Annotated in this window: 47 protein-coding genes and 1 pseudogene (1 of these 48 running past the window's edge); 15 read left to right on the forward strand and 33 right to left on the reverse strand. The window is 73.6% G+C overall.

Annotated elements, in window-relative coordinates:
* Nucleotides 1-140 precede the first annotated feature (140 nt).
* The 9 genes from ACXN5W_RS13970 to ACXN5W_RS14010 all read right to left on the reverse strand — a co-directional run bounded on the left by ACXN5W_RS13970 (nt 141) and on the right by ACXN5W_RS14010 (nt 8,512).
* Complete coding sequence (locus tag ACXN5W_RS13970; protein WP_473158684.1) at nt 141-1,247, reverse strand: PfkB family carbohydrate kinase; 1,107 nt, start codon at nt 1,245-1,247, stop codon at nt 141-143.
* Nucleotides 1,244-1,870: a bifunctional 4-hydroxy-2-oxoglutarate aldolase/2-dehydro-3-deoxy-phosphogluconate aldolase gene (gene eda / locus ACXN5W_RS13975; RefSeq protein WP_473158685.1), complete on the reverse strand. Its 627-nt coding sequence runs from the start codon at nt 1,868-1,870 to the stop codon at nt 1,244-1,246. The genes ACXN5W_RS13970 and eda overlap by 4 nt, the downstream gene beginning before the upstream one ends.
* The gene (locus ACXN5W_RS13980; RefSeq protein WP_473158686.1) at nt 1,867-2,175 is read right to left on the reverse strand and encodes a cupin domain-containing protein; all 309 of its coding nucleotides are present in this window, start codon (nt 2,173-2,175) and stop codon (nt 1,867-1,869) included. The genes eda and ACXN5W_RS13980 overlap by 4 nt, the downstream gene beginning before the upstream one ends.
* Nucleotides 2,153-3,403, reverse strand: a complete 1,251-nt coding sequence (locus ACXN5W_RS13985; protein ID WP_473158687.1) for a Gfo/Idh/MocA family protein — start codon at nt 3,401-3,403, stop codon at nt 2,153-2,155. Before ACXN5W_RS13985 ends, ACXN5W_RS13980 begins: the two co-directional genes overlap by 23 nt.
* A gap of 64 nt (nt 3,404-3,467) precedes the next feature.
* Nucleotides 3,468-4,076: a hypothetical protein gene (locus ACXN5W_RS13990; RefSeq protein WP_473158688.1), complete on the reverse strand. Its 609-nt coding sequence runs from the start codon at nt 4,074-4,076 to the stop codon at nt 3,468-3,470.
* Nucleotides 4,077-4,080: 4 nt separating this feature from the next.
* The gene (locus tag ACXN5W_RS13995) at nt 4,081-4,902 is read right to left on the reverse strand and encodes a carbohydrate ABC transporter permease (RefSeq protein ID WP_473158754.1); all 822 of its coding nucleotides are present in this window, start codon (nt 4,900-4,902) and stop codon (nt 4,081-4,083) included.
* Nucleotides 4,903-5,009: 107 nt separating this feature from the next.
* Nucleotides 5,010-5,891, reverse strand: a complete 882-nt coding sequence (locus tag ACXN5W_RS14000) for a carbohydrate ABC transporter permease (protein WP_473158755.1) — start codon at nt 5,889-5,891, stop codon at nt 5,010-5,012.
* Nucleotides 5,892-6,020: 129 nt separating this feature from the next.
* A complete protein-coding gene (locus tag ACXN5W_RS14005; RefSeq protein ID WP_473158689.1) occupies nt 6,021-7,367 on the reverse strand; it encodes an ABC transporter substrate-binding protein in 1,347 nt (448 codons plus the stop codon).
* Nucleotides 7,368-7,387: 20 nt separating this feature from the next.
* The gene (locus tag ACXN5W_RS14010) at nt 7,388-8,512 is read right to left on the reverse strand and encodes a LacI family DNA-binding transcriptional regulator (RefSeq protein ID WP_473158690.1); all 1,125 of its coding nucleotides are present in this window, start codon (nt 8,510-8,512) and stop codon (nt 7,388-7,390) included.
* Between the two features lie 237 nt (nt 8,513-8,749).
* On the opposite strand from ACXN5W_RS14010, the gene ACXN5W_RS14015 reads away from it, so the two are divergent.
* From ACXN5W_RS14015 to ACXN5W_RS14040, 6 genes are all read left to right on the forward strand, one after another.
* Nucleotides 8,750-10,075, forward strand: coding sequence for a Gfo/Idh/MocA family protein (locus tag ACXN5W_RS14015; protein WP_473158691.1), 1,326 nt, complete (start codon nt 8,750-8,752; stop codon nt 10,073-10,075).
* Between the two features lie 18 nt (nt 10,076-10,093).
* The gene (uxaC, locus tag ACXN5W_RS14020; RefSeq protein WP_473158692.1) at nt 10,094-11,584 is read left to right on the forward strand and encodes a glucuronate isomerase; all 1,491 of its coding nucleotides are present in this window, start codon (nt 10,094-10,096) and stop codon (nt 11,582-11,584) included.
* Between the two features lie 55 nt (nt 11,585-11,639).
* Complete coding sequence (locus ACXN5W_RS14025; protein WP_473158693.1) at nt 11,640-12,929, forward strand: enolase C-terminal domain-like protein; 1,290 nt, start codon at nt 11,640-11,642, stop codon at nt 12,927-12,929.
* The gene (locus tag ACXN5W_RS14030) at nt 12,920-14,431 is read left to right on the forward strand and encodes a mannitol dehydrogenase family protein (protein ID WP_473158694.1); all 1,512 of its coding nucleotides are present in this window, start codon (nt 12,920-12,922) and stop codon (nt 14,429-14,431) included. Before ACXN5W_RS14025 ends, ACXN5W_RS14030 begins: the two co-directional genes overlap by 10 nt.
* A 113-nt stretch (nt 14,432-14,544) precedes the next feature.
* Entirely contained in the window at nt 14,545-15,963 is a 1,419-nt protein-coding gene (locus ACXN5W_RS14035; RefSeq protein ID WP_473158695.1) for a pectate lyase family protein, read from the forward strand.
* A gap of 226 nt (nt 15,964-16,189) precedes the next feature.
* Entirely contained in the window at nt 16,190-17,485 is a 1,296-nt protein-coding gene (locus tag ACXN5W_RS14040; RefSeq protein ID WP_473158696.1) for an alpha-amylase family protein, read from the forward strand.
* Nucleotides 17,486-17,724: 239 nt separating this feature from the next.
* Here ACXN5W_RS14040 and ACXN5W_RS14045 read toward each other — a convergent pair whose 3' ends face one another.
* Nucleotides 17,725-18,162: a type II toxin-antitoxin system Phd/YefM family antitoxin gene (locus tag ACXN5W_RS14045; RefSeq protein WP_473158697.1), complete on the reverse strand. Its 438-nt coding sequence runs from the start codon at nt 18,160-18,162 to the stop codon at nt 17,725-17,727.
* Between the two features lie 113 nt (nt 18,163-18,275).
* Nucleotides 18,276-21,035: a cellulose binding domain-containing protein gene (locus ACXN5W_RS14050; RefSeq protein WP_473158698.1), complete on the reverse strand. Its 2,760-nt coding sequence runs from the start codon at nt 21,033-21,035 to the stop codon at nt 18,276-18,278.
* Nucleotides 21,036-21,341: 306 nt separating this feature from the next.
* Here ACXN5W_RS14050 and ACXN5W_RS14055 point away from each other — a divergent pair, with 306 nt between their 5' ends.
* Nucleotides 21,342-22,061 (forward strand): HD domain-containing protein, encoded by a 720-nt coding sequence (locus ACXN5W_RS14055; protein ID WP_473158699.1) that lies wholly within the window; start codon nt 21,342-21,344, stop codon nt 22,059-22,061.
* A 173-nt stretch (nt 22,062-22,234) separates the two neighbouring features.
* Here ACXN5W_RS14055 and ACXN5W_RS14060 read toward each other — a convergent pair whose 3' ends face one another.
* The gene (locus ACXN5W_RS14060) at nt 22,235-22,810 is read right to left on the reverse strand and encodes a snapalysin family zinc-dependent metalloprotease (RefSeq protein ID WP_473158700.1); all 576 of its coding nucleotides are present in this window, start codon (nt 22,808-22,810) and stop codon (nt 22,235-22,237) included.
* 263 nt (nt 22,811-23,073) lie between these two features.
* Between ACXN5W_RS14060 and ACXN5W_RS14065 the strand changes: the two genes are divergently transcribed.
* On the forward strand, nt 23,074-23,586 hold the full coding sequence (locus tag ACXN5W_RS14065) for a DinB family protein (protein ID WP_473158701.1): 513 nt from the start codon (nt 23,074-23,076) through the stop codon (nt 23,584-23,586).
* Between the two features lie 8 nt (nt 23,587-23,594).
* Here the strand turns inward: ACXN5W_RS14065 and ACXN5W_RS14070 are convergent, their stop codons facing one another.
* The 7 genes from ACXN5W_RS14070 to pseB all read right to left on the reverse strand — a co-directional run bounded on the left by ACXN5W_RS14070 (nt 23,595) and on the right by pseB (nt 31,661).
* Nucleotides 23,595-24,668, reverse strand: coding sequence for a hypothetical protein (locus tag ACXN5W_RS14070; RefSeq protein ID WP_473158702.1), 1,074 nt, complete (start codon nt 24,666-24,668; stop codon nt 23,595-23,597).
* 70 nt (nt 24,669-24,738) lie between these two features.
* The gene (locus tag ACXN5W_RS14075; RefSeq protein WP_473158703.1) at nt 24,739-25,875 is read right to left on the reverse strand and encodes a glycosyltransferase family 2 protein; all 1,137 of its coding nucleotides are present in this window, start codon (nt 25,873-25,875) and stop codon (nt 24,739-24,741) included.
* A gap of 106 nt (nt 25,876-25,981) precedes the next feature.
* Entirely contained in the window at nt 25,982-27,619 is a 1,638-nt protein-coding gene (locus ACXN5W_RS14080; RefSeq protein ID WP_473158704.1) for a glycosyltransferase family 39 protein, read from the reverse strand.
* The gene (locus ACXN5W_RS14085) at nt 27,616-28,683 is read right to left on the reverse strand and encodes a PseG/SpsG family protein (protein ID WP_473158705.1); all 1,068 of its coding nucleotides are present in this window, start codon (nt 28,681-28,683) and stop codon (nt 27,616-27,618) included. The genes ACXN5W_RS14080 and ACXN5W_RS14085 overlap by 4 nt, the downstream gene beginning before the upstream one ends.
* Nucleotides 28,680-29,408: a cytidylyltransferase domain-containing protein gene (locus tag ACXN5W_RS14090; protein WP_473158706.1), complete on the reverse strand. Its 729-nt coding sequence runs from the start codon at nt 29,406-29,408 to the stop codon at nt 28,680-28,682. The genes ACXN5W_RS14085 and ACXN5W_RS14090 overlap by 4 nt, the downstream gene beginning before the upstream one ends.
* Nucleotides 29,409-29,505: 97 nt before the next feature.
* A complete protein-coding gene (locus ACXN5W_RS14095; protein ID WP_473158707.1) occupies nt 29,506-30,633 on the reverse strand; it encodes a DegT/DnrJ/EryC1/StrS family aminotransferase in 1,128 nt (375 codons plus the stop codon).
* Complete coding sequence (gene pseB / locus ACXN5W_RS14100; protein WP_473158708.1) at nt 30,630-31,661, reverse strand: UDP-N-acetylglucosamine 4,6-dehydratase (inverting); 1,032 nt, start codon at nt 31,659-31,661, stop codon at nt 30,630-30,632. The genes ACXN5W_RS14095 and pseB overlap by 4 nt, the downstream gene beginning before the upstream one ends.
* Nucleotides 31,662-31,903: 242 nt before the next feature.
* Here pseB and ACXN5W_RS14105 point away from each other — a divergent pair, with 242 nt between their 5' ends.
* From ACXN5W_RS14105 to ACXN5W_RS14135, 7 genes are read left to right on the forward strand one after another with little or no spacing between them, the layout of a single operon-like run.
* On the forward strand, nt 31,904-32,146 hold the full coding sequence (locus ACXN5W_RS14105; RefSeq protein ID WP_473158709.1) for an acyl carrier protein: 243 nt from the start codon (nt 31,904-31,906) through the stop codon (nt 32,144-32,146).
* A complete protein-coding gene (locus ACXN5W_RS14110; protein ID WP_473158710.1) occupies nt 32,139-32,879 on the forward strand; it encodes an SDR family NAD(P)-dependent oxidoreductase in 741 nt (246 codons plus the stop codon). Before ACXN5W_RS14105 ends, ACXN5W_RS14110 begins: the two co-directional genes overlap by 8 nt.
* A complete protein-coding gene (locus tag ACXN5W_RS14115) occupies nt 32,876-34,267 on the forward strand; it encodes an AMP-binding protein (protein ID WP_473158711.1) in 1,392 nt (463 codons plus the stop codon). The genes ACXN5W_RS14110 and ACXN5W_RS14115 overlap by 4 nt, the downstream gene beginning before the upstream one ends.
* A 28-nt stretch (nt 34,268-34,295) precedes the next feature.
* Nucleotides 34,296-35,390: a LuxE/PaaK family acyltransferase gene (locus ACXN5W_RS14120; RefSeq protein ID WP_473158712.1), complete on the forward strand. Its 1,095-nt coding sequence runs from the start codon at nt 34,296-34,298 to the stop codon at nt 35,388-35,390.
* The gene (locus ACXN5W_RS14125) at nt 35,387-36,595 is read left to right on the forward strand and encodes an acyl-CoA reductase (protein ID WP_473158713.1); all 1,209 of its coding nucleotides are present in this window, start codon (nt 35,387-35,389) and stop codon (nt 36,593-36,595) included. The genes ACXN5W_RS14120 and ACXN5W_RS14125 overlap by 4 nt, the downstream gene beginning before the upstream one ends.
* 11 nt (nt 36,596-36,606) lie before the next feature.
* Nucleotides 36,607-37,731, forward strand: a complete 1,125-nt coding sequence (locus ACXN5W_RS14130; protein ID WP_473158714.1) for a glycosyltransferase family 2 protein — start codon at nt 36,607-36,609, stop codon at nt 37,729-37,731.
* Between the two features lie 4 nt (nt 37,732-37,735).
* Complete coding sequence (locus ACXN5W_RS14135; RefSeq protein ID WP_473158715.1) at nt 37,736-40,186, forward strand: hypothetical protein; 2,451 nt, start codon at nt 37,736-37,738, stop codon at nt 40,184-40,186.
* Here ACXN5W_RS14135 and ACXN5W_RS14140 read toward each other — a convergent pair.
* The 14 genes and pseudogenes from ACXN5W_RS14140 to ACXN5W_RS14205 form a co-directional block, all read right to left on the reverse strand.
* Nucleotides 40,115-40,711: a hypothetical protein gene (locus ACXN5W_RS14140; protein WP_473158716.1), complete on the reverse strand. Its 597-nt coding sequence runs from the start codon at nt 40,709-40,711 to the stop codon at nt 40,115-40,117. The two genes, ACXN5W_RS14135 and ACXN5W_RS14140, sit on opposite strands and share 72 nt — an antisense overlap.
* On the reverse strand, nt 40,708-41,298 hold the full coding sequence (locus tag ACXN5W_RS14145) for a hypothetical protein (protein WP_473158717.1): 591 nt from the start codon (nt 41,296-41,298) through the stop codon (nt 40,708-40,710). Before ACXN5W_RS14145 ends, ACXN5W_RS14140 begins: the two co-directional genes overlap by 4 nt.
* Entirely contained in the window at nt 41,295-42,053 is a 759-nt protein-coding gene (locus ACXN5W_RS14150) for a class I SAM-dependent methyltransferase (protein WP_473158718.1), read from the reverse strand. Before ACXN5W_RS14150 ends, ACXN5W_RS14145 begins: the two co-directional genes overlap by 4 nt.
* Nucleotides 42,046-43,062, reverse strand: a complete 1,017-nt coding sequence (locus ACXN5W_RS14155) for an ATP-grasp domain-containing protein (protein WP_473158719.1) — start codon at nt 43,060-43,062, stop codon at nt 42,046-42,048. Before ACXN5W_RS14155 ends, ACXN5W_RS14150 begins: the two co-directional genes overlap by 8 nt.
* The gene (locus tag ACXN5W_RS14160; RefSeq protein WP_473158720.1) at nt 43,059-44,474 is read right to left on the reverse strand and encodes a DegT/DnrJ/EryC1/StrS family aminotransferase; all 1,416 of its coding nucleotides are present in this window, start codon (nt 44,472-44,474) and stop codon (nt 43,059-43,061) included. Before ACXN5W_RS14160 ends, ACXN5W_RS14155 begins: the two co-directional genes overlap by 4 nt.
* A complete protein-coding gene (locus tag ACXN5W_RS14165; protein ID WP_473158721.1) occupies nt 44,471-47,302 on the reverse strand; it encodes a TIR domain-containing protein in 2,832 nt (943 codons plus the stop codon). The genes ACXN5W_RS14160 and ACXN5W_RS14165 overlap by 4 nt, the downstream gene beginning before the upstream one ends.
* A gap of 99 nt (nt 47,303-47,401) precedes the next feature.
* Nucleotides 47,402-48,241: an inositol monophosphatase family protein gene (locus ACXN5W_RS14170; RefSeq protein ID WP_473158722.1), complete on the reverse strand. Its 840-nt coding sequence runs from the start codon at nt 48,239-48,241 to the stop codon at nt 47,402-47,404.
* 194 nt (nt 48,242-48,435) lie between these two features.
* Nucleotides 48,436-49,602 (reverse strand): hypothetical protein, encoded by a 1,167-nt coding sequence (locus tag ACXN5W_RS14175; RefSeq protein ID WP_473158723.1) that lies wholly within the window; start codon nt 49,600-49,602, stop codon nt 48,436-48,438.
* Nucleotides 49,599-50,591, reverse strand: a complete 993-nt coding sequence (locus tag ACXN5W_RS14180) for a hypothetical protein (RefSeq protein WP_473158724.1) — start codon at nt 50,589-50,591, stop codon at nt 49,599-49,601. Before ACXN5W_RS14180 ends, ACXN5W_RS14175 begins: the two co-directional genes overlap by 4 nt.
* Nucleotides 50,591-52,306: a hypothetical protein gene (locus ACXN5W_RS14185; protein WP_473158725.1), complete on the reverse strand. Its 1,716-nt coding sequence runs from the start codon at nt 52,304-52,306 to the stop codon at nt 50,591-50,593. Before ACXN5W_RS14185 ends, ACXN5W_RS14180 begins: the two co-directional genes overlap by 1 nt.
* A gap of 10 nt (nt 52,307-52,316) precedes the next feature.
* On the reverse strand, nt 52,317-53,369 hold the full coding sequence (pseI, locus tag ACXN5W_RS14190; RefSeq protein WP_473158756.1) for a pseudaminic acid synthase: 1,053 nt from the start codon (nt 53,367-53,369) through the stop codon (nt 52,317-52,319).
* 109 nt (nt 53,370-53,478) lie between these two features.
* Nucleotides 53,479-54,033, reverse strand: a pseudogene (locus tag ACXN5W_RS14195) (GNAT family N-acetyltransferase); the annotation flags it as partial.
* Between the two features lie 150 nt (nt 54,034-54,183).
* Nucleotides 54,184-55,248 carry a glycoside hydrolase family 172 protein gene (locus ACXN5W_RS14200; protein WP_473158726.1) on the reverse strand — a complete coding sequence of 355 codons (1,065 nt, stop codon included), beginning with the start codon at nt 55,246-55,248 and terminating at the stop codon, nt 54,184-54,186.
* Nucleotides 55,236-57,671, reverse strand: the 3' portion of a protein-coding gene (locus ACXN5W_RS14205) for a hypothetical protein (protein WP_473158727.1). Its footprint extends 618 nt past the window's final position; only the last 2,436 of its 3,054 coding nucleotides appear in the window; its start codon lies beyond the right edge, outside the window; its stop codon occupies nt 55,236-55,238. The genes ACXN5W_RS14200 and ACXN5W_RS14205 overlap by 13 nt, the downstream gene beginning before the upstream one ends.

A 57,671-nucleotide genomic window follows, 5' to 3' on the forward strand; every position in this document is an offset into this window, starting at 1 on the left:
TCTACTTTCCTCCTTACTCCGCTCTCACCGTTCCCGCTTCCCCCTCCCCCCCCCGCCCCTGCCGGTTGTCTCCCCTGGGCTTTGTCTGACCCCCCCCCCCACCCCCCCCCCCCCCCCCCCACCGCGTCACGCGGGCCGGGTCAGCGGTCGACCCGGGCCCCGCCGCCACGGACCAGCTTCGCCACCTCGGCGAGGCTCGCCATCGAGGTGTCGCCCGGTGTGGTCATGGCCAGGGCACCGTGCGCGGCGCCGTACTCCACGGCCTGACCGAGATCACCAAGCTCCAGCAGCCCGTAGATCAGGCCGGAGGCGAAGCTGTCCCCACCGCCGACCCGGTCCAGGATCTGCAACCCCGGCCGCTCGGTGGCGGTGACGAACCCGTCCGGGGACCAGGCGATGGCGCCCCAGTCGTTGACCGTGGCACTGTGAACGGTGCGCAGCGTCGTGGCGATCACCGCGAGGTGCGGGTACTCGGCCACCACCTCCTTGAGCATCCGCCGGAAGTTCGCCGCGTCGAGCTGGGACAGATCCTCGGCGGTGTCCGGCACGACGAAACCGAGGCCGGCGGTGAAGTCCTCCTCGTTGCCGATCAGCACGTCGACGTACCGGACCAGGCGTTGGTTGACCTCCCGGGCCCGTTCCTGACCGCCCACCGCCTTCCACAGGCTGGGCCGGTAGTTCAGGTCGTACGAGATGATGGTGCCGTGCCGGCGGGCGGCGGACATGGCGGCCTCGACCACGTCGGGGGTGCCCTCCGCCAGTCCGGCGTAGATGCCGCCGGTGTGGAACCAGCGCACCCCGAGGGTGCCGAACAGGTGCTCCCAGTCCACATCCTCCGGGCGCAGCTGGCTGGCGGCGCTGGCGGCCCGGTCGGACACCCCGACGGCACCCCGCACCCCGAACCCGCGTTCGGTGAAGTTGAGCCCGTTGCGGACCCCCCGGCCGATCCCGTCGTACGGCATCCAGCGCAGCAGCGCGGTGTCGACGCCGCCGGTCAGGATCAGGTCCTCGATGAGCCGGCCCACCTCGTTGTCGGCCAGCGCGGTCACCACCGCGGTGCGCTGCCCGAAGCAGCGGCGCAGCCCACGGGCCACGTTGTACTCACCGCCGCCCTCCCACACCCGCAGCGACCGGGCGGTGCGGATCCGCCCCTCCCCCGGGTCGAGGCGCAGCATCACCTCGCCGAGGCTGACCAGGTCGTACCGGCAGTCGGCCCGGTCCCGCACGGCCAGTCCCGCCCCGCTCATCGGGCCCGCCCTCCGGCGTCCACAGCCGCCGCCGCGAGCGCGGTGATCTCGTCCCACCGGCCCTCCCGGAGCAGCGAACGGGCCACCATCCAGGTGCCACCCACCGCGAGCACGGCCGGGATCGCCAGGTAGTCGGCCAGGTTGGCGACCCCGATGCCGCCGGTCGGCACGAAGCGGACCGACGGGAACGGCGCGGCCAGCGCGGCGACCATGGCCGCCCCGCCGAGCCGTTCGGCCGGGAAGAGCTTCACCGTCTCCAGGCCCGCGTCGAGGGCCATCATGATCTCCGTTCCGGTGGCCACCCCGGGAAACAGCGGTACGTCCCGTTCCGCGCAGCGGCGGGCCACGGTCGGCGAGAAGCCGGGGCTGACCACGAACCGGGCACCCGCGTCCACGGCCCGGTCCACCTGGGCGGGGGTGAGCACGGTGCCGGCGCCGACGACAAGGTCGGGATCCTTGGCCAGGATCCGGATGGCGGCCTCGGCGGCCTCGGTCCGGAAGGTGACCTCGATGGCCCGCAGCCCGCCGGCCAGCAGCGCCGAGCCGAGCCGCCCGGCCTGGTCGGCATCATCAAGTACGACGACCGGCAGCACGCCGGTCCCGGTGAGAACCTCTACGATCATGGCAGCAGGTGCATCCAGCTGAAGACCAGCGGCACGTCGCCCTCGCTGATCAGGTGGTGGTCCTCCCCCGGCTCGACCACCAGGACGTCGCCGGCGGTGAACCGGTCCGCCGCGGCACCGTTGATCTCGATGGTGCCGCTGCCCTGGTAGATGCAGAACACCTCGGGCACCGTGTGGGTGTGCGTCCCGGGCTCGTCGTGGGTGCGGAAGCCGGGCTCGTCGTACCGACGGAAGCCGCCGCGTTCGATGAGCCGGTCCGGCGGAACGGCCGTGCCGACCGCGTCAGCGAACGTCAGTTTGCGCATCGGTTATCTCCTTAGATATCGGGTCGATGACCGTCCGGTACGGCGGCGCTGCCCACGGAACGTGCAGCTCGGACGGTAGCGCGCCGGCGTCGACCGCCGCGCGCAGCGTCCCGGCCACGCCGTCGATGACCCGACCGCCACCGTCGGGATGCGGACGCAGGAACCGGTCGGGCACCCGCGCCGGCGGTGGTGCCGCGGCGAGCACCGCCAGCACGCCGGTGAACAGCGCGGTCCGGGCCAGCGGCGCCACCAGCGGCACCCCGCTGCGGCGATGCGCGAGCAGGTTCTCCAGCAGGTCGACGCGGCCGGCGGATGGGCGCCAGTCCAGGTCGCCCGGCAGCCGCAACCGGTCCGTCGGGTACTCCAGCGCGGCGCCACCGGCGTGGATCTCCCCGGCCAGGAAGGTGTCCGAGACCAGCGTGACGGCGACCTCGACCCGGTCCCCGGCGGCGTCGGTCAGCCGCAGGCACGCGGTGTCCTCGGCCTCGATGTCCCGGGTGCGGTACCACTCCAGCTCGGCCGTCACCCGGCCGTACGGCCAGCCGGTGGCCGCCGAGGCGACCGCGAGGGACTGCATCACGGCGTGCGCGAACGGGTTGGCCAGCGCGCCCTCGGCGACGAACCGACCGCGCACCCGTCGCCGTCCCGCCCAGGGCGAACGGACCCAGTACGAGTCCGGTCGCCACCACGCACCGAGCCCGGCGGTAAGGAAGGGCACCTTGTTATCGCTTTTCGTATAGGAAGGGCCCCTTCCTAACCCGCCGTCGGCGACCGAGCGGGCAGCGGCCGTCGAACGGGCGGCCGTCGAGCCGGCGGCGGAGGTCGCCGCGGCGATCAGGTCGGGCAGGGCCGCCGAACCGAGCGCCTGGAAGCCGATCTGGCAGACCCGACCGGTGCGGTCCAGCGCGGCCGACAGCGCCGCGTGTTCGGCGAGCGAGGACACCGGCGGTTTCTCCAACAGCAGGTCGGCGCCGGCCGTCACGGCGTCCACCGCGATCTCCAGGTGGGTGTGCGGCGGGGTGCAGATCACCACCACGTCCGGCGCGGTGGCCGCCAGCATGCTGCGGTGGTCGGTGAACACCGGTACGTCGCCCGGGTCCGGCACCGGCGCGGGGTCGCAGAACGCCACCGGTTCCACCAGGCCGGCCCCGGCCAGCCGCTGGAGGTTGCGGCGGTGCGACCGACCGTGGCCGTTCACACCCACCAGCGCCACCCGGGTCACGCTCACCCGCGCACCCCCCGACCGAGTGGACGCGCGGTCCGCCCGAGGCGACGCGTGGTCCTCCGATCGCTCACGCGCCCACCTCGGCCCGGCTGAGCCGGCGGGTCACCGCGTGCAGCGCCGCGACCGCGTACCCGAGCAGGATCGGGACGGTGACCAGCGCGACCAGCGCGCCGAGCAGCAGCACCAGGCAGGTCACCCCGGTGGCGGCGGCCCACCGGACGGGGTGGTCGGCGCAGCCGCGGGCGGCGGTCCGGGCCGCGGTCCGCCAGCCTCGGCCGCCGGTGCGGCCCACCTCGACGACCACCAGCGCGGTGTACCCGACCAGCAGCGCGGCGACGGCGCCGGTGAGGGCCGTCATGGGCCGCCCACCGGGTACGGTCCCGGCGGCCAGGCCGGCGAGGTCGAGCAACAGCAGCCCCGCGCCGGCCAGGGCGACCAGGCCGGCGCCGGCGCCGGGCAGCAGCGACCGGCGGAAGCGGACCAGCGACCGGCCGGCCGGCGGCCACGTCCCGGTGTCGAGCCAGTCGTGTACGGCGGCGCTGGCCGTCCCGACGGCGGCGCCGGCGGTCAGCACCGGCAGCGCGGCGACGGTCAGCAGGATGCCCAGCAGCGCGAGGTCGGTGGCCTCCCGGGCGAGGTCCCGCCAGTCGCGGCGGCCCGCGTCGTCGTCGGTCACCGGTTCAGCCCTTGATCCCGCTGGTGTTGATGCCCTCGACGAGCAGCCGCTGGAAGGCGACGAAGAACAGGAACACCGGCAGCAGCGACAGCACGGACATGGCGAACATCGGCCCGACCGCGCTCTGGCTGGTGGAGTCGATGAACAGGGTCAGCGCGACCGGAACGGTGTAGTCGGGCAGCCGGGACAGGTAGACCAGCTGGCGGAAGAAGTCGTTCCAGGTCCAGATGAACGTGAAGATCGCCGTGGTGACCAGCGCGGGACGGCTCAGCGGCAGGATGATGTGCCGGAAGATGCCGTACGTGCTGGCTCCGTCGAGCTTCGCGGCCTCGTCCAGTTCGCGCGGGACACCGCGCATGAACTGCACCATGAGGAACACGAAGAACGCGTCGGTGGCCAGGAAGTGCGGCACCAGCAGCGGCAGGTACGGCCACTGGCCGCCGACCAGTCCGAGGGTGCGGAACACGATGTACTGCGGCACGATCAGCACGTGCCCGGGCAGCAGCAGGGTGCCGATCATGATGGCGAACCAGACCCGGCGCAGCCGGAAGCGCAGCCGGGCGAAGGCGTACGCGGCCAGCAGGCAGGAGATCCCGTTGCCCAGCACCGCGAGCACGCTGACCAGGGCGCTGTTCAGGAAGAACCGGCCGAACTGGACGTCGAAGTTGGTCCAGCCGGCCGAGTAGTTGCCCGGGGTGAACCGTTCCGGCAGCAGGCCGATGTTGTTGACGATCTCCTCCTGCGACTTGACCGAGGCGCCGAGCACCCACAGCAGGGGGTAGAGCACCACGGCCAGGATCGCGAGCAGGATGACCAGCCGGACCACCTGCCGGCGTCGCGAACCGGGGCGGGTCGTGGCGGGTCGCGGTGCCCCCGGGCCGGCCGGCCGGGCGGCCGGCGGGCCGGGCAGCGCGCCGGCGGCTGGTGGGGCGGTCACCGGTCCGACCCGTCGGAGTAGTGGACCCAGAACCGGCCGGTGCTGAACAGAACGGCGGTGATCACGCCGATCGCCAGCAGGAAGACCCAGGCCATCGCGGAGGCGTAGCCCATCTCCAGGTTGGTGAAGCCGGAGATGTAGAGCTTCAGCGTGTACATCAGGGTGGAGTCCACCGGGCCGCCCGTGCCGTTGCTCAGTACGAAGGCGGCGGTGAAGCCCTGGAAGCCGTGGATCGTCTCGAGCACCAGGTTGAAGAAGATCACCGGGGACAGCATCGGCAGGGTCACGTGGACGAACTGTCGGAAGCGGCCCGCGCCGTCGACGGCGGCGGCCTCGTACAGCTCGGTGGGCACCTGTTTGAGCCCGGCCAGGAAGATCACCATGGGGGCGCCGAACTGCCAGATGGCCAGCACCATGAGGGTCTCCAGGGCCCAGTCGGGGTCGTTCACCCAGGCTTCGCCGTGGATGCCGAACAGGGCGAGGAACGAGTTCACCGCGCCGTCGCCGCCGAACATGTTGCGCCACACGATGGCCAGCGCGACGCTGCCGCCGAGCAGCGACGGCAGATAGAACAGCCCGCGGAACAGGCCCACCCCGCGCCACGCCCGGTTGAGCAGCAGCGCGACGCCGAGCGCGGCGGCCAGCTTGAGGGGTACGGCCACCACGGCGAACGTGACGGTGACCCGCACGGCGTGCCAGTACGACGGGTCGGCGGTGAACATCCGGCGGTAGTTGGCCAGCCCCACCCAGTCGACCTCCGACCACGGGGTCAGCACGTCGTAGTTGGTGAAGCTCAGGTAGAGCGACAGCAGCATCGGGACGGCCGTGATGCCCAGCAGTCCGACCAGCCAGGGCGACAGGAAGACGTACCCGGCCAGACCCTCGCGGCCGGTACTGGTTCAGGGCCGCCAACCGGCTCCCCGGACCGGACGCGGAACGCGCCGGATCTGCTCGGGGGTCGTGCTCACCGCCACGAGCGGGCTCCTCTCCGCGACATGGGTACGACTTCAGGCGATCGCGGCCGTGCAGGCGGCGATGAACTGCTGCGCCGCCGCGGCCGGGGTGGCCCGGCCGAACTGGACGCTCTCGGCGGCCTTGATCATCTCGGACTTGACCTTGCTGTGGCCCTTGAGCGGCACCTGCGGGGACGGCCCGAACTTCGCCGCGAGGTCCGTCTCGACCTGGATGGACAGCTTCATCGCCGGGTCGGTGGCGGTGTCGCTGATGGTCTTGCGGAGGTCCAGGTTGGCCGGCAGGCCACGGTCGGTGCCCAGCACCTTCGCCGCCTCGGGATCGTTGACCAGGAAGTTGATCACGTCGACCGCGGCGTCGCGGTGCTTGCTGCCCCGGAACACCGAGTAGTACATCGACGCTCGGGCCCACTGGGCGCCCGGGTCGCCGGGATAGGCCACCACACCCAGTTCGTCCTTGGTGTTCTTCTTCAGCTCGGGGAGCTGGTTGGCCCACACCCAGGAGGTGGCGGCCTTGCCGGTGACCACGAGTTGCTTGGTGACGTCCGTGGCGTTGCCCTCGTGGATCACGTCGGGGGTCGGGGTGGCCTTCCGGTCCCGGGCGCCCTTCCACAGCTCGAACCAGGCCGTCACGTCCTCGACGGTGAAGCCGAGGGCCTTGCCCTGGTAGAGATCCTTGCCGTGCTGGCGCAGCCACACCCAGAACGCCTTGTAGTCGGCGCTCGGGTCCTGGGTGCCCGGCACCCCGGTCCTGGCGGTGACCTGCTCGGCCCAGGCGATGTGCTGCTCCCAGCTCATCCCGGTGGTGGGCTCGGGCAACCCGTTCCTGGTCAGCAGGGTCTTGTCGTAGACCAGGCCCTGGGTGTTCTCCCCGGACGCCAGCCCGGCCAGTTTCCCGTCGACCACGCCGTACTTCCAGAGGCTCTCCGGGAACCTGCTGGTGTCCACCTTCCCGCTCTGCTGGTAGCTGGTCAGGTCCAGCGTGGCGTTGCGGGCCGCGTACTCGGTCAGGTAGTTGTCGTCGATCTGGAAGATGTCCGGCGGGTTGCCGCCGGCGGTGAGCGTGGCCAGCTTGTCGAAGTAGCCCTGGTTGGCCTGCCAGGTCGTCTCGAAGGTGACGTTGGGGTGTTTCTTCGTGTAGAGCGCGAGGGCGTCCTCGGTCAGTTTGGCCCGCGCGTCACCGCCCCACCAGAAGACGGAGAGCTTCACCGGGGCGTTCGGGTCGTCGCTGGCCTCGTCACCGCCGCAGGCGGCGGCGCCGAACACCAGCGGCGCGGCCACGAGCGTCGCGACGAGCAGGCTCACCAGGCGGCGTCTCGGTCGGACGGTACGGTGTGGGTCGACGGCGGACGGCTCCGCCGGTTCGGTCGGTGCGGGGTGCATGTGCGCTCACTCCTCGGGCGTTAGGAGGCGACGACCTCGCCGGCGGTCGCCGCCGTGGCGCCCGGGTCCGCAGTGCGATGCGGCCCCGGGCCGGCGGCGGCCTGGGCGCCGGTCCGGTCGATCTCGGCGACCGGGCCGGGCCCGGTCGACTCGCGGATGACCAGCTCCGTCTGGAGCGTCACCTGTGCGGTGGTACGCCGGTCGTCGCCGAGCGTGCTCCGGCCGCCGCGGGTGCCGGCGGGCGCGTCGTGGTTCAGGAGCATGTCGACGGCCGTCCGGCCGGCGACCGCGGCCGGGGTGGCCACGGTCGTCAACTTGGGCCGGGTGAGCCGGCTCAGCGCGATGTCGTCGATGCCGACGACGCTGACGTCGCGGGGCACCTCGATGCCCAGCCGGTACAGCCCTTCCATCAGGCCGATCGCCATCAGGTCGTTGTACGCGAGCACCGCGGTGGCGCCGCACCGCCGGACCTGTTCGGCCAGCGCGCTGCCACCGGTCTCGGTCGGCGGGTTGGGGCCGAGGACGGTCAGCTCGGCCCCGCCGGCTCGGGCCGCGGCGCCCGCGGCGCGGCGGATCTCCCGGCTGGTCCAGGAGCCGCGCGGGCCGCCCAGCAGCGCGAGCCGGTGGTGGCCGAGCGACAGCAGGTGTTCGACGGCCAGCCGGGCCCCCTGGCCGTTGTCGGTCACCACCGACGGCAGGCCGTTGACCCGCCGGTTCACCACCACCAGCGGCACCTCCCGGCTGAGCCGCTCGATCAGGCTGTTGCTCATCCGGGGGCTGCACAGCAGCACGCCGTCGACCTGCTTGGCCAGCGCGTGTACCAGCTCCTCCTCGACCGCCGGGTCCTCGTTGGTGTCGGCCACGAAGATGTGGTGGTCCCGTCCCCGGGCCTGGCTCTCGGCCGCCTTGATCAGGGGTGGGAAGAACGGGTTGGCGATGTCCGCGACGATCAGGCCGATGTTGTGGGTACGGCCGGTGATCAGCGCCCGGGCGGCCCGGTTCGGTCGGTAGCCGAGGTTCTCGGCGCAGGCCAGCACCCGGCTGCGGGTGTCCGGGTTGACCAGGTGCGGGGCGGAGAACGTCCGGGAGACCGTGGAGATGTGCACCCCGGAGGCCCGCGCTACATCCCTGATCGTGGCTCGCACACCTGGTCCCTTCGGCAGTCGGGGTTGGGCCGGTTCCCGCAAGGTGCAGCAATTAATGCAAACGATTGCTCCCATGTCAACGGTCATCGATTACATGATCGTTGCGTGAACGGTCCGATGAAGCGCTTACATCTACACCAATCCGGATGTATCAGGCGGGTTGTGGTCGCTCCGTTGACGAGCGGTCATCGATCGTGGTTACTTCGACTGCAAACGTTTGTAGTCGGGAGGTCGGGCATGCCAGCCAGCACCGGAGCACGGCGGTACGCCGTCGTCGGCACGGGCGCCCGGGCCGAGATGTTCGTCCGGGCGCTCGCGCTGGACCACCCGGACACCGCCGAACTGGTCGCCTTCGCCGATGTCAACCAGGCCCGGATGGACGCGCACAACCGGTGGCTGGTCGAGCTGGGCCGGCCGGCCGTGCCGACGTACCCGGCCGCCGACTTCGCCACGATGCTCGCCCGGGAACGGGTGGACACCGTGCTGGTGACCAGCGTCGACCGGACCCACGACGAGTACATCGTGGCGGCCCTGCGGGCCGGTTGCGATGTCGTCACCGAGAAGCCGATGACGGTGGACGCCGTCCGCTGCCGGCGGATCCTGGACGCGGTCGCCGAGACCGGCCGCCGGGTGTCGGTGGCCTTCAACTACCGCTACAACCCGCTGCACGAGGCGGTACGCACGGCGCTGGCCGGCGGCGAGATCGGCGAGATCGGCTCGGTCCACTTCGAGTGGCTGCTGGACGTCCGGCACGGCGCGGACTACTTCCGCCGCTGGCACCGGGACCGGGCCAACTCCGGCGGCCTGCTCGTACACAAGGCCAGCCACCACTTCGACCTGGTCAACTGGTGGCTGGACAGCGCGCCGGTGGACGTCTACGCCGCCGGGCGGCTGTTCTTCTACGGACCGGACGGCCGGCGGCACGGCTACGCCCGCGACTACGACCGCGCCCACGGCTCACCCGCCGCCGAGGGTGACCCGTTCGCGCTGCGGCTGGCCGAGCACCCCCGACTGCGGGAGCTGTACCTGGACGCCGAGGACGTGGACGGGTACCACCGCGACCAGAACGTCTTCGCGCCCGGGGTGACCATCGAGGACGACATGGCGGTGCTGGTGCGCTACGCCAGCGGCGCCACCATGAGCTACCACCTGACCGCGTACGCCCCCTGGGAGGGTTACCGGGTCATGGTCAACGGCAGCCGGGGCCGGTTGGAGCTGGAGGTGGTGGAGAGTTCCTTCGTCAGCCCCGCCGCCGCCGGGGCACTCAAGGGCGCCGCCCTGCACGGCGCCGAGGCCGCCGCCGAGAGCGGCGCGGCGACCCTCACCGTCCGGCCGTTCTGGGCGCCGCCCCGCGAGATCCCGGTCGCCGGGTACACCCGCACCGGGCACGGCGGGGCCGACGCCCGGATGACCGGGGTGCTCTTCGGTGGTCGACCCGACCCGTACGAGCGGTCCGCCACCGCCCGGGACGGCGCCCTGGCCCTGCTCACCGGCCTGGCCGCGAACCGGTCCATCGAGACCGGTGCCGCCGTCCGGGTCGCCGACCTGCTCACCGTCGACTGATCCGCGAGGAGAACTTCCGTGCCCGCCGTGCCCGACCTGCTCCTGCCCGCCGAGCCGAACCAGCGGGCGATCGCCCGGGACCTGTACGCGCTGGTGGCGGACCGTCCGATCATCTCGCCGCACGGGCACGTCGACCCGGCCGTCCTCGCCGACGACGCGCCCTTCCCGGACCCGGCCCAACTGCTCATCGTCCCCGACCACTACCTGACCCGGATGCTGCTGAGCCAGGGCGTCGCCCCGGCCGACCTGGGCGTGCCGAGCCGGGACGGCTGCCCGGTGGAACGCGACGGCCGGCGGATCTGGCGACGGTTCGCCGACCACTGGCACCTGTTCCGGGGAACCCCGTCCCGGCTGTGGCTGGAGCAGACCTTCCGGACCGTGTTCGGAGTGACCGAGTCGCTGTCGCCGGACACCGCCGACCGGCTGTACGACGAGATCTCCGCGCGGCTGGTCGAGCCCGAGTTCCGGCCCCGGGCACTGTTCGAACGGTTCAACATCGAGGTGCTGGCCACCACCGAGTCGCCGCTGGACGACCTCGGCCGGCACGCCAAGCTGGCGGCCGACGGTTGGGGCGGGCCGGGTGGCCGGGTGGTCACCACGTTCCGCCCGGACAACGTGGTGGACATGGAGTTCGACGGCTGGCGGGACAACGTCGCGCGGCTCGGCGAGATCACCGGGGCGGACACCGGGACGTACACCGGGTTCCTGGACGCCCTGCGGCAGCGGCGGGCCGCGTTCGTCGCGGCCGGGGCCACCAGCTCGGACCACGGCCACCCCACGGCCCGCACCCTGGCGCTGACCGGACCGGAGGCCGCCCGGGTGTACGACCGCGGGCTACGCGGCGCGGCGGACGCGGCGGACGCCGAGACGTTCCGGGCGCACATGCTCGTGGAGTTCGCCCGGATGTCCCTGGACGACGGCCTGGTCATGCAGCTGCACCCGGGCTCGGTGCGCAACCACAACCGGTGGCTGTACGCCCGGCACGGCCGGGACACCGGCGGCGACATCCCACAGGCCACCGAGTACGTCCACGCGCTGGCCCCGCTGCTGGACGAGTACGGCAACGATCCGCGGCTGCGGGTGGTCGTCTACACCCTGGACGAGTACACGTTCACCCGCGAACTGGCCCCGCTGGCCGGCGGCTACGCCGCGCTGTACCTCGGCGCGCCCTGGTGGTTCCTCGACTCCCCCGAGGTGCTGCGCCGGTTCCGGGAGTCGGTCACCGAGAGCGCCGGCTTCTACAACACCGCCGGGTTCGTCGACGACACCCGGGCGTTCTGCTCGATCCCGGTACGCCACGACGTGGCCCGGCGGGTCGACGCGGGTTTCCTGGCCCGGCTGGTCGCCGAGCACCGGCTGCCGCCGGACGAGGCCGCCGAGACCATCGTCGACCTCGCCTACCACCTGCCCCGCCGGGTGTTCCGACTGGACGAAAGGTTGGTTCCGGTGAGCGCGAGGAGCGCAGCGAAGCGGAGCACCGCAGTCGCGAACGAAAGTTCGAACCGGTGAGCGCGAGGAGCGCAGCGAAGCGGAGCACCGCAGTCGCGAACGAAAGGTTGGTTCCATGACCGTCACGATCACCGGGGTCGACGTACACGACGTGCGGTTCCCGACGGCGAACGCGGGGGACGGCTCCGACGCGATCAACCGGGGCGACTACTCCGCCACCTACGTCGAGCTGAGCACCGACGCGGGCCCGACCGGCGCCGGCTTCACCTTCACCAACGGTCGGGGCAACGAGATCACCTGCGCCGCGGTCCGGGCCCTGGCCGGGCACGTCGCGGGGCGGACCGTCGAGGAGATCGTCGACGAACCGGTGGCCTTCTGGCGGTCGCTCACCGCCGATCCGCAGCTGCGCTGGCTGGGCCCGGAGAAGGGGGTCATCCACATGGCCACCGGGGCGCTGGTGAACGCGGTGTGGGACCTGCGGGCCAAGCTCGCCGGGGTGCCGCTGTGGCGGTTCCTGGCCGACCTGCCCACCGCCGACCTGGTGGCCAGCGTCGACTTCCGGCACATCACCGACGCGCTCAGCCCGGACGAGGCGGCGGCCATCCTGGACAAGGGACTGATCGGGCTCGCGGACCGGTGCGCCGAACTCGACCGGGACGGCTTCCCGTCGTACACCACCTCGGTCGGTTGGCTGGGCTACCCGGACGCCAAGGTGCAGGCGCTGACCAGGGCCGCGTACCAGCAGGGTTGGCGCGCGATGAAGATGAAGGTCGGCGGGGCCATCGAGGACGACCTGCGGCGGGCCCGGATCATCCGCGCGGAGATCGGCCCCGACGCGCTGCTGATGATGGACGCCAACCAGGTGTGGGACGTCGACGAGGCGATCGACAGGATGGCGGTGCTCGCCGAGGTCGACCCGTACTGGATCGAGGAGCCCACGCACGCCGACGACGTGCTGGGACACGCCCGGATCGCCAGCGCGGTGGCGCCGATCCGGGTGGCCACCGGCGAGGTCGCGGCGAACCGGGTGATCTTCAAACAGCTGCTCCAGGCCGGGGCGATCGGGGTGATGCAGGTCGACGCCTGCCGGGTCGGCGGCGTCAACGAGGTGCTGGCGGAGCTGCTGATGGCGGCGAAGTTCGGGGTGCCGGTCTGCCCGCACGCCGGCGGTGTGGGGCTCTGCGAGTACGTCCAGCACCTGGCGATCTTCGACTATCTGCGGGTGGGCACGTCCCTCTCCGGTCGCATGGTCGAGTACGTCGATCACCTGCACGAGCACTTCGTCGACCCGGTACGCACCCGCGGCGGCCGGTACCTGCTGCCCGACCGCCCCGGTTACAGCAGCACGATGAAACCCGAGTCGATCGCCCGGTACGCCTTCCCGGACGGCCCGGCGTGGCGGTGACGGCGGGCGCCGGCCGGCCGACGGGCGGAGCCGACCGGCTCGGGCTGGGCACCCTGGCCCGGGTGCCCGAGTCGAGCCGGCCGCTGCTGCGGCCGGGCGACGTGCCGGCCGGCATCGTCCACCTCGGACTGGGCGCCTTCCACCGGGCCCACCAGGCGGTCTACACCGAGGCGGCGGTGGCCGCCGCCGGTGGGGACTGGGGCATCGTCGGGGTCGCGCCGCGCAGCCGGACCGTGCTGGACGCGCTGGCCGCGCAGGACGGGCTGTTCAGCGTGACCACCACCTCGACCACCGGCGGTCACACCCAGGTCGTCGGCGTGCTCGCCGGGGTACGGCACGCCGCCAGCGATCCGGCCGGGGTGCTGGCCCTGCTGGCCGACCCGGCCATCCGGGTGGTGACGCTCACCGTGACGGAGAAGGCGTACCAGCTCGACCCGGCCACCGGCCGGCTGCGCCCGGATCCGGAACTGGCCGCCGACCTGGCCACCGACCGGCCCCCGAGGACCGTGCCGGGGCTGCTGCTGCGCGGGCTGCTCGCCCGGGCCGCCGCCGACGCCGGACCGCTCGCGCTGGTCAGCTGCGACAACCTGCCGGCGAACGGCCGGCGGCTGGCCGGCCTGGTGAGCGCGGTGGTCGCGGCGGCGCGGGTGCCGGACCGGGCGGCCGGTTGGATCGGCGACCACGTCGCCTTCCCGGGCACCATGGTGGACCGGATCGTGCCGGCCAGCACCCCGGACACCCTGGCCGCCGCCGCCCGGACGCTCGGGGTGGCCGACCTGGCGGCGGTGGCCGCCGAGCCGTACCGGCAGTGGGTGATCGAGGACCGTTTCCCCGCCGGCCGGCCGGCCTGGGAGGCCGCCGGCGCGGTGCTGACTGACGACGCGGGCCCGTGGGAACGGCTGAAGCTGCGCGCCCTGAACGGGGTCCACTCGGCCACCGCCTACCTGGGCGCGCTCGCCGGTCGGGAGACCATCGCCGACGCGTTGACACTGCCGCACCTGACCACCGTGCTGCGCCGGCTGGTGGCCCAGGACGTGGCGGCCAGCTTCCAGCCGCCGGAGGGGATCTCGGTCGTCGAGTACGGCGAGCAGGTGCTCGGCCGGTTCGCCGACCCCGCGATCCGGCACCGGACCACGCAGGTGGCGATGGACGGGTCGCAGAAGCTGCCGCAGCGCATCCTGCACACCATCGCCGACCTGCGCGCGGCGGACCGCCCGGCGCACTGGGCGGCGCTGGTGGTGGCGGCCTGGATGCGCTTCGCCCGGGGCCGGGCCGACGACGGTACGGCGCTGCCGCTGGACGACCCGCTGGCGGACCGGATCCGGGACCGGCTGCGGGACGCTCCGGACTCCCCGGCCGGGACCGCCGACGCGCTGTTCGGGCTGGCCGAGGTGTTCCCGGCGGAACTGGCCGGGGACGACCGGGTCCGGGCCGACGTGGTCGGCTGGCTGACCGAACTGGACCGGCACGGCGTGCTGGGCACCCTGGCCAGGGCGGCATGACGACGCGACCATCGGCTCGACGCGCCAACGCCCAGCGGTGCGGCGCCGGCCCTCAACGGCGCGTCCCGCGATCCCCCGCCGAGTACCGCCACCGATGACATGGAGTGTGTGAGATGCGATTTGGCAGACCGGCCGCCGCGGTGCTCGCGGTCGCCCTGGTGACCGTACCCGCGGCCGGCGCGACCGCCGCTCCCCACCACGACCCCCGGGTCCCGCCGGCCACCGCCGCCCTGGCCCGGCAGACGCTGCCGGTCAATGATGGGCGTTGGATCCCGCCGACCACGGCCGCCCTGGCCCGGCAGACACTGCCGGCGAACGATGGTTGGGCGGCCGAGGGCGTCGGTACCACCGGCGGCGCCGCGGCCACGCCCGACCAGGTGTACGTGGTGTCCGACCGGACCGGTCTGGTCCGGGCGCTGGGCGGCGACAACGCCACCAACCAGACCAACGCCACCCCGAAGCTGATCATCGTGGACGGGCCGGTGAACGGGTTCTCCGCCGCCGACGGAACGCTGCTGGACTGCGCGGACCTGGCCGACCCCGGGTACTCGCTGGACGCCTACCTCGCCGCCTACGACCCGGCGGTCTGGGGCCGGACCAACCCCACGGGCCCCCTGGAGGAGGCCCGCGTGCGGTCGGTGGCCAACCAGACCCGGCAGACCCAGATCAACGTCGGCCCGAACACCACCATCATCGGCCGGCACGGCGCCACCATGACCGGGCTCACCCTGATGGTCGACACCGCCAGCAACGTGATCATCCGCAATCTCACCTTCGACGACGCCCACGACTGCTTCCCGGCCTGGTCACCCACCGACGGGGACAGCGGGAACTGGAACTCCCAGTACGACCACATCTCGGTACGCCGCAGCGAGCACGTCTGGGTGGACCACAACACGTTCACCGACGGCGACAACCCGGACCGCGACCAGCCGATCCACTTCGGCCGGCCGTACCAGGTACACGACGGATCGCTGGACATCACCCACACGGCCAGCCTGGTCACCGCCTCGTACAACCGGTTCGTGGGACGCGACAAGCTGATGCTGATCGGCTCGTCGAACACCGTCGGCCCGGACGTCGGGCGGCTCAAGGTGACCGTGCACCACAACTGGTTCGACGGCGATCTCCAGCGGCTGCCCCGGGTGCGGTTCGGCCAGGTCGACGTCTACAACAACTACTACCGGCTGTCCGGTCCCGGTTTCCAGTACGCCCTCGGAGTGGGTGTGCAGTCGGCCATCTACGCCGAGAAGAACTTCTTCGACCTCGGCGACGGAATCTCCCCGGCCGATCTGGTCCACGACTGGGGCGGCACCGGACTCACCGCCACCGGCAACTGGGTCCGCGTCGACACCGGCACCCGCACCAGCCGCCCGGTCGACCTGGTCGGGGCGTACAACGAGGCGCACGATCCGGACCTGGGCACCGACGCCGGCTGGACGCCGGCGCTGCGCGCCGGTCCAGCGCTGCCCGCGCCGCTCGTGCCGGCCACCGTACGCCTGCTCGCCGGCGCCGGCCGCCTGCCGGGCTGACCCGTGACGCCGGGCACCCGCGCTCGGGCGCCGCGTAACCCCGATGGGTCACGTAACGCGTCGGGTCACGTAACGCCTTGGGTCGCATGACCCGGTGGGTCGCGTAACCCGGTGGGTCGCGTAACGCGTTGGTAAGTATCGCGGAGCATCATTGTGGGCTGTGCCGTGGCGCGCGGCCACCGAGCGGACCGCCCGCCCGGCCTGCCGGACACGAGGGAGCGTGCGGGTGACCGAGCCGACCTGGGTACGCCATGCGCTGTGGTGGCACGTCTACCCGCTGGGTTTCGTGGGCGCGGACCGGAGGCGCGACGGCACCGCCGCGTACGCCCGGAGCCCGGGTGCCCTGCTCCGGTTGGTCCCCTGGCTCGACTACGCCGTACGGCTGGGCGCCTCCGGCATCGCGCTGGGCCCGATCTTCGCGTCCGAGACCCACGGTTACGACACCGTCGACCCGATGCGGGTCGACGAACGGCTCGGCACCGACGCGGACTTCGCGGTGCTCGTCGACGAGGCTCGGTCCCGCGGTCTGCGGATCCTGCTCGACGGCGTGTTCAACCACGTCGGACGGGAGTTCCCCGCGTTCCAGCGGGCGCTGGCCGGCGGGCCGGAACGGAACTGGTTCCATTTCGACGGCCAGCGGTACGCGGACTTCGAGGGCCACCGCAATCTCGTCAAACTCAACCACGCCGAGCCGGCCGTGGCCGACTTCGTCACCCGGGTGATGACCCACTGGCTCAGGCGCGGTGCCGACGGCTGGCGGCTCGACGCGGCCTACGCCGTACCCCGTGGGTTCTGGGCCAAGGTGCTCGGGCGGGTCCGCGCGGAGTTCCCGCAGGCGTGGTTCGTCGGCGAGGTCATCCACGGTGACTACCCGGCGATGGTGGCCGGGTCCGGCTTCGACTCGCTGACCCAGTACGAGATGTGGAAGGCGGTCTGGAGTTCCCTCAACGACCGCAACCTGTTCGAGCTGGCCTGGGCGCTGGACCGGCACAACCGCTACCTCGCCGACTTCGTGCCGATGACCTTCGTCGGCAACCACGACGTCACCCGGCTCGCCACCCGGCTCGCCGACGAGCGGCATCTGCCGCACGCGCTCGTGGCGCTGTTCACCATCGGCGGCACGCCCAGCGTCTACTACGGCGACGAGCAGGCCTTCCGTGGCCTGAAGGAGGACCGCGCCGGCGGTGACGACGCGATCCGGCCGGCGTTCCCGGCCAGCCCAGACGACCTCGCACCGTTCGGCTGGCCGGTCTACCGGTTGCACCAGGAGCTGATCGGCCTGCGCCGCCGGCACCCGTGGCTGCACCGGGCGCAGACCCGCGCCGTCGAACTGCGCAACGAGCTGTTCGTGTACGAGACCAGCGACGGTGACGACCGTCTCGTGGTGGCGCTCAGCGTGAGCGACCGCCCGACCCTGGCCCGGGTGCCGGGAGCCCGACGGCTGCTGGCCGGCACCGGACGGCTCGGTGACTCGGAGAGCGCCCCGCCGCTTCACGGGTGGGGGATCGCCGCCGACGAGTGACCGCGCCACCGACGGATGACCGGGCCGCCGAAGCCGACCACACCACCGACCGCCGGCCACACCACCGACCGACGGCCGCGTCGCCGACCGACGGCCGCGTCGCCGAAGCCGGCGGCCCGGCCGTACCGCCGGAAGAGCCGGCGGACCGACCCGACCCGACCCGCCGGAGCCGGCGGCCCGGTCCGGCGCGAACCTGGTGCCGGGTCGTCCACGACGGACCGGACCGGGGTGGTGGTGCGCTATTCGATGTCGGCCCGGTCCCGCTCGTCGCGCAGCAACGCGGCGTGCGCGGCCCGCAGCCGGGCGAGCGCCGGGTCGGTGCCGGGTGGTGTCCGCCGGTCCAGTTCGGCCCACGCCTCGGTCAGGGCGGCGGCGAGGGAACGCAGTTCGGCGGCGTGCCGGCGGGCGCTCATCCGGTGCTGCTCGTCGAGCCGGCGGGACCAACCGGCGGAAACGGCGGCCACCCGGTCGGCGTCGGCGCGGGCCTGGGCCGCCGTGCGGGCGGCGGAGGCCGGCACGATCGCGGCGACCGGACGCGGGTCACCGTCGCGGGTGACCACGGTGACGGTGTCGGTGAGCTCGGCCATGGCGACGAGCTGGGTGAGCCGGGTGCGGACCTCGCGCAGCGGTAGCGAGCGCGGCCGGTCGGCGTCCGACGGCAGGGCGGAGACAGCCATGAATCCATGGTGCCTCCGGGGTCCGACACTTTCCGCGAGCGCACCGCCCCCAGGCGTTAGGAAGGGCCCCCTCCTATACAAAAAGCGATAAGAGGGGGCCCTTCCTTTCAGGATCAGCGGGTGGTGCAGCTGATCGGTGCCGGTACCCGGTTGGCGGTCGTCGAGGTGCCGGTGAACCCGAAACTGGTGGTGGCGCCCGCGGCCAGCGGACCGTTGTAGCCGGCGTCCCGGACCGTCACGTTCGCACCTGACTGGGTGAACGTGCCGTTCCAGAGCTGGTTCACCTTCTGCCCGTCCGGGAACGCCCAGCCGACCGTCCAGCCGGTGATCGCCGACGTGCGGTTGTTGCGGACCGTCACGTCGGCCTGGAAGCCGCCGCCCCAGGAGTTGGTCACCGTGTACGTCGCCGTACAGCCGCCGCTCGGCGGCGGAGTGGTCGGTGGCGCCGTGGTGGGCGGAGCAGTGGTGGGCGGAGCAGTGGTCGGCGGTGCCGTGGTCGGCGGAGCCGTCGTCGGCGGAGCCGTCGTCGGCGGAGCGGTGGTCGGCGGAGCGGTGGTCGGCGGGGTGCCGCCGGTCCGGTCGGCCACCATGATGCCGCGCCCGTTGGTGCCCAGGTAGACCCGGCCGTAGACCCGTGGGTCACCGGTGAGCGCCTCACCGGCGTTGCCGTACTGGTGCTGGTCGTCGTTGATCCGAACCCAGGCCGCAGCGGCGTTGTCCGACCGGTACACGCCGCTCTTGCCGTCGACCGTGCCCAGGATGAACACCGCCGGGTACGTCTGCCCCGGTGCCGCCTTGCCGAAGCCCACGTTCACCGAACCCGACACCCCGCTGACCTTGCCGAAGCTGGCCCCCGAGTCGGTGGAGTGCCACAGGCCACCCTCACCGGCCAGCCACAGGTCGCCCTCCTTGCCGGGCAGCGCCTTGAACTTCACGGTGCCGGTGCTCGGCAGACCGGTCGCGGCGGTGGCCGCGAAGCTGCTGCCGCCGTTGGTGCTGACGTAGAACTTGCCGCCGGAGAAGCCGTAGAACTTGTTCTTGTTGACCCGGTCGGACTCGATCACCGCGTTCGCCGGAATGCCGGTCGCCGCGCTCCACGAGTTGCCGAAGCCGACCGAGCGGACCACCTGGATGCCGGGGTCACCGGGCGCCCAGACGAAGGTGCCGCCGTCGGCCGACGCGGCGACCGTACCGCCGTTGTTCACCCCGCCCGGCTCGGTGCCCTGGAACCAGTTCGCCCCGCCGTCGGTGGAGAACGCCACGTGGCTGTCGTTCGGCCGGTCCGAGTCGGTGAAGTTACCGGCCCGCACCAGCACCGACGGGTTGGTTTCGGCGTAGTCCAGGCTGGTGGTGCTGGTGAAGACCGGCTGGCTGAACATCATCGGCGGCACGGCGGTCAGATCGGTGTGCCGGAAGCCGCCGATGTCACCGAGCCCGCTGATCAGCGGAGCCCCGGTCGGCGGGCTGATCAGGTCGAGGACGGCGGTCTCCTCCAGGCCCTTGACCATCGGCTTGATGGTGAACGTCCCGCCGGTGTCCCACTTGGTCAGCTCGGTGGTGCCGTAGATGGTGGCGCCGGTGCCGTACATCATCCGGTTGCTGTCGAACGGGTCGATCTCCACCGACTCGTTCATCCAGCCCAGTTTCGGCGTCTCCTCCGGTGGCTGCGGGTTGGTGCCGAAGGTCAGCCACGGGGCCGAGCTGATGTCCATGGTGTACTTCTTGGTCCGGGCCGGGTAGCCGTTCCAGTCCCAGATGCGGGTCCAGGTGGCGCCCGCGTCGGTGCTGCGGAAGAAGATCGCGTCCGGCCACCAGGAGACCTGGGTGGCCACCATGATGGTGTTCGGGTGCTGCCGGTCGATGGTCAGACCCGAGTAGCCGAAGTAGTCGTCACCGCTGGACGACGGGATCGGGCTGATCTGGGTCCACGCCCCGGTGGCCCGGTTGAACTTCCACACGTCGCCCTTGCCGCCGTCGTACGGACCGCCGGTGTCGCTGGTGGCGATGTAGAGGTAGCCGCCCACCGGGTCCACCACGCCCTTGTGGGCGAGGTAGCCGGTCGGCTGGCCGGGCACGCGCTCCCAGGTCGACCCACCGTTTGTCGACCGGTAGACCGGGTTGGCCTTGTCCGCCACCCCCACGTAGATGGTCTGGGTGGCGGTTCCGGCCGTACCGGTGCTCTTGTCGAAGGTGACCCAGCTCAGGCCCTGGTTCTGGCTGTTGTAGCCGGTCGAGTCGCTGGGGTTGGCCTGGTAGTTACCGACGTTGGGGAAGTTGGTCACCTTGGCCCAGGTCGCCCCGTAGTCGGTGCTGCGCCACAGGCCGTTGCCGCCCTCCGCGCCGTAGTACAGGATGCTGTTCTTGTTGGGGTCGACCGCCAACCGTTCACCGGCGCCCCGGCCGGGCATGTTGCCGCCGCTCTTGAACGGCAGCTCGGTGGCCTGCCAGGTGGCGCCCTTGTCCGACGAGCGCAGGATGGCGCCGTTGTTCGGGTCCCAGTCGTTGGCGTACATGCCGACCGCGGCGTACACCCGGTTGGTCTGCACGGGATCGGTGGCCAGGCTGAGCACGCCGTTCCAGCCCCACTTGTCGGCGCCGACCCAGTCCAGCAGCGGGGTCCACGACTGGCTCGCCTGGTCCCAGCGGTACGCGCCGCCGATGTCGGTGCGGGCGTAGATCAGGTTCTTCTCGGTCTGGTTGAAGACGATGCCCGGTACGAAGCCGCCGCCGTCGATCCGGACGTTCTTCCAGCTGTACGAGTCGGCCGGGGCCGCGGCGGCCGGGGCCGTCGGGGACACCGTGAGTTGTATCGCCGCCATGACCAGGGCGGCGGCCAGCGCGGATGCTATCGCGCCGGAGACGTTTCTCCGCATCTGCGGTTCCTCTCGGGGGGAGGTCGGTCGACGCCGCCGTGGTGCGGGCGGGCCCGCACGGCCGACGGACGTACGTCGAACCGCCGTACGTCGTACGGCGGTTTCGCGATGGCTGCCCTGACCTCGCGGGGTGATGCGTCGGCTCCGCACGCTGAGAAATCACATTCACCCTAGACGATCGGCCCGGCCGCGCGGAAGCGCTTCGACAGCCGCACACCGAGGTGTTAGGAAGGGCCCCTTCCTATACAAAATGCGATAAGAAGGGGCCCTTCCTTGCAACCAGGTGGCATGGGCTATAAGTGACCCATGGATCTCCCCGCGCACCTGGGTTCGATGCCGATGCACGCGATCACCGAGATGCACGGCGAGTCCGGGCTGTTGGAGCGCCTGCGCCTGGAGATCGAACGGTTCGACCCGGCCGACCGGTGCCGGCTGACCGCCGCGCTGGACCTCGCGGCCGACCTGCACCGCGACGACCGGCGGGTCCGCGAGCCGTACCTGAACCACCTGCTGAGGGTGGCGATCCGACTGATCCACCACTACGAGGTGCGCGATGTCGACGTGATCGTCGCGAGCCTGCTGCACGACGCCGTCGAGGACCACCCGGCCGAGCTGGCCGGCGACCTACCGGAGGGCGTGGACCCCACCCCGGCCGCCCTGGCCACCCTGGCCGAGCGGTTCGGCGCCCGGGTCGCCCAGCTGGTCGCGGCGGTCACCAACCCGGTGTACGACCCGGACGTCGACCGCAACCAGCAGTATCGCGAGCACCTGGCGGCCAGCCTGGACCGGGAGCCGTGGGCCCGGGTGATCAAGATTTCGGACTTCACCGACAACGGGGTGGGGATCATCCACACGGTCGGCCCGAAGGTGGTGTCGTCGGCCGTGAAGTACCGCCCGCTGGTGCCGGTGCTGCGCGAACTGGTCGCCCGGCCGGACACCCCGCTGTCCGAGGCGGTGAAGCGGCACATCCACGACCAGCTCGACCTGGCCGAGGAACGGTTCAGCGCCATCCTCGACGGCGACTGAGGCGGATCCGGCGGCCCGACCGCCGGTGGTGACGCCTGGCCCGCCCCGGTCATGCCGTGGGTCCGTCGAACCACGAGCGGACGGCCCGCACCGGACCGCCCGCCCGCCTTGCGGTCCGGTCGGGGTCGGGGTGGGCCGACCCCGACCGGACCCGCTCGGGTTGGTTCCTTGCGTCAGTGCGCCACGCCGGCGCCGACCGCCGGCCAGCTGTCCCGGTAGACGGTGGCGCCGCCGGTGTTGGCCGCGAGCCCGGACCCGAAGTTGCGGTCGACCTGAGCCGCCTCGCCGGAGCTGGGGTACGGGTTGGTGCACGAGGTCCCCGCGCTGCCACCGGACATCAGGATCGCGCAGTTGCCGTTGTAGTTGTCCGGCAGGCCGAGCAGGTGCCCCATCTCGTGGGCGACGATCCGCAGCGGGCTGTACTGCGCCGCCTGCTGGGAGTCGATCACGATGTACCCGTTGCCCAGGCTGCGGGTGACGGCGTACGAGCCGCCGCCGGAGGTGTAGTAGATCATGATGTTCGAGCCGCACCGCGACACGTTGATGTTGTTGGTGGCGTTGTTCCAGATGGTGGCGGCCTGGTTCGCGTAACTGGCGTACGGGCCCGCCTGGCTGGTGCTGTAACAGACGTTCCGGGCGAGCGTGGTCGAGGCGGCGGCCGGTGCCGAGGCGGTGGCCGTGGCGCCGAGCGTGGCCAGCGTACCGGCGACGAGGGTCACCAGGACGCGCCGGAGCGAGTGGTGGGGCACGGTCTCACACTCCCTGATCGACTCTGAGCGAGGGTTATCACATCCTAAGATTTGCATACTTAGATGTCACTAGCCGTGCCCGAACAACTGCACTTCGATTCCACCGCCGCGCGCAACGGTGGGTCGGCGGAGGCGGTACGCCGGTGAAGACGGTGGGCCGGTGAGGGAGGACCGTGGCCGGTGAGGGAAGACCGTGGGCCGGTGAGTGTGGCACGGGTAAACCCGGTGCGCGTCGACCCGACCGGTCGGTAGCCTCCGCACCCATGAGCCCATCCCGCGACCGGCCACCCCTCACCGCCGACGAACGGACCCAGCTCGTCGGCTGGCTCGACACGCAGCGGGCGATCGTCCACTTCAAGTGCGAAGGGCTCTCCGACGATGACGCCCACCGTGCCCTGCTGGCGACCTCACCGCTGATGACAGTGGCCGGAATCGTGTCCCACCTCCGCTGGACCGAACAGACCTGGTTCGAGGTGCTCTTCCTCGGGCGCCCCGCCGACGGCCCGCAGTTCGACGAGGCCCGTGAGGACGCCGACATGATGGTCGAGGGCGTGCCGCTCGCGGACCTGCTGCGCGACTACGAGCGGCAGTGCGCGCTGTCCAACGAGATCATCGCGGCGCATCCGCTCGACCAGGTGGGCCGGCATCCGGATTTCCGGTCCGCCGCCGCCACCCTGCGCTGGATGCTGATCCACATGGTCGAGGAGACCGCCCGGCACGCCGGTCACCTGGACATCCTCCGCGAGCAACTGGACGGCGCCAAGGGCTACTACTAGTCGGCGGGCTACCCGACGAACAGGGCGGCGTGCCCGTCGCGGCTGCCCACCAACCGGCCCCGGTCGTCCAGGTCGCTGACCCCGTCGGTGGCCCGCAGGCCACGAGTGGTCAGGTCGACGGTCCGACCCGCCCGCCACAGGAACGGATGCCGCTCCCCCGTGGCGGTGTCGCTGACCCCCAGGACCGTCCCGGCGTCGTTGACCGCGACGGCCTGGCTGCGGTCGCCACCCAGCGTGCCCAGATCCGTCAGCACCCCGCCCCGCCAGGAGAAGGCGTGCTGGCCGGCCCGGCCGACCACCTGGCCCGGATTGCTGATCGCCGTGGCCCCGTCGCCGATCTGGGTGACGACACCGTCGCGCAGCCGGCCGCCCACGCAGGTACAGGGATAGTCGTACGGCGGGACGTTGAAGGTACCCACCACGTCGCCCCGGTTGTTGAACCCGGTGGTCGTCTCGTAGAAGTCCTGCCGGCCGAGGTCGGTGAACACGCCGTCCTGCCAGCTGAACCGGTGCGGGATGTCGGTGGCGGGATTGCTCAACCCGAGCACCTGGCCCCGGTCGTTGACGGCGACCGCGTAGCTGTAGTCACCGCCCAGCGTGCCCAGGTCGATCATCCGGCCGTCACGCCAGAGCACCGCCCGGGCCACCAGGTCGGGACCCGTCGAGGTACCGACCACCTCACCGCGTTCGTTGACGTCCACAGCGGTGGATTCCAGGTGCCCCGGCAACACACCGAGGTCGGTCAGCACGCCGCCCCGCCAGACGAACGCGTGCCGGTCGCCGGCGGCGGTGCGGCTCCAGCCGACGACCGTACCCCGGTCGTTCACGGCGGTGGCGGCGCTGTCTTCGCCGCCCAGCGTGCCGAGGTCGACGGCCCGGTACGGCTGTCCGGCACGCCACGCCACGGCGAGTCCGCCGTCCGCCGGGGTGGCAGGTGCGGCGACCACGGCGGGTGCGGCGGCGGTCGGAGTGGTCACGCCGACGGCAGGCGCGGTCCCGGACGCCACGCCGAGCACCGGTACGGACGTCAGGCTCAGCGCGGTGGCGGACAACACGGTCGACAGGCGCGGCGGAAACCTCACGGGATCCTCCTCCTCCGGCGTCGCCGGTGCCGTCGTCCAGGATGGACGGCGCGCGACCGGACGGTTGCCGTCAGTAGATCCGATCCGGAACCGGGGCCGCCTCGGTCGATCGGTCACCGATCGCCACCATCTGCCCGGACGGTGGTGTGGCGGCCGGCGTTCCGGGACCCGTGCCGCGAGCCGGGCGGTCCACGGCGCCGGCCAGTCGGTACGCCCGACGCAGCGCGGTGTACGCCCAGTAGGCGTCGGTGGCCAGCATCCGGTGCTTGAGCAGCGCCGCACCGCTCGGGGCGGGGTAGCCACCGGCCGGCAGGTACCGGCGGTAGTGCCGGGCCGCCCGGTGGAAGAACTCGGCCCGCCGGTCCGCCGGCAGCCGCTGCTCGTTGCCGGCGATGACCAGATAGTGGTCGATCATCATCCGGAAGACCTGCGCCCGGAACGGCTCGGCCCGCTCCCCCAGCCGGTCCAGCTCGGCGAAGGTGCGCTCGTACTGGTCGAAGACGTCGAAGTGCCGCCCACTGATGGTCCGGGTGATCCCGCCGGAGAGCCGCTGCCGGTAGTGGTAGCAGACCCGGTCCAGCACGCCGACGGTGTCCGCGCCGATCAGCACCGGGTGGCTGAAGACGCAGTCCTCGTACCAGCCCGGGTAGAAGCGCAGCGACCCGTCCCGCAGGTAGTCCCGGCGGACCACCTTGTTCCAGGCGGCGTGCTGCACCCGCAACAGCTCCGGGTTGGCCGACAGCGGGCCGCTGGTGGTGACCCCGCGCAGCACCCGGCTGCTGGGATCGGGCTCGGGCCGGCCGTCCGGGTCGTACACCCGGATGTGGTCGATCAGCAGCACGTCGGGGCGCTGGGCGCGCAGTGCGGCCAGCACCGCGTCGATCGAGCCGGGCGGCAGCACGTCATCGCTGTCGACGAACCAGACGTACTCGCCACGGACCCGGTCCAGGCCGGCGTTACGGGCCCGGCCGAGCCCGACGTTCGTGTCCAGGTGCAGCACCGTCACCCGGGGATCCATGGTCGCGTACCGGTCCAGCAGCGCCGGGCAGCCGTCCGGGGAGGCGTCGTCGACGGCGACCACCGCCAGGTCCGTCTGGGTGCCGGCCAGGACGGAGTCGAGGCAGGCGCCGAGGAACGGCTCGACGGCGTACACCGGGATCACCACCGTGAGCAACGGTTCCCGGCCGGTGGAGGAGCCAACGGTCATCAGGGAACGATCGACTGTCGATATTGTCGGCCCGCCACGTCCGGGCGTGCGGCGGGCTGCCATCGGGTGAACAGCGGGCAACGCGTTCGGCGGCACCGCTCCGGCGTCAGCGCTGCTCGTAGAGGGCTACGGTCCCGTGCTCCAGCGGCCAGACCCGGACCAGCCGGAAGCCGCGGTCCAGCGCCGCGCCGATCCGGATCCCCCGGTCCTCCAGCAGGTCACCGGTACGCCGCTGGCCGAGGTACCAGATCCGGGGCGCGGCGGCCAGACAGGGCGCCGGATCGACGCACTCCCGGGCGCTCAGGCCGGCCACCTCGGCGGCCGAACGGGTCAGCAGCACGTCCCGGGGTGCCGTCCGACGCCGACTCTGGTAGTCGAATCCGGCTCGCAGCGACCAGGTGCCGATCCGGCCGTACACGATGCCGTCACCCGGCCGCTGTCCGGCCAGGATCGTCCGGGCCGCCACCCGGAAGTCGAGCCCCTGGTGGGCGGCCGGGCCGCGCACCTCGGCGTGCGCGGGCAGCGCCAGCGCCACGGTCGCCAGCAGCGCCACCACGGACCGCGCCGACAGGCCGCCACGCAGGGCGGCGGCAGCCCGCAGGCCACGTGGGGCAGCGGCAGCCGGCAGGCCACGCGAGGCGGCGGCAGCCCGCAGATCGGCGGCAGCCGACAGGCCGCCACGCAAGGCGGCGGCAGCCAGCAGGCAGGTCGGGACGAGGGCGCCGATGACGTACCGGGGCACCCACATGGAGGAACCGGGCAGCGACGCCGCGAGCAGCAGCACCGGCGGCAGCGCGGCGAGCGCCGCGAGGTCCCGGACGGTCCGGCGGTCCGGCCAGCGGACCGCCAGGGCGAGCCCGATGATCAGCAGCCCGACGGTCGGGGAGCCGAAGACGGCGCCCGGCGCCGCCAGCACCTCGGCGACGTCCAGCCGCCCGATCCAGCCCAGCTGCTCGTCGCGCTGGCTGAGCCCGAGGGCCACCAGGGGCAGCACCGGAACCACCGCGACCGCCGTGGTGACCAGCCAGCGGGTGGCGACCGGGCTGCGGCCGGGCCGTCCCCGGGACAGCACCGCGACGGCGTGACCGGCCAGCACGAGCAGGCCCATGATGTGCGCCCAGCCGAGCAGGGTCACGGTCAGCCCGTACCAGAGCCAGCGCCGCCACGACGGGCGGCGCAGCGCCTCGGTCAGCAGCAGCGTGGCCAGGGTGGCGAAGAGGAATTCGAAACCGTACGCCCGCGCGTCCTGGGCGTAGCGGGACAGCTGCGGTACCGCCACCAGGAACAGGCCGCCGACCAGCCCGACCGCCGGGTCGAAGAGCCGCCGGCCCAGCTCCCCGGCCAGCCCCACGCCGGCCGCCACGCACAGCAGCGACGGCAGCCGCATCGCCAGCTCCGAATCGCCGGCCAGCGCCGTCCAGAAGTGCGTGAACAGGTAGTACGGCGCGACCACGCCGTCGATGTGCGCGGCCAGGTGGAAGATCTGCGGCACGGTCCGGCGGGCCACCATCCAGGTGGCGTTCTCGTCCCAGCCCAGCGCCGGGTTCCGCAGCCGGTACCGGCCCACCACCAGCATGGCCAGCGCCGGCACCAGCGCGGGGCCGAGCAACCGGATCCACCGTGTCGCGCCGAGCGGGGTCGGCGCGGCGCCGGACGTCGCGGCCGGACGGGCGTCGCGGTCCGGTCCCGGACCGGCCGGCTCGGCCGGGCCGACCGGCTCGTCCAGCGGGGCTGTCACGGTCATCTCGGCACCCGTTCCGGGGCCACCCGGCCCAGCAGCTCGGTGGCCACCCGGCCGGTGCCCGCACCGTCCACCGCCGCCCAGGCCCGGCCGGCCAGCTCGGCCCGCCGCCGCGGATCGGTGAGCAGCGCCCGCAGGGTAGCGGTGGCGTCGACGGCCGTACCGGCCGCGACCGTGGTGCCCGCGACCGCCAGGTCCGACAGTCGGCCCAGACCGGCGGCCAGGCCTCGGCGGACCACCCGGTCGTAGCCGAGCCACTGGTTGTCCACCACCCAGACCAGCGCGGCCGGCAGGCCGAGGCAGAGCAGCTCCCAGACCGAGGTGCCGCTGGCGGCCACCACCAGGTCGGCCTCGGCCATCAGCGCGGCCAGGTCGTCGGTGGGACCGATGACCCGCAGCCGCTGCCCGGGGCCGGGCGTCGCGGCGCGCAGCTCGACCCGGATCGCGTCGGTGGCGCCCACCACGGTGGCGTCGAGGGCCACCCCGGTACCGAGCAGCAGGCGGGTGAGCACCGGCGCCGCGCCGTACACGTCAGTGCCGCCGAAGAAGCACAGCACCCGCGGCACGGCACCGCCGGCGACGGACCGGGGCCGGTCCGGGCGGAGCCGGCGGACCGCCGGGCGCAGCAGGCAGTACCGGGACCCGGCCAGCCGTACCGCGCCCGGGGGCAGGTCCGGGCTGGCGAGTTCGGCGTCCAGGTTCTGGTCCACGTACAGGTCGGCGTGCGCGCCGCGCGGGTCGCCGTCGATGATCGCCAGCACCGGCCGGCCGGTGTCGCGCAGCGCGACCCCGGAGGCCGGGTCCAGGGTGTACGAGTCGAGCACCACGGCGTCCAGCCGCAGCGACCGGGCCGCCGCGACGAGGGCGTCGGGATCCTCCGGCGCCGGATGCCAGGCCACGTCCCGGGTCGCGAGCTGCCGGGCGGCCCAGGGCAACCCGTCGACGTCGGTCAGGAAGTGCGCCGCCACACCCCGGGCGGTCAGCTCGTCGGCGAGCGCCAGGCAGCGCATCAGGTGCCCGACGCCGGTCACCGGGCCGGCGTCGCAACGGATACCGATCCGGATCATGCCTTCGACAGCTCCTTCTGCCGGACGTGCGCGTTGAGCAGCCGCAGGTGCGGACGCTCGGCGAGCCAGCGGGCCAGGGTGGACAGCGGCACCGGGTCGTCGCCGAAGTGCTCGACAACCGCCGTGATCAGCAGCCAGTCATCCTCGGTGTCGAGGGTCAACCGCAGGTCCGACAGGTCCGGTTGGAGGGTCAGGCCGAACACCCGGAAGTCCTGCGGGCGCGAGTAGACGTACGAGGTGACGTGGCTGCGGTGGTGGTCGGTGGCCAGCGTGTCGATGGCGCGCAGCACCTCCGGCCGGACGATCTCCACGTCCAGCCCGCGCGGCAGGGTCCGGGTGATCGAGGTGCTCAGGTAGTCCGCGCCGGGCAGCGCCGCGAAGACCGCCACGACCTGCGCGATCAACGCCGGGTCCAGCAGCGGGCAGTCGGCGGTGAACCGGAGCACGGCGTCGGTGTCCCGGGTGTCGAGCACCCGCAGGAACCGGGTCAGCACGTCGTCCACGGGCCCGCGCTCGCACGGCACCCCCAGGACCGCGCACTCGGCCACCACGGCGTCGTCGACGGGTTCGGTGGTGGTGGCCACGACCAGTTCGTCCAGCACACCGCTGGCCCGGGCGGCCTGGACGACCCGGTCCAGCACGGTCCGCCCGCCGAGCCGGCGGAGCACCTTGCCGGGCAGCCGGGTGGAGCCCATCCGGGCCTGGATGATGCCGAGGGTACGCATGTCCGTCCTGTCTGGAGTGTCACGGTTGGCTGGTCCCGGCGCGGGCCGGTCGCGGTGTGGGCTTTTCGCGGCCCGGGCCGGTCCCGGCGCGGGCCGGTCAGCCGTCGAGGATGCCGCGCAGGGTCTCGACCACCCGGTCCTGGTCGGCCTCGGTCAGGTCGGCGAACAACGGCAGGGAGAGCTGCTCGGCGTAGAACGCCTCGGCCACCGGGCACATCCCGCGCCGGTAACCCAGGTCGGCGAAGGCCGGATGCCAGTACGCCGGCAGGTAGTTGACCTGCACCCCGATGCCCGCCGCGCGCATCCGGTCGTACACCTCGCGGCGCCGGCCGCCGAGGACCCGGACCGGGTACAGGTGCCGGGTCGGTTCGACCCAGGCACGCCGGACCGGCAGCCGCAACCCCGGGGTACCGGCCAGCAACCGGTCGTACCGCTCGACCAGCGCGGCCCGGCGGGCCTGGAACGACCCCAGCCGGGCGAGTTGGGCGCTGCCGAGCGCGCACAGCACATCCGGCAACCGGTAGTTGAGCCCGAACTCGTGCACCTCCTGGTGCCATCCGCCCTCGTCCGGATCGCGCAGCAGGTCCCGATCCCGGACCATGCCCAGGCCGCGGAACCGGGCCGCCCGGCGCAGCAGGGTCGGGTCGGCGGTGGCGACCGCTCCCCCCTCGGCGGTGGTGAGGTTCTTGGTCGGGAAGAACGAGAACGTGGTCAGGTCGGCGAGGGTGCCGACCGGCCGGTCGCGGTACGTCGAGCCGAGCGCGTGCGCGGCGTCGGCGATCAGGGTCACCCCGGCCGCCTCGGTGTGCTTGCGCAGGTCGTCGTACTCGGCGGGGTGGCCGGCGTAGTCCACCGCGGTGACCGCCCGGGTGCGGGAGCCGATCAGCTCCGCCGCCGCCGCCGGGTCGAGGTTCGCGGTCTCGTCCTCCACGTCGGCGAACAGCACCCGGGCGCCCAGCAGCACGGCGGTCGAGGCGGTGGCCACGAACGTCATGGGGGTGGTCACGACCTCGTCGCCGGGCCGGACCCCGGCGGCCGCGTACGCGGTGTGCAGCGCGGCGGTGCCGCTGCTGACCGCCACGCACGGCGCCCCCACCACGGTGGCGAGGTCCCGTTCGAACCGCTCCACCCGGGGACCGGTGGTCAGCCAGTCGCTGCGCAGCGCCGCGACGACCGCCTCGACGTCCGCGTCGTCGATCGACTGCCGGCCGTAGGGCAGCGTCACGGTCGGGCCGCCGCCACGGCGCCCAGCTTCCCCACCGCGCCGGCGCCCGCGTCCCCGGCCAGGATGGCGCGCATCTCGTCCACGGTGAGCCACAGGTCGTTGCTGTCCGAGCGGTAGGTGAACCCGTCGGCCACCGGCTGACCCCCGGGCGGGGTCCGGTAGCCCCAGCTGGCCACCACCGGCTGCACCACGTACCGGTCGGCGAACCGCAGGGTCCGGCGGCTGTCGTCGGCGGAGATCATCTCCTCGTGCAGCTTCTCCCCCGGTCGCATCCCGATCTCGTGGGTGGACGCCTCCGGGGCGACGGCCTCGACCAGGTCGAGGATGCGCATGCTCGGGATCCTCGGCACGTACAGCTCGCCGCCCTGCATCAGCTCGAACGAGTCGACCACGAACCGCACCGCCTGGTCCAGGGTGATCCAGAACCGGGTCATCCGCTTGTCGGTGATCGGCAGGCTCTTGCCGGCGGCGTTGAGCTGCCGGAACAGTGGGACCACCGAACCACGGCTGCCCATCACGTTGCCGTAGCGGACCACCGCGAACCGGGTCGGGTGGTGGGCCGCGTAGTGGTTCCCGGCCACGAACAGCTTGTCGGCGACCAGCTTGGTGGCGCCGTACAGGTTGATCGGGCTGGACGCCTTGTCGGTGGACAGCGCCACCACCCGCCGCACCCCCGACTCGATGGCCGCGTCGATCACGTTCTGCGAGCCCTCGATGTTGGTGTCGACGAACTCCGACGGGTTGTACTCGGCGGTGTCGACCTGCTTCAACGCGGCGGCGTGGACCACGTGGTCGATGCCGTGCATGGCCCGGATCAGCCGCTGCCGGTCCCGGATGTCACCCAGGAAGAACCGCAGTCGCGGGTCGTCGCCGAACTGCTGCCGGACCTCGTACTGCTTGAGCTCGTCCCGGGAGAACACCACGATGCGCTGGGGGTCCAGCTCGGCCAGGGCGTACCGCAGGAAGGCCCTACCGAACGAGCCGGTGGCCCCGGTGACCAGGATGGAAGATCCGGATAGAACGCTCAAGACTGTGCTCCCAGAGTGCGGCTGGCGGTGGCGTCCCGGACGGTGGGTGATCCACCGGCAAACGGGTGATTCGAACGCGACACGGGTCGGAAGCATAACCACGTGACGGCGAAAGAAAAGGCGTCGGGGAACGTTGAAGAAAAGCGCAAGCGGCTATTCATGAGTCGTTCAACTTGGATTTCCGCCCGCGACGGCCCCGGTGCGGGAGGGTGGGTACCCCTGTTCACGTCGAGAGAGCCTCCATGCCTGACCTGCAAAGACTTCGCAATGTCTTCCGATCCTCGCTGGACCTGAGCCCGGACGAGCCGGTGGACGAGCTGAGCTATCCAACCGACCGGTGGGATTCCCTGGCGCACATGTCGTTGGTCGCCACGATCGAGGACGAGTTCTCGGTCATGTTGGATACGGACGACGTCATCAATCTGAGCAGTTTCACCGAGGCCGTACGGATTCTCGACAAATACGGAGTGGAACTTCATGACTGAGCCGCGGGTCGCGCTGGTCACGGGCGCCTCCCGCGGTATCGGTCGGGCCGTCGCGGTCCGGCTGGCCGAGGCCGGGTACGACCTCGTGCTGCACGCGCGCACCACCGGGGCGGTCGAGCCGGTGGCCGCCGAACTGGCCGACAAGTTCGGGGTCCGGACCGCCGTGGGCGGTGGTGACGTCGCCGATCCGGCCACCAGCGACGCCCTGCTGCGGCTGGTCTTCGACCGGTTCCGCCGGCTGGACGCGCTGGTGGTCAACGCCGGCACGCACGCGGCGGGGATGCTGGGGATGACCGACGACGCGGTGCTGCGCCGGCTGTTCGAGGTGAACGCGGTGGGTGCCGCGTACACCCTGCAGAAGGCGGTGCGGCTGCTGGCCCGGGGGGTCGATCCGGCGGCCGTGCTGGTCTCGTCGGTCACCGGCATCGCCGGCGCCGCCGGGCAGGCCGGCTACGCCGCGTCCAAGGCGGCCGTCGACGGGCTGACCCGGTCCGCCGCCAAGGAACTCGGCCCGCGCGGCATCCGGGTCAACGCCGTGGCACCCGGCTTCATCACCACCGACATGCTGGCCACGCTCGACGAGCCGGGCCGGGCCGGGCGGATCGCCAGCACCCCGCTGCGCCGGCTCGGCACGCCCGAGGACGTCGCCGAGGTGGTCGAGTTCCTGCTCAGCCGCCGGGCCGCCTTCGTCACCGGGCAGATCGTGGGCGTCGACGGGGGCATCGTGCCGTGACACTCGTACCGCATCCCCAGGCCCGGCTGGTCGACGCCGAGACCGGGCGGGTGGTGGCCGGCGCCGAACTGCGCCGGCTGATCGACGCGGCGGCCACGGCGTTCACCGTCGACGCCGAACGGCGGCGGGCGGCGGGCGACCCGGCCGGACCGGTGCTGGCGCTGCTGCCGACCGAGGTACCGGCCATCGTGCGGTACCTCGGCGCGTTGGCCGCGGGCCGGCCGATGGCGCTGCTGGACCCGTACCTCGGCCGCGAGCGGCTGCTCGGCTACCTGGACCGGTTCGCGCCGGCGCTGGTCACCGGCATCGACGGGCCACCGCCGGTCGGCTACCGGGCCGACGTGCTGGACGGGCTCGGCCCGGTCTGGTCACGGACCGCCCCGGGCGGCGTCGAACCGGATCCGGAGCTGGCGCTGCTGCTCGGCACCTCCGGCTCCACCGGCAACCCCAAGCTGGTCCGGCTGTCCGCGACCGCGGTCGCCGCCAACGCCTCGGCCATCGCCGCGAGCCTGGACCTCGGTCCCGCCGAGGTCGCGCCCACCACCCTGCCGCTGTTCTACTCGTACGGCCTGAGCGTGCTCAACAGTCACCTGCTGGCCGGCGGCACGGTGCTGCTGGAACGTACCGGCTTCCTCCGGCCGGACTTCTGGACGGCGGTGCGGGACCACCGGGCCACCTCGCTGGCGGCCGTGCCCTACCAGTACGAGATGCTGCGCCGGCTGCGCTTCGACCCGGCCGAGTACCCCGCACTGCGCTCCCTCACCCAGGCCGGCGGCCGGTTGCGGCCCGAGCTGATGGCCGACTTCGCGGCGCGGGCCGCGACGGCCGGCGCCCGGATGTACGTGATGTACGGCCAGACCGAGGCGACCGCCCGGATGACCGTGCTGCCGCCGGACCGGCTCGCCGACCGGCTCGGCTCGGTGGGCCTGCCGGTGCCCGGCGGCGCGGTGTCGATCGAGGACAGCGAGGTCGTCTACCGCGGCCCCAACGTGATGCTGGGGTACGCGGAGAGCGCCGCCGACCTGGCCCGGGGCGACGAGCTGGGCGGGGTGCTGCGCACCGGCGACCTGGGCCGGCTCGACGAGGACGGCCACCTGTTCATCACCGGCCGGCGGTCCCGGATCGGCAAGCTGTTCGGCACCCGGGTGAACCTCGACGACGTGGAGCGACACCTCGCCGACACCGGCCCGGTGGCCGCGGTCGCCGGCGACGACCGCATCCACGTGTTCGTGGAGGGCGCCACCGGGGACCAGACCCGCTCGACCCGTTCCGAACTCGCCCGGTTCCTCGGCAGCCACGTGTCCGGGCTGGACGTCCGCGCCGTCGACGCGCTGCCGCTGCTGCCCACCGGCAAGGTGGACTACCGCGCCCTGGAGGCCCTGCGTTGACCCCCGCGCCACTCCTGGAGGCCCTGCGTTGACCCCCGCGCCACCCCTGGCGGCCGGCCGCGCCACCGCGCCCGCCGGCACGCCGCCGTTCTCGCTCGCCCAACCGGACCGGGCGGACGTCCTGCGGGACGCCCTGGTCGAACTGCTGCACCACCACCGGGACCGGTGCCCGCCGTACGCCCGGATCCTGGCCGCCACCGGCCACCCGCGCGCCGACTACGCCGGGGTGGCCGACCTGCCCTGGCTGCCGGTACGGCTGTTCAAGCACGAGCAGTTGCGCAGCATCGACGCCGACCAGGTGTTCAAGGTGGTGACCTCCTCGGGCACCACCGGTGACATCAGCCGGATCTACCTGGACCGGGAGGCCGCGGCCACCCAGACCCGACAGCTCGGCGCGACCCTGCAGACCGTGCTGGGGCCACACCGGCTGCCGATGATCCTGGTGGACAGCCGGGCCACGGTCCGGGACCGCCGGTCCTTCAGCGCCCGGGGCGCCGGGGTGCTCGGGATGGCCACGTTCGGCCGCGACCACGCCTGGATCCTGGACGCCGACGGCCGGCCCGACGTGGCCGTGTTGCGGGACTTCCTGGCCCGGCACGGCGACGCGCCGTTCCTGATCTTCGGCTTCACCTATCTGGTCTGGCTGCACCTGTACGAGGTGGCCCGGGAGCACCGGCTGGACCTGGGCAACGGCATCCTGATCCACTCCGGCGGCTGGAAACAGCTCGTCGACCGGGCCGTGGACCCGGTCGAGTTCCGGCGCCGGCTGGCCGCGGACACCGGGCTGCGCGACGTGCACAACTTCTACGGCATGGCCGAGCAGATCGGCACCGTCTTCCTGGAGGGCCCGAGTGGCGGCTCACTGTACTGCCCGGACTTCGCCGACGTGATCGTGCGGAATCCGGAGACCTGGGCCGAGCAGCCCGTCGGTACGCCCGGGGTGATCGAGGTGGTCAGCACCCTGCCCCGGTCGTACCCGGGCAACGTGCTGCTCACCGAGGACCTGGGCGTGGTCGACGGGATCGACGACGGGGACTGGCCCGGTAGGCGGTTCCGGGTGCTCGGCCGGCTGCCCCGGGCCCAGGCCCGCGGCTGCAGCGACACCTACCAGGCTGCCTCATGATCGTCCAGCGGTTTCCGGCCGGCCCGGCCGTCGACCTCGACACGCTGCTGGCGCCGACGGGCGACCGGCTGGTCGTCGGCGACGAGCGGATCGTGGACTTCCTGGCCCGGTTCGCCCGCCGGCTGCTCACCCCGGCGGTGGCCCGCCGGCACCCCGAACTCGGGTCGCTCGGCTACTTCCTGCGGCCAGCCGAACTGGCCCGCGCGGTCGCCCGGATGCGGCTGCCGGAGGCGTACGTCTCCCCGCGCGGCAACGTGTTCCACGTGCCGCCGTCCAACGTGGACACCATCTTCGTCTACTCCTGGGCGCTGTCCGCGCTGGCCGGCAACGCCAACATCGTCCGGATCTCGGATCGGGCCGGCGCCGGCGCCGAGACGGTGCTGGCGGCGTTGACCGAGACCCTCGCGGACGCGGACCCGGTGGTGGCCCGTACCCAGCGGATGGTCGGCTACGGGCGCGACGACGCGGTGACGGCCGCGCTGAGCCGCTGGTGTGACCTGCGGGTGATCTGGGGTGGCGACGCGGCCGTCGAGGACATCCGCCGGCACCCGCTGCGGGCGTCGGCCCGCGACCTGACCTTCCCCGACCGGTCGTCCTGGGCCGCCCTGTCGGTGGCCGGCTGGCGGGCCGCCGACGAACCGACCCGGCGGGCCGCCGTGGCCGGGTTCGCCAACGACGCCTACTGGTTCGACCAGGCGGCCTGCGCCTCACCCCGGACGGTCTTCCTGGTCGGCCCGGCGGACGACGCCGAGCGGGTCCGCACCGAGTTCCTGACCGCGCTGGCCGGGGCGGTCGCCGACCGGGGCTGGTCGGTCGACCCGGCCATGGCGGTGGAGAAGCACGTGGCCGCGTACGGGCTGGCCGCTGCCGGCACGGTCAGTTCGGTCAGCTTCACCGGCAACGCCGTGGCCGGGCTGGTGCTCACCGAACCGGCGACCCTGCCCCGGCGCTGGCTGGGCGCCGGTACGTTCCCGTTCGCCACCCTGCCGTCGCTCGCCGACGTGGTGCCGCTGATCACCCGCCGGGACCAGACGTTCACCCACTTCGGCTTCGCCGGGTCGGAACTGGCGGAGTTCGCCGCCGCCCTCGGCGGGCGCGGCGTCGACCGGATCGTGCCGTTCGGCTCGGCGCTCACCTTCGACGCGGTGTGGGACGGCTACGACCTGCCGCGCGAGTTCACCCGACTGACCACCCTGCGGACGTGAAGGCCGGACACGTGAGGATCGGAACCGAATCCGAGGCGACGCCCACCCTGTCGGTGGTCATCCCGATGTTCAACGAGCAGGACGCCATCCCGGCCCTGGTCGACCGGCTGCGGCCGGTGCTGGACGGGCTGGGCGCCGGCTACGAGGTGGTGGCCGTCGACGACGGCAGCCGGGACGCCACCTCGGCCGTGCTGTCCGCGCACCGCCGGGCCTGGCCGCAGCTGCGGATCGTCCGGCTGCGCCGCAACAGCGGGCACCAGGCCGCGCTCACCGCCGGGCTGCACCGGGCCCGTGGCGCGTGGGTGGTCAGCATCGACGCCGACCTGCAGGACCCGCCGGAGACCATCGCCGAGATGCTGCGGGTGGCCCGTACCCAGGGCGTGGACGTGGTGTACGGGGTCCGCTCCGACCGGCGGACCGACACCGTGTTCAAGCGGCACACGGCCGGGGCGTACTACCGGTTGATGCGCCGATTCGTCGGTGCGGAGGTGCCGGCCCAGGCCGGCGACTTCCGGCTGCTCAGCCGGGCGGCGGTGGAGGCGCTGCGGGAGTTGCCCGAGCGGTCGCCGGTATACCGGCTGCTCGTGCCGTCGCTCGGGTTTCCCAGCGCGCAGGTGCGGTACGCGCGGGCCGAACGGGTGGCCGGGGAGACCAAGTACCCGCTGCGCCGGATGGTGGCGCTGGCCTGGGACAGCACGGCGAACTTCTCCGCCGCGCCGCTGCGGCTGGCGACCTGGCTCGGCGCGGCCGCGTTCCTCGGCTGCCTCGCGCTGATTGCGTACGGCGCCGTGGTGTACGCCAACGGCACGGTGATCCCGGGCTGGACGTCGCTGTTCCTCGCCGTGCTGCTGCTCAGCGCGGTGCAGCTGATCTGCCTGGGGCTGCTCGGCGAGTACGTCGGGCGGATCTACGCGGCCCTGCAGAACCGGCCCGCGTACCACGTCGCGGCCGACTCGGTGGACGAGCCGGTGGACGACTCGACGTCCGGCGACGGCGGTCCGGCCGGCCGATCGGGTCCGGGCGACGGCGGTCCGCCGGACGGGCCGGGTGGTGCCGGCCCGGCGGGGACCGGACCGGGTCGCCCGGTCGACGGGTCGGGACGGGTCCCGGCGTCGACCGCCGCCGCCCATGGCTGACTCGATGACCGTCGACACCCTCGCGCCCGCGCCGCCGGTCCGGACAGACCCGCGGGAGGGCGCGACCGGACCGAACCGGCTCGTCGCGGCGCTGCCCTGGCTGCTGGCCGGCGCGGGGTGGGTGGCCGCCTTGGCCGGCACCGGTACGCCGGTGGCGGACATCGGTCGGTACGGCGCCTACTGGCTGGTCGGGCTCGTGCTGCCGGGCACCCTGGTGCACCGGGCGGTCCGCGGCAGCCGGGGCAACCTGCCGGAGGACCTGGGTTACGGCGCCGCCGTCGGGCTGCTGCTGGAACTGGCGGTGTGGGCGCTGGCGTCGGCCACCGGCCATCCGGTGCCGCGCTGGTGGCCCGCTCCGGTACTGGCGCTGTTCGTCGTGGTGCCCGCGCTGCGCCGCTGCTGGCGGATCGCCGAGCCTCGGCCGCTGCCACCACGGCTGACCTGGCCACTGGCCGGTGTGCTGCTGGCGGTCACCGGTGTGGTGGTGCGCGGTTGGGCGAACACCCCGCTGCCGCCCGCCGACGCCGGCTACTACCAGGACCTGCTCTACCACCTCGCGCTGGTACACGAGCTGACCCGGTCGATGCCGTTCGAGGTGCCGCAGGTGGCCGGGGAGGTGCTGCGCTACCACTACCTGTCCGACGCCCACATGGCCACCGCCAGCGTGGTCACCGGGGTGTCCCCGGCCACCGTGCTGCTGCGGTTGTGGCTGGTCCCGGTGGTGGCCGTCGCGGTGCTGACCACGGCGGGGCTGGCCCGGGACCTGACCGGACGGCGGTGGGCCGGGCCGGTCGCCGCGGCGGCCGGGTTCCTCGGGGTCCCGCTGGCGCTGGGTCTGCGGACCGAGGTGGCCGGTGGTGGACCGGTTTCGTACGTGAGCCCGTCGGTGACGTACGCCGTGCCCTTCACCGTGCTGGCGGTGGGACTCGTCGTGGACGTGGTACGGGGTCGCCGGCTGGGTCCGGCCTGGGCGCTGCTGCCCCTGCTGGGCGTGGCCTGCGCCGGCAGCAAGGCGAGCGCGCTGCCGCCGGTGGTGGCCGGTCTGCTGCTGGCCGCGGTGGTGCTGGCGGCCCGGACCCGACGCCCACCGTGGCGGGTGCTCGCCGCCGTGTCGGCGCTCGGCGGGACGACGCTGTTCGGTGCCCGGCTGTTCGCCGGGGGTGGCGCGGGCACCCTCACCCCGCAGGCGTTCAGCGTGCTGCGCTGGCTGGCGCCGTACCGGGAGACGCTCGGGCAGCACGATCCGATCACCTCGGGCGGCTCGCTGCCGCCGGGGTTGGCCGGGGCCGGCGCGGGCGGTTGGCTGCTCGCGGCGGGCGTGGTCGCCTGGTGGGTGCTGGCGCAGGCGGCCCGGCTGCTGGGGCTGACCGGCGTGGCCCGCCCGGGACCGCGCGCGGATCCGGCGTGGTGGCTGCTGGCCGGGACGGTGACGGCCGGCACGGCCGCGTCCTGGCTGCTGTTCCATCCCTCGGCGAGCCAGGTCTACTTCTTCATCGGCGTGGTGCCGTTCGGGGTGCTGCTCACCGTGTGGCTGCTGGTCGACCTGCCCCGGCGGCCGGCGACCCTGGTGGCCGGGGTCGTCGCCGGGGTGACCGTGGGTTGGCTGCTGCCGCCAGTCGCCGCGCCGGACGGTGGTCGGGCCGCCTGGGCCGGGATCCTCGGCTGGGTCACGCTGCGCGCGGTGCTGGTCGGCACGGTGGCCGCGCTGATCGCCGTGGCGGCGTACCGGCGGTTCGGCCCGGCGGTGTCGCGCCGGCTGGCCCCGGCGCTCGGGACCGGGCGCGGGCCGGAGAAGCCGGCGCCGCCGGTCGCGGCGGACGGACCGGGTCCGGTGCTGGTGCCGGACGGACCGGGTCCGGCGGTCGCGGCGGGCGGGCCTGGCCCGGGCGGACCACGTCGGTGGCGGACCGGGCTGCCGGCGGCCGTGCTGGCGGTGATCCTGGCGGCCAGCACGGCCGCCGGAGTCCGGCCGTTGTTCCCGCTGCTGGTCGGCGGCGTGCCGGCCAAGGGCGCGCAGCGGGTGACCGTGACCGCCGCCGAGATGCGGGCCGCGCTGTGGTTGGACCGGCACGCCGGCGCCGACGACGTGGTGGCCACCAACGTCCACTGCCAGCCGGTGGTCACGGTGCCCGCCTGCGACGCCCGGGCGTTCTGGGTGACCGGGCTCGGCGGCCGGCGTGCCCTGGTGGAGAGCTGGGGCTACACCGATGCCGCCGTGGCCGCGCACGGTCGCGACGGGCGGCCGTACCCCCGCCAGGCGCCACCGGCGGTGTACACCCGCAACCAGCTGGCCTTCACCGCTCCGACGGCCGCCGACCTGGCCCGGTTGCGCACCGGGTACGGCGTCCGCTGGCTGTTCGCCGACACCCGGGCCGGGTACGTCTCACCCGAGCTGGCCCGGCTGGCCGAGCCGGCCTACGTCGCCGGGCCGGTCACCGTCTACCGGCTGCGCTGAGACCGCCGAACCGAGCAGCCGGACCGGTTGCTCGGCTGCGGTTCGGCTCCAGCGCAGGCCCTCGGCGTCGGTGAAGGTCACGGTCGGCACGACGTCGGTGCCGCCGGCCAGCAGCGCCGTGGAACCCACGCTCGCCACCGTCGACTCGCCGGGGGGCAGCCGGCGGATCCGGACCGGATTCCGGACCGCCGCGCCGGCGAAGCCCGGGACGATGTCGAAGATCGGACCGTCGCTGTCGTTGGCGACCTCGAGTTCCAGGCTCAGCCCGCTGGCCTGGTGTACCGCGATCGACACGCGACGCGCGTACCGCGCCTCGCGGTCCCGGCGTTCGTCGTCCCGACGCGCCTCGTCGGTCCTGCGGGCCCGGATCTCTCTGATCAGGGCGACCGCGAGGAAGACCAGGCTCAGCGCGGAGCCGACGCCACCCAGCCAGTCCGGCACCGTGCCCCAGGCGATCTTCGGCCCCCGGCTCGGTGCCGCCGGCAGGCAGTCCGCCACCGCCAGGATCTGCGCCAGCCCGGTCATCCACACACCCCCGTCAGTTCCGCCCAGGATGTGATGTCTCGGGCCACCCGCAGCACCCCGACCTGCCGGTCCCGGGCGGTCCCGTCGAGCAGATCGGCCGTGATCCGGTGACACGCCGGCAACCGCCCCGGCTCCGGGCGGACCGGCAACCGTCCCGGGCCGGCGTCCAGCGCCGGCAACCGCCCCGGTTCGGCGTCCAAAGCCGGCGACCGTCCCGGGCCGGCGTCCAGGGCCGAGGTGAGCAGGAACGGCAGCGCGGTTCCCGGCCGGGCGACCACCACCGTCGGCACCTGGGCGGCCAGCGCCACGCCCGCCTCGATCCACACGCTCGACACCCCGGTCGCCTCGTCGGCGAGGATCACCAGGACGGTGCTCGTGGCGACCTGCTCCACGTTGCTCTCGACCAACCGCCGCCCGTGGCCGGCGCGGAGCCGGGCGGTCGCGACGGTGCCGTCGACAATGGTCTCGGGACGGATCGTCCAGCCCAGACCGCGCAGTTCCCGGCGGAGTTCCCGGACGGCGTCGGCGACGACACCGGCCCGACCGGTCCCGGTGACCGGGTGGGCGAGGAACGCGGTGCGGCTCATCCGGCGGTCCCCGTGACGAGCAACGTCCGCTCCGCCGGGACCGGTCGGCGGGCCGCCGCCGCGAGCGCGGTGTCGATGGCCAACGCGACCGCACCGCGCAGAAAAGCGGGCCGGGGAACCAGTTGCAGCGACGGGAACCCCCGGGAGAGGGTGCTACGCAGGTGCGCCCACCGCCCACCCGGCGGCGTGACCGCCACGGTGCGGACGGTCAGGTCGCCGAAGCCGGCGTCGCGGAGCCAGCCGACCACCTGGTCCCGGGCCGGCATGACCCGGCGTTCCCTGGCCAGCGCCACCGGGAAGTGGCGCAGGAAGTCGAAGCTCGCGATGGTCTCCTGGACACCGGTCCGTACGCACAGCACACCCCCGGGACGGAGGATCCGCCGGATCTCCCGGCAGACCGCGCCCGGATCCGGGCTGTAGTGCAGGACCATCGAGCACAGGCAGGCGTCGAACGATCCGGTCCGGAACGGCAACGCCGCCATGTCCGCGCAGACCGGGACGGCCGGGTTCGCCGGGTCGAGCTGCCGGAGCATCCCGGTGGACCGGTCGGCGGCGACGATCCGCCGCGCCCGCCAGGCCGCGGCCACGACGGGTCCGAAACGGCCGGTCCCCGCCCCCAGGTCCAGGACGGTCGGCCGGACCCGGTCCGCTCCGGCGTGCCCCAGGGCCGTGGTCCAGGCCCGGTGCGCCTCGACGCTCAGCGCGCGGGCCCGGGCGAACCGGCGCGGGTAGCCGGCCTCGTCGTAGTCAGTCACCCGGACCCCAGCCGGCCGGCCAGCCCGCCGCGCCGACCGCCTCGGCGGCGGCGTGCCGCTCCAGCAGGCGCCGGACACCCCGGGCGGTGGGTGCGGCGCAGGTGACCCGGGAGGTGGCGATCACGTCGTCGGTCAGCAGCGGGGCGCCGGCGTACGGCAACTCCGCCGCGAAGCGGACGGCCGGCGGCCGGTGGGGGGCCGACCGGAGCACCCCCGGCCGGAACACGGGCAGTCGGGTGGCCATGGCGGCGATCCGCAACGTCCCGGAGACGCGCGGGTTGACCTCGATGAGGTGGCAGACACCGTCGGCGACGATGAACTCGAGTTCGGCGAAGCCCCAGACGTCGAGCAGCTCGGCCACCCGGGTCGCCAGGTCGACGAGCGGCGCCACCCAGCCCTGCTCGGCGGCGGGCGGCGGGCACACCCGCAGGCGCCGCCACGGCGGGAGCAGGTCGCGTCGGGTCGCGCCCTTCCACACGGGTGGGAACGCCAACGTACGGCCGTCCCGCCGGTGCAGCACCACCGAATACTCGACGCCGTCGACGTACTCCTCCCAGTACCGGTCATCCGGGCGGCCGGTGGCGTCGGCCGCCCATCCGAGACCCTGGCTCTGCGTCCCGCCGCGCCGCTTCGCCAGCGCCGAGGCGGCGACCGGGGCGGGCGGATCGCCGTTTCCCCAGCGGGGGGTGGGGAGCCCGGCGTCGTCGAGGAGGCGCTTGAACAGCACCTTGTCCGTCGCCGCCGCGATGGCCGGCGCGGACTGGCAACCCACGGCGGCTCCGGCGGCGCGCAGCCGATCCGCGAGGACCGCGTCGCGCCGCAACGACTCGTGACTGGACAGGATCTCGATGACCGCGCCGTCGGCCGCCGCGAGGAGGTCCCCGACGGCGATGGCCGGGCGGTGCGGATCCGCGCCCAGGTAGACCACCGGGTCGGCCGGATCCGCGAAGACCGGGTACCACCCGCGCAGGCTCTCCACCGACAGCGCGGTCAGGCGCCGCCCGGTCATGCCCGGCCCAGCAGCGCGGACCAGTCGACCCGGTCGACGGCGTCGGCGAGTTCCGCCGCGTACGACGTGGCGGGAACTCTGGGCCGGTGCTCACCTCCGCCACAACCCGGCTCCGGCTGCGCCCCGGCGGGAGCTGCGGGCCGGTGCTCACCTCCGCCACAACCCGGCTCCGGCTGCGCCCCGGCGGGAGGGCCGTGCAGTCGGGTGGCCGGAAAGCTGATCAGCCTGTCGTGCAGCCCGGTGCTGTTGGGCAGCAGATCGTCCCCCGGCGCCCGGCCGGCGGTCTCGGCGAGCCGCCGCCACAGCTGTCCGCTCCGGTCGGCCGGGTTGGCGGCGATGGTCCGCAGCAACCGGTTCAGCGGGCGGGTGGCCGGCACCCGGGCCGGCACCCCGGCACCGCACAGCGCCGCCACCACCCGGTCCCGCAGCGCGGTCGGGGCGCCGGCCGGCAGCTCGTACACCAGGTCGAAGTGGGTGCGGTTGACCCGTCCGGGCGGCGCGGGAAGAGGTCGTAGCCGACCGGCCAGCGCCGCGTCGAGCACCGCCACGTTGGCCAGCTTGTCGGCCACGATCTCGTCCAACCGGGTCAGGTGGTCCAGGGCGAGCACCGCCGCGAGCGGACTCATCCGCAGGTTCCCGCCGAGCCCGAACTCCGCCTGCGCCCGCAGGGTCGCCGTGCTGACCTCCACCCGGGCCCTCGGCTTGAAGTGCCCGACGAGCAGGGCGCTGTCCCGGGCCGCGACGTCATCGGTGAGCAGGACGCCGCCGTGACCGCCGGAGACCATCTTCTGGGCGCCGAGACTGTGTACGGCGACGTCGCCGAAGACCCCGACCGGCCGCCCGTCGATGGTGGAGGCGTGCGCGTGTGAGCAGTCGGCCACCACCGCCAGGCCGTGTCGCCGGGCGACCCGGAGAATTCCCGGCATGTCGGCGGGCGCGCCGAAGACGTGGGTGACCGCGACGGCTCTGGTCCGATCCGTGACGGCCCGTTCGATCGTCTCCGGGGTGAGCCCCGGCTCCCGTTCGCCGGAGTCGCAGAGCACCGGTGTGACGCCGAGCCACAGCAGTGGGGACACGGTCGCCAGGAAGGTCAGGTTCGGCACCAGCACCTCGTCGCCGGCCGCCAGGCCGAGCGCGGCGTAGGCGGCGAACAACGCGCTCGTACCGGAGTTGAAGGTGAGGGCGAGCCGACCCTCGTGCCGGGCCGAGAACTCCCGCTCCAGGTCGAGCACCGGCCCCCCGCCGCGATAGTCGAAGACCCCCGTGCCGGCGTCCACCAGCGCGGCCACCCGCCGGGCGGCCTCCGCCGAATAGCTCGGCCACTCGCGCGGCGGCTGCCGCTCGGACGGCGGCCCCGACTTTTCCGGCGGCGGCACCGGCTGTCCGGACGGTGGCGTGGACGCGGCGGTCACAGGTCCTTGTACTCCAGCACCTGCGGCAGCAGCAGGACCGCGGTGACCTGGTCGGCCGGAACGCCGTGCCGGATGGTGTCGACCTCGGACCACGCGACCGGGGTGCCTCGACGCACACCCCGCAGGTTGTGCTCGATCGCCTCGGCCAGCCGATCGTGCAGCTCGCCCAGTCCGCCGAGCGGCCGCAGGACCCCCGCCGCGAAGTCCAGCGCGGTCCGCGCCTCGGTGGTCCGGCCCAGGGTGGCCAGCATGACCGCGTCGATCGTGGCGCTCTCCGCCTGCTCGTACGCGAAGATCGGCGCCTTGGTTGAGGTGATCTCGTGCAGCGCCCGAGCCTCGGCGATCAGCCCGCGGGAACCCGTCACGTCGCCGGTGGCGAGCGCGGCGGGCGCGGTGTTGGCCAGCGCCCGGGCGATGTACGGCAGGAACCGGTCCCGGTTGTCGAACGCCTGGGCCCGCCGGATCCGGACCGCCTCGGCTCCGTACCCGATCGCCGTCCCGTACTCCCGGCGGGCGACGTGCACGCAGGCGAGGTTGTTGAGCGAGGCCGCCAGCCCCGCCTCGGCGAACTTCGAAGCGTGGGTGCCGGCCGCCCGGAACCCCTGCACGGCACTGCTCGCGTGGATCAGCGCGGCGTCCAGCATGCCCGCCTCGAGCAGCCGGAACGCGAGGTTGTTCTCGGCCGCCGCGGCGGCCACACCGTCGGCGCCGAACCGGGCGAACCAGTCGACGGACAGCCGGGCCGGTTCCAGCGCGGCGTCGACCTGGCCGAGCTCCCACAACCGGTTCGACAGGTCGCTACGCGCCCGGGCCAGCGCCCCCGGGTCGTCGCCGGCCGGGTTGTCGCCGGCGGCTTCGAGATCACGGATCGCCGATCCGGCGGCGGTTGCCGCCGCCGCGCCCCAACCCGCGTCGCTGAACCGGTTGGAGGCCTCGATCAGGAACTTGGCGTCGGCCGGGGAGCGCCGGCCCTCCGGTGGCAGGCCGCCGATCGCCACCTTGGCCAGTTCGGCGGCGAACCCGGCGAGCGCGACGGTCTCGTCGGGCACCAGCGCCAGCATGGCCCGCGCCTCGGCGGGTTCCCGGGCGTGGGCCGCCAGGACGTGTCGGAGCTGGTCGACGAGGATCGACGGGTCGGGCACCTGCGTGCTCACCTCGATCGCCGCGGCCAGCGTTTCGAGGCGTGCCTCCGCGATGATCTGGCGTAGGTGCGGGACGACGGCGGGGTGGCCGACCGCCGCGCGGGCCAGGACGATCAGTGCCCGACGCAGCCCGGCCGGACCGACCGCCGGGGCGTGCCACAGGGTGTTCCCACCGATCAGCGACGGGTCGTCGACGACGACCTGGGCGACCAGTTTCTCGGCCAGCGAGTCCGGCTTCACCCCCTCGACGTACAGGTCCGCGCCCGGGTAGAGCCGCCGGCACAGCCGAGCCAGCTTCCGCAGTTCGCCAGCTCCGAGGTCGCCGTCGACCGTCCGCAGCAGGTCCATCGTGGAGCGTTCGCTGTCGGCGCCGAACAGGGTCAGCACCGTGACGTACCGGTCCAGGTCGACACCGTCGAGGTGGCCCAGGCCGCCGTCCGCCGCGGCGGCCCGCAGGTACCGGCGCTCGTGGGCCAGCAGCGGGGAGGTGTCCCGCTGGCCGTCCGGCGGCTGACCCGCGCCGGACATCACGTCGGCGAGCGCGGCCTCGATGATGTCGTACACCGACCGCTGCCGGTGGTACGCCGCGTCGGCGAGGTCGTCGACCGGCAGGCCGAGTGCGGTCTGGAAGCCGGATCGGGCCGCCCGGTAGATCGCCAGCGTCCGGTCCCGGTCGTCGGTCAGCGCACTCAACCCGAGGGTACGGCTCGTCGACAGCAGTTCCTCGACGACCGCGCTCCGGCTGGTCAGCCGGGTCCACCACTCGCCCGCGCCGCGCGCCAGCAGGAGCAGCCGGACCGTCGCGAACAACTCCGCGTCGGCCACCGCCTCGACCAGCCCGGCCAACTCGTCGACCCGCGTCTCCGCGTAGTCGACGACCAGCAGGCTCGGGTTGTCGCCGAGCCGCCGCACCACGTCGACGGCGGACGACCCGCGACCCACGTCGATGACCTGCCAGCCGCCGGCGGCGAGGCGGTTACCGAGTTCGGTGGCCAGCTTGGACTTGCCCTGCCCGGCCGCGCCGGTGATCAGGCGGACGTCGAACAGGTCGTCCCGCGACGCCCACGCGTCCAGCCGGGCCAGTTCCTCGTCGCGCCCGATCAGCGGCAGCGCGCGGCTCTGGGCCCGCAGCAGGGCGCTCGGGGCGACGTCGAGCCCGCGCCCGGCGCGGATGCTGGCGGTCACGTCGAGGGTGATCCGGCCCGCGCCGCTGCGCAGTCGCCGCCCGGCCGGACGAGCGGCCGGGACACCGCGACCGGTTCCCTGGGCGACGAGCCGGTCGATCAGGTCGACGGCCTCGTCGGGGCCCTGGTACGGGATCACCTCGACGGCGCTGAGCCGGTAGGTCCACTCGGCGGGCAGGTCCGCCGGATAGTTCGTGCCCGGCAGGGCGAGCGGGACCACCCGGCGGCGCTCCTCGACCGCCAGGCCCAGCTCGCGCAGGACCGGTCCGCCGGCGACGGCCTCGGCCGACAGCAGGAACACCGCCAGGTCACAGCCGGCGACCGCCCTGGCCGTCTCGACCGAGGGACCGGACCCGGCGGCCGCCTCCCGGTCCGCCGCGAAACCCTCGATGCCCCGGGCGCCCAGAGCCTCCGCGAGCTTGGTGGCGAGCGCCTCGTCCGAACAGGACGAGCTGATGAAGACGGTGGGCCGGGACCTGGTACGAGGGTCACCTGAGGTCACGCGGCTCACGTTAGCAATGACCTGCCGTGATCAACCAGTGGCTGAACGACAGGCCGCCGGAGGCGTTCGGGCACCGGATCGACGCCGACCCGCCACAATTCACCCCGGCGGTGTCGCCGATCGGACTTCCGGGTTGAGCAACCGCAGCGCGGCGGTGTGCAGGGTGGCGCTGCGCGCGTACAGGGCCGTTCCCGAACCGGGCCGGGAACCCCCGTCGAGCCGGCCGAAACGCCCGCCGGCCTCCGCGACGATGAGCGAGATCGCGGCGTAGTCCCAGACCTGTCCCCTGGTCTGGACGGCGAGGTCGAACTCCCCGTTGGCGATCAGCAGCGCGGCGTGGGTACGCCACGGCGAGTCGACGGCCACGGCGGTCAGCGGCGCGATCATCTCGCGTTCCGCCGGGATCGCCGCGACATCGGTGGGGATCACGCCGATCCGGCTGCCGGCCAGGACGTCCGGCCGGTCGCGGTCGACGGCGATCCGTCGCTCCTCCATCATGGACAGGCCACCCGCCGCTATCGGCGAACCGGTGACGGCGGCCTCGAAGGCGCCACCGCCGCGCCGGGCCGACCAGATCCTGCCCTGGGCGGGGACCGCGGCCACCCCGACCACGATCTCGTCGTCCTCCTCCAGGGCGACGAGCACCAGCCACCGGTCGTCGCCGGCGACGAAGAGCGCGGTGCCGTCGATCGGGTCGACGATCCACCGGCGGCGGCTCCGGCCGACCTGGCCGGCCTCCTCACCGAGGACGGCGTCGTCGGGCCGCGCCTCGGCCAGCACGCCCCGGATGGCGGCCTCGACGGCCCGGTCGGCCTCGGTCACCACGCTGCCGTCCGCCTTGGACTCCCGGGGCAGCCCGGCGAGGGCCGCGAAGTACCGCAGTCCGACGGCCGCGCCGGTGAGCGCGGCCCGGCGGGCGAGTTCGAGATCGTTCTCCACGGACCCCATCCTGTCCTATCCGGCCGAGCCCGTAACGTCCAACCGGCCGAGCCCGTAACGGCCGTCCAACCGGCCCCGCCCACGCCACCGGCCCCGGTGCGCCGTCCAGCGCCGCCGGTCGGCGGAAGTGTCCATGATCAGGTGTACGTCAGCGACGTTCTCCGGGCCGGGCAACGTCGCTGACGTACACCTGATCATGAGGTGGGTGTGGCGGCGCGGGCGCAGCACGGCTCGTCCGTGGCACTCTCCACCCGGATGCCCTGCAACCGCACCCCGGCCGCCTGTTCCAGCAGCAGCGGGGCCAGCGAGCGGGCGGCGTCGCCGTCCACCCGGCGCAGCACACAGTCCCGGACCACGGTGTCGGCGTAGCGCAGCGTGGAGACCTGGCCGTCCACCTCGCTGCGGCCCCAGCCGGCGATCCGCACCGCGTAGTTGTCGCCGCGCCACCGCACGCAGACGTCGCGGACGTCGATCCGGCGGCCGATCGAGTCCGGGTCGCCGGCGAAGCGGCCGGTGTTGTCCCCCGGCAGCAGCCGGAAGCCCATGTCCACGTTGCCCAGGCAGGCGCCGGTGACCGTCACGTCGTGTACCGAGCTGAGGTAGAAGCCCTCGATGGCGTCGCTGACCCGCAGCTCGTCCAGGCGCAGCAGGTGCGGGTGGTAGGACGGGCCGGTGATCGACTCCACGCTGTCGGCGACGGCGCCCCAGTGGACCGCCACCCCGGTGTACCCGCCGAACACGCTGACGTCGGACACGGTCACCTCGGCGACCGCGCCCATCAGGGCGATGCTGTTCGCGGTGCGGTCACCCGGACGGCGCCGCACGTGTACGCCACGGATCTCGACGTCGCGGATCCAGTCGGCCGGACCGGCGTAGAGATAACGGCCGACGGTCACGCCGGTGCCCCGGTCGCCACCGTGCTCCCCCGGGTGCGCGGGCGCCGGCGCCAGGCCCAGGTCGTGGACCCGGACACCGGAGCCGAGCACGTGCACGACGGGCCGCTCGTCCGGCCAGGCCTGGACCAGCCAGGCCGCCGGCTCGGTGGCGGGCGGCCCCGACGCCGGCTCGGTGGCGGGCGGCCCCGACGCCGGCCGCCCGCCGCTCACCCCGGCGGACGTCCCCGCGTCGCCGGCCTTTCCGCCCGGTCCACCGGCCGGTGCCGGGCCGCGCACGGTCCATCCCCCGGGCACCACCAGGCCGTACGACAGCTCGTGCCGGCCGGCGGGCAGCAGCAGCGTCCCACCCGGGGCGGCGTCCAGCGCCTCCTGCAGGACGCGCCGGTTACGCTCGGGATCCCTGCCGAGCCGGGGCCGGACCAGCGTCGGATCGCGATCGCGCCCGGCCAGGAACCGCAGGTTCATTCCCACTCCCCCACCGGGCGCCAGGCCGGCTGGCGGCCGGTGCGTTCCCGGCGTACCCCGGCGGGGTCGATCAGGCCGACCAGGACCGGGCCGGCCGGGCCGGTGGGGAACCGGAGGGTGAACCGGTCCCGGTCGCGCCGCACGGTGACCGGCACGGCGTCCCCGCTGACCAGGTCGACGGCCTGGCAGCGCAGCCGACCGGCGCGCCCGGGCGGCGGGGTGACGGTGGCGGTGGTCCGGCCGGCCACCCGGCGGGCCAGCCGGGACACCTTGAACACGGCCCGGGCCGGTTTCTGCCGGGTCCACCGGTTGGTCGGCGGGAAGGGCGGCGGCGGCGCGGGTGGCACCCGCTGCCAGGTCAGGTCGACCTCGCCGGCGCACCGTTCGGCGGGTACCACCAGCAGCGCGCTGTGCGCCTCGATGGCCGGCGCCGGCGGCGGGCCGCCGGGCGCGGCGGTCACGCTCACCCGGTCGACGCGCAGCCCGAGGATCCCGTTCGTCGACAGCCGCGTGGTGGCCCAACCGGGCAGGGTGCCGGCGGGACCGGCCAGTTCCACCGCGAGCAACCCGTCGGCCAGTTCCTCGGGGGCCAGGTCGAAGGTCACCGTCGCGTACGATCCGGCGCCGTTGCGCCAACCCTGCCGGCGAGCCAGCACGACGGCACCGCGCAGCCGGCCCTGGGACCGGACCAGGACCAGCCGGGGCCGCTCGGCCTGCCCCCGGTCCGGGCGTACCCGGTCGGTCCACCAGCGGGTGGCGGTGTCGTCGAGGGACACCCGCACGGCCACCCGGACGGTGCCGCCGACCGACGGCAGCCGCAGCATCGCCACCCCGGCGTCGCCGGTGATCCGGCCGACGATGCCGGTGCCCCGGGCGAGCTGGTCGACCACCGCGAGCGCCGGTTCCTGCCCCCCGGACAGCTCCAGCGGCATGGTGGCCGTGGCCGGCGGCTCGTCCAGTTCGGTGCCGAACCAGGCCCCGACGCCCATCACCGGCCTCCGACCGGACCGACCGGGTCCCCGGCGGACGCGCCAGCCGGAGCGGACAGGCTGGCCGGGGCGGGCGCGGCGGCCGGCAGGCCGGCGGCCAGGTCGACCCGGGTGAGCATCGGTTCCCGCCGGGTCCACATCCGCTCCACCGCCGTGAACAGCGGGTCCGCGTCGCTCTCGATGTGCCGGAAGGCGGTCCGCACCGACCGCAGCAGGTCGTTCGCCGGCCACACCTCCCACTGCGGCACCAGCGGGGTCACCACGTCGGTACCGCTGCGATACAGCCAGAGCCACAACCGGGCCCGCCGGACCTGCTCGGCGGTCACCAGGTCGGCGCCCTCGGCGACGGCGGCCACGGCCTGCTTCAACACCCGCCAGTACGCCTCGGCGTCATCGGCCACGATGGACAGCCCGCACGCGCTCCACTCCGACCAGCCGGCCTGGACCACCGGGATGCCGTACGCCGGCAGTTCGTTGCTGACGCTGCCGCGCACCGTGACGCCGAGATCGGCGACGCTCCACAGCGCGTTCTTGCTCAGCGACGCGCTGCGCCGGAACCGCAGGTGCCGGGCGCCCCGGTGGTCCCGGGCCACCGAGTCGAAGAAGCCGGTCGAGTCGTACAGGCCCTGGCTGGGATGGTCCAGGAACAGCCACTGGGCCTCGCCGTCGGTAGCCGCGTACCGGGCGGTCTCGGTGAACCAGTCGGCGAGGCTGGCGAACGCCTCCCGGTTGGTGCCGAGCGCGTCGGAGACGGCGTGGTTGAACACGGCGACGACCGGCCGGTCCGGCTCGAAGCCCAGCCGGGTCGCGACGTGCTGCCGCAGCCGGGCCCGCTGCGCCGGATCGGCCAGGTCGACGGTGGCCGAGCCACCGCCGCGCCACCAGCTCGGCCGGCCCAGGTTCACCTTGGCCCGCCAGGCGACGAGTTCGGCCGCCGGCCGCAACGCGTCCCGGCTCGGCCAGACGTACCGGTCGAAGGCGTCGCCGATCTGCCGGGTCAGCTCGGCCCGGAAGGTGTCGGTACGGGTGTCCCGCTCCGGGAACAGCCCGTACGCCTTGAGGCAGCCGGTCTGCTGGGTGTGGATGACCGGTACGCCGGCCCGGCGGGCGGACTCGACGGCCAGCCCCCACTGGTCGTAGTCGACGTGGCTGGTGACCAGCGCTGCCACGTCACCGGTGCCGAACAGCCGCTCGTACCAGGTGGACAGGGCGGTGGCGTAGGCGTGCCGCCGCCGGTAGTCGGCCCGCTCGGCGTACCCGGCCGGCAGCCGGGGCACCTTGAACAGCCGGCAGTACGTCGCGTCGACGTACCAGTCGAGGGTGGCCGGGTCGATCGGACCGCCAGCCGGCAGCGGGCGGCCGGCCACGGTCGCCGGCTCCCCGACCCGGTCGGCGGTGACCAGCCGCCACACGTCCACCACGTCCACCGCGCCGAAGCCCCGGGCGATCCGCTCGACGAGCCCGGTGTCGAACCCCTTCCACAGGGTGCGCCGCCACTGGTCCTCGACGCCGGTCAGCACGACCAACCGGGCCGGCCGGACCCGCCGGATCGCGTTGGCCATCGCCAGGTTGCGCAGGTTGACCCGGATGTCCTGGTGGAACGCCTCGACCACCACCACCGCGCCGTCGTCCGGCCGGGGCAGGTTCTTCGCCCAGTAGACCTCCGCCGCCTCCAGGAACCAACGCAGTTCAGCGGGATCCGCCTCAAGCCACACCTGTCGACTCCTACACCAGATCCCAGGAGAACGGCGTACCCGTCGCCGCATCCGTCCGGAAGGTCCGCCCGAGCACGCTGGCCAGCGCGTCCGGCGGCAGACCGCCGGCCGGCCGGATGGACCGCACGTTCTCGGCGGTGACCGGGTCGCCGGCCCGTACGTCGGCCACCACGTGCAACGAGCGACGGAACCGCAGCCCCTCCCGCTCGGCCTCGGTGGGGCCGATCGCGGTCCCACCCAGCGCCTGCCAGGCCCGCTCGCTCTCCACCACCAGGGCGGCGAGTTCGGCCGGTTCCAGCGAGAAGGCCGAGTCCACCCCGCCGTCGGCGCGGGCCAGCGTGACGTGCTTCTCGATCAGGCAGGCGCCGAGCGCGACGGCGGCGAGCGGGGCACCGATCCCCATGGTGTGGTCGGAGAGTCCGACGGGCGTGCCGAAGATGTCGGCGAGGACCGGCAGCCGGCGCAGGTTGCTCTCCTCGGGCGGCGCCGGGTACGAGGCGGTGCAGGCCAGCAGCACCAGTTCGGTGCAGCCGCCCTCCCGGGCCGCCCGCACCGCCGCGTCGATCTCGCCGACCGTGGCCATGCCGGTGGACAGGATCACGGGCTTGCCGGTGGCCGCCACCAGCCGGATGAGCGGCAGGTCCACCAGCTCGGAGGAGGCGATCTTGTAGAGCGGCGCGTCGAGCTTCTCCAGCAGGTCCACGGCGGTGGGGTCGAACGGGCTGGAGAAGGGGGTGAGGCCGCGCTCCCGGGCCCGGTCGAAGATCGTCTCGTGCCACTCCCACGGTGTGTGCGCGCGCTGGTAGAGCTGGTAGAGGTGCTCACCGCCCCACAGGTCGTGTCCCGCGCCGATCCGGAACCTCGGGTGGTCGACGTTCACGGTCAACGTGTCGGCCGTGTACGTCTGGAGCTTCACCGCGTGCGCGCCGGCGTCGGCGACCGCGTCCACCAGGGCCAGTGCCCGGCCCAGGTCGCCGTTGTGGTTGCCGGACAGCTCCGCCACGACGTACGGCCGCTGTCCCGCGCCCACGAGGTGGTCGCCGACGAGGAACGGCTCAGACACGTACACGGGGGCCTCCGGTTTCGGTGGGAACGGTTTCGGTGCGTACCGGCGCTGTCGGTGCCGGTGTTGTCGGTGTTGTGGGACCGCAGTCGCGACGGTCGGCGGCACGTAGCTCGGTCCAGACGACCTCCCGGTCGACGCCGTCGACCGGCCGGTGGTAGCGGCGGGTCTCGCGGAACCCGAACCGCCGGTGCAGGGCCAGGACCTGGGTGTTGTCCGCCAGCGTCTCGCCGCCGAGCCGGTCCAGCCCCAGCTCGTCGAAGGCGTACGCCACGACGGCGCCCTCCAGGCCCAGCCAGGCCGGCAGCAGTTCGCCCCGCTCCCGCAACCCGGCCAGGTCGAGGTAGTAGCCCCAGGTGGCGCTCCGCCCGGTCACCCCGCCGGCCACTCCGGCGCCACCGGCTGGACCGGTCCGGACAGCCGGGTGAGGCTCGCCGGTCGGGTCGACGCCCGGCAGGCCGGTGAACATGACCGCGCCCGCCGGCAGACCGCGGTGCTCGTACACCAGCACCTGTCGGGACGGGTCGCGGTGGACCGCCGCCCACCACGCCCGGTGCTCGGCGGCACCGATCTCGTGGGTGGTCAGGCTGACCCGCCGGACCTCCGGATGGTTGCGCCAGGTGAGCAGGACGTCGCGGTCGTCCGCACCGGCCGCGCGCAGCATGTTCCGCACCCACACCCCTGGTCGTCGATTGGCTGACAGCGGCCCACCGTAGCGGCCCGGAACCCAGGATCTGGTTACCGCCGAAGGGTCATCAGATGAACCGCTGGTGACCAGTACGGGGTCGGGGGTGCGGGCCCCGCCGGTCACCGGTCAGACGACCTCCAGGTGGTCCGGGTCGAAGTCGGGTACCGGGCCGTGGTCCGGGTGGGTCGCGTACCACCAGGCGGTCGAGGCGATGTCGTCGCGCAGCGGCAGGTAGCGGCCGCCCGACCGCCAACCGAGTGCCTGCACCGTGACCCGGAGATCCTCGGCGAACCGGATCGGGTCCGGAAGGTGCCACCGGTACATCCCGAACCGCTGTTGGCTGCGGTAGCGCCCGTCCGGTCGGATGATCTGCGGTAACCCCAGGTACGGGGTGCTGTAGGCGGTGTACCCCTGTCCGGGCACGTCGAAGTTCCAGGCCCCGCCGAAGTAGTCCTCGGTGCCGGTGCCACAGATCGTCGGCAGCTCGCCGTCGCCGTCGAGGTGGAACTTCAGCTCGCCCTCGCCCCACCAGCCGGAGTTGTTGACCCCCCAGGCCAGGTACGTCCCGACGTAGTGCCCCGGGCCCGGCACGCCGGCCAGAATGGTGTGCGGCTGCCGGTCCGGGACCGGGTTGCTGCGTCGCCAGGTGGCGTGCAGGTATCCCGCACCGTCCGGTATGTCGGTGACCTCGTAGTCGAGCTGGTAGAACAGCACGGCCGGGTCGGGTCCGAGGTTCCGCACGGTCAGCCGGGCCCCCGCCCGGTACGGCATCTCCCAGTACGAGTTGAACCCGCCGTGCGGGTTGACGGCCACCGGGATCGAGCTGACCTGTGCGAACTCTCCCCATCCGGAGCAGAAGAAGTCGCCCAGCGGCACCGCGACCGCCGGGTCGGTGGCACCGTCCCAGTGGATCCGCAGGTCCAGCGAGCGCCAGTGCCGGGGGTGGGTGGTGCACCACAGGTGCCGGATCACCCCCGGACCGGTCAGCTCGGCGAGCACGTGCGTGCTCCCGGCGGGGATCTCGACGCTCGGGGAGATCTTCCAGCCGACGCCGAGGTCGCGGGCGGCGGTGGCGCCGGTGCCGGTGGTCGCCGCGCCGCCCGCGCCCTTGGCGCCGGTCGGGTTCTCCGGGCTGATCGACCGGGTCCGCCCGGACGTCAGCAACGACGGCCCGAGAGTCAGTGCCCCCACCCGCCCTCCGGAACGGCGGGCCGACCGGCTACCGGGTCCAGCCCACCGACCACCGGGTCCAGCCCACCGACCACCGGGTCCAGCCCACCGACCACCGGGTCCAGCCCACCGACCACCGGGTCCGGCCCACCGGCCACCGGGTCCAGCCCGCCGGTTGCCCGGTCCGTGCCGCCGGTGGCCGCGCCGGCCGGCGGTACGTCGGCGGCCAGCGCCCGGACCCACTGGCCGAGCAGGTAGGCGGCCCCGGTGTTGCGGCGCAACCCCAGCGGCTGGTCGCCGTGCGAGCCGGCGAACCGCAGGGTGGTGACGATCAGCCGCCCGGCTGCGTACGGCACCTCCACCGCGTAGTCGTGTACCGCGCAGGTCCGGGTGTCCACCCGGCGCAGCAGCGGCCGGGCCCCGACGGGCAGGTCCGTGATCTCCAGGGCCAGGTCCGGGGCCATGCCGGCGAACTGGAGATCGGTCCAGCCGTCGTGCGGGAAGTCGCCCCACGCCTCGTGCGACTCGATCGTCTTGACCGCCTCCCGCCAGAACGGCATGGCGGTGACCGGCAGCGGCGGATCCACGCAGGCCGCGTCGACCAGCAACACCGCGTTGCCCCCGGCGCGCAGTTGCCGGCGGACCGACCCGGTCCAGGCGGTGGCCACCAGCACCGCGCCGGGGGTGCCCGGCGGGACCGTCCGGGGCGCCAGCACGGCCAGCTCACCGAGCCGGCCGGCCGGGTCGACGAGCGCCACCGGACCGGTGTCCGCCCAGCCGTTCCCGGGCAGGAACCAGCACGGCCAACTGTTCGCGGTGACCTGTCCGGCGCACTCGACCTCGACCCGGATCACCGCCCGGCGGGGCCGGTCGACCGGGGGCGCGACGAACTCGGCCACCCCCAGCCCGGTCACGGCCCCGGACGCCACCTCGGCGTCCAGCCGCCCGGCCGCTACCGGCCCACCCGAGCCGGCACCGCCAGGGGCGACACCGTCTCCCCCGCCGGGGCCGACACCACCCACGGCAGCGGGCCCGACGTCGCCGGACCCGGCACCACCGGGTTCGTCGGCGAAGTCGACCCGCCAGCGGGCCTGGGCCCGGCCACCGACCGGACCGTGGTGGGCCAGCACCAGATGGGCCCGGATCCGGGCGCCGGGCAGGTGGCACCAGGTGTCCCAGGGCGCCGGACGGTCACCGCCGGCGGTCCAGGCCCGTCGCCGGTCCCAGTCCAGGGTGACCACGAGATCGGAGTTGAACGCGGCGAACTCGGCCGGGTCGACCTTCAGCCGACCCAGATCGTCCCAGAGACCGGCCGTGCTGATCGGGGTGTCCCGCTCGCCGGTGACGACGTACCCGCTGGTGTCGGCGCGGGCCCGGACGGCTTCCAGGGTGACCTTGCGGTGCAGCACCGCCTGCCGGGCGGAGATCCGCTCCAGCTCGGTGCCCCGGTCCCAGAAGCCGTTGCCGCGCAACGTCTCCGGCTGGGCGGGAACGTCGTACTGCCAGCGGGCGCCCTGCGGATTGACCGCCGGGTCGGCGCTGGTCCACCACGGCGGGTCGGCGCTGCCGGCGACCGACCCCCGGCCCTCGGCACCGGCACCAAGACCGGCGTCGGCGCCGACGCCGGCACCAGCGCCAAGACCCGCGTCGGCACCAGCACCAGCGCCAGCACCGGCACCGTCGAGCCGGCGCAGGTCCCGGAAGGTGTCCAGGTCGCAGAACTCGCCGAACAGCCACGGTCGGGGCGTCCGCCACCGGGGCGCGAAATGGTCCAGGGTGGCCCGGAAGTACGCCGGTTCGCAGTAGAAGTGGTGGTCGTCGAAATCGGCGAACTCGTCCAGCAGGCCGCCGTACGCCTCCCCCGAGCCGCTGTTGTCCCGCACCAGCGTGCCGGGCGCCAGCCCCTTGACCCGGTCGTAGAGCGGGCCCAGCAGGTCGGCGCCGATCGCGGCGGACAGCTCGCAGCCGAGGGTGATCAGGATGACCGAGGGGTGGTTGGCGGCGGTCCGGACCAGCCGCTCCGCCTCGGTGAAAAGCTGCGCCCGGAAGTGGGCGGTGGGGTGGGGCAGCCACATCGGCAGTTCGACCCAGAGCAGCATGCCCAGCTCGTCGGCCAGCTCGAAGTAGTACTCGGGCGGGAACCACAGGCACAGCTTGACGCCGTTGAAGCCGAGCCGGCGCAGCTCGGTCAGGTCCGCGCGGACCCGCTCCGGACCGGGATCGGGGTGCAGCCGGTCCGGATACCAGCCCCAGGAGAGCACCATCCGGGCAAAGGTCGGCTCGCCGTTGAGCCGCAGCAGCGCGCCGTCGGCGGTGAGCGTGCGCAGTCCGGTGTGCCGGGTCCGTTCGTCCCCGTCGCTGGTGCGCAGGGTGACCGCGTACCGCGCGGGGTCGCGCGGCGACCAGGGCCGGGGGTCCGGGACGGTCAGTTCGAAGGCCACCGC

Source organism: Plantactinospora sp. A48 (assembly GCF_055793945.1).

Coding starts and splice junctions, on each gene's coding strand:
- ACXN5W_RS13970 (WP_473158684.1), bottom strand. CDS start 1,247: ATGAGCGGGGCGGGACTGGCCGTGCGGGACCGGGCCGACTGCCGGTAC.
- eda (WP_473158685.1), bottom strand. CDS start 1,870: ATGATCGTAGAGGTTCTCACCGGGACCGGCGTGCTGCCGGTCGTCGTA.
- ACXN5W_RS13980 (WP_473158686.1), bottom strand. CDS start 2,175: ATGCGCAAACTGACGTTCGCTGACGCGGTCGGCACGGCCGTTCCGCCG.
- ACXN5W_RS14005 (WP_473158689.1), bottom strand. CDS start 7,367: ATGCACCCCGCACCGACCGAACCGGCGGAGCCGTCCGCCGTCGACCCA.
- ACXN5W_RS14015 (WP_473158691.1), top strand. CDS start 8,750: ATGCCAGCCAGCACCGGAGCACGGCGGTACGCCGTCGTCGGCACGGGC.
- ACXN5W_RS14025 (WP_473158693.1), top strand. CDS start 11,640: ATGACCGTCACGATCACCGGGGTCGACGTACACGACGTGCGGTTCCCG.
- ACXN5W_RS14035 (WP_473158695.1), top strand. CDS start 14,545: ATGCGATTTGGCAGACCGGCCGCCGCGGTGCTCGCGGTCGCCCTGGTG.
- ACXN5W_RS14045 (WP_473158697.1), bottom strand. CDS start 18,162: ATGGCTGTCTCCGCCCTGCCGTCGGACGCCGACCGGCCGCGCTCGCTA.
- ACXN5W_RS14050 (WP_473158698.1), bottom strand. CDS start 21,035: ATGCGGAGAAACGTCTCCGGCGCGATAGCATCCGCGCTGGCCGCCGCC.
- ACXN5W_RS14055 (WP_473158699.1), top strand. CDS start 21,342: ATGGATCTCCCCGCGCACCTGGGTTCGATGCCGATGCACGCGATCACC.
- ACXN5W_RS14065 (WP_473158701.1), top strand. CDS start 23,074: ATGAGCCCATCCCGCGACCGGCCACCCCTCACCGCCGACGAACGGACC.
- ACXN5W_RS14075 (WP_473158703.1), bottom strand. CDS start 25,875: ATGACCGTTGGCTCCTCCACCGGCCGGGAACCGTTGCTCACGGTGGTG.
- ACXN5W_RS14080 (WP_473158704.1), bottom strand. CDS start 27,619: ATGACCGTGACAGCCCCGCTGGACGAGCCGGTCGGCCCGGCCGAGCCG.
- ACXN5W_RS14085 (WP_473158705.1), bottom strand. CDS start 28,683: ATGATCCGGATCGGTATCCGTTGCGACGCCGGCCCGGTGACCGGCGTC.
- ACXN5W_RS14090 (WP_473158706.1), bottom strand. CDS start 29,408: ATGCGTACCCTCGGCATCATCCAGGCCCGGATGGGCTCCACCCGGCTG.
- ACXN5W_RS14105 (WP_473158709.1), top strand. CDS start 31,904: ATGCCTGACCTGCAAAGACTTCGCAATGTCTTCCGATCCTCGCTGGAC.
- ACXN5W_RS14110 (WP_473158710.1), top strand. CDS start 32,139: ATGACTGAGCCGCGGGTCGCGCTGGTCACGGGCGCCTCCCGCGGTATC.
- ACXN5W_RS14125 (WP_473158713.1), top strand. CDS start 35,387: ATGATCGTCCAGCGGTTTCCGGCCGGCCCGGCCGTCGACCTCGACACG.
- ACXN5W_RS14135 (WP_473158715.1), top strand. CDS start 37,736: ATGACCGTCGACACCCTCGCGCCCGCGCCGCCGGTCCGGACAGACCCG.
- ACXN5W_RS14140 (WP_473158716.1), bottom strand. CDS start 40,711: ATGACCGGGCTGGCGCAGATCCTGGCGGTGGCGGACTGCCTGCCGGCG.
- ACXN5W_RS14145 (WP_473158717.1), bottom strand. CDS start 41,298: ATGAGCCGCACCGCGTTCCTCGCCCACCCGGTCACCGGGACCGGTCGG.
- ACXN5W_RS14155 (WP_473158719.1), bottom strand. CDS start 43,062: ATGACCGGGCGGCGCCTGACCGCGCTGTCGGTGGAGAGCCTGCGCGGG.
- ACXN5W_RS14175 (WP_473158723.1), bottom strand. CDS start 49,602: ATGAACCTGCGGTTCCTGGCCGGGCGCGATCGCGATCCGACGCTGGTC.
- ACXN5W_RS14180 (WP_473158724.1), bottom strand. CDS start 50,591: ATGGGCGTCGGGGCCTGGTTCGGCACCGAACTGGACGAGCCGCCGGCC.